Source organism: Herbiconiux gentiana (assembly GCF_024978135.1).
Taxonomy (GTDB): domain Bacteria; phylum Actinomycetota; class Actinomycetes; order Actinomycetales; family Microbacteriaceae; genus Herbiconiux; species Herbiconiux gentiana.
The window spans coordinates 399,250-456,308 of record NZ_JANTEZ010000001.1; the positions used below are offsets into that span (position 1 = coordinate 399,250).

The window sequence follows — 57,059 nt, forward strand, 5'->3', positions numbered from 1 at the left end:
ACGGGCAGCCGCAGGTGCTCGCGGTCGACGCCCTCGGTCTCGTACGTCTCGGGCAGCCCCACCACCACGACCGCGACGTCGGCCGCCGCCGCGAGCCGGGCGGCCTCGTCGAGCTGCTGCTCGCTCGCGCGGTTCGTCGCGGCGTCGTAGCCGGCCGCGAACCGCACGGAGTCCTGCAGCGCGTCCCGGAGCGAGTCGAGCAGCGTGTCGAGCCGGGTCGGCACCACGTGCGAGCTCCCCGCGCCCTGATAGCGCGGATCGGCGGCCATCGACCCGATCACGGCGACGGTCGCCCCCGCCGGGATCGGCAGCACCCCGTCGTTCTGCAGCAGCACCGTCCCCGCCGCCGACACCCGCCTGGCCAGCTCGTGGTGCGCGTCGAGGTCGGGCTCCGGCGCATCCACGGCGACACCCGCATGCTCGTCGACGAGCCGCAGCACGCGCTCCACCGCCGCGTCGAGCGCGGCCCGCCCCCGGGAGGCCCGCCGGGCCGCGGCGTCGAGCGCACCCCGCCCGCGCGAGGTGGGCCGGGCATCCGTCGCCCACCGGCGGGTCATCACGGCGTCGTCGCGCCGACCGAGCCCCGGCATGCTGAGGTCGGTGCCCGCGGGCACCGAGAGGGTGCGGTCCCACGACGCCCCCCAGTCCGACACGACGGCTCCCGTGAAGCCCCATTCCTCGCGCAGCACCCCTGTGAGCAGCCAGCGCGACTCGGTGCAGTGCCGGCCGTTCAGCCGGTTGTAGGCCGCCATCACGGTGGCCGGACGCGCCGAGCGCACGATGTGCTCGAACGGCGCCAGGTAGAGCTCGCGCAGCGCCCGGTCGTCGACGATCACGTCGATGCCGTAGCGCCGCTGCTCGGTGTCGTTCGCGGCGAAGTGCTTCAGCGACGCGCCGACCCCCGTGCTCTGCAGGCCCCGCACCCAGGCGGCTCCGAGCCGGGCGGAGAGCAGCGGGTCCTCGGCGAAGTACTCGAAGTTCCGCCCGCCCACCGGTGTGCGCTTGAGGTTCACGCCCGGCCCGAGCAGCACCCCGATGCCGTGGGCGGCGGCCTCCCGGCCGAGGGCCGCGCCCACCTCGCCCACGAGTGACTCGTCCCACGAGGCCCCGAGGGCGGCGGCCGTCGGGAAGCACGTCGCCGGATGCGAGTCGAACATCGACAGTCCCGAACCCTCGCGCGGGCGGCGCACGCCGTGCGGCCCGTCGCCCAGGCGGAGCAGGGGGATGCCGAGCCGCTCGACACCCACGGTCGTCCAGGCGTCGGCCCCGGCTGTCAGCGCGACCTTCTCCGCCGCGGTCAGGCGTTCCAGCCGGTCGTCCGCCTCGCCTGCCGTCGTCTCGTCGCGCGCGCCACTCACCCCGCCCACGCTAGTGCTCCGGATGCCCGTCCCCGCGCATCCGCCCCGCGACGCTTCTCTGCACCTGTCGCACGGCGCTCACGTTCTGCCAGACTGACGGCACCGACCACCGCTCCAGCCGAAGGACCCGACGTGACCGACTCCCTCGCCCCCCTCCTCGCCGCCGATCTGCCGACGGTGTCGATCGTGATCCCGGCGTACAACGAGGAGTCGGGCATCCGCCACTGTCTCGTCGCGGCGATCGAGCAGACGGTGCCGGCGCACGAGATCGTCGTGGTCGACAACCGCTCGACCGACGGAACACGCGCGGCGGTCGAGGCGATGAGCCAGGCGTTCCCCGAGGCGAACATCCGGCTGATCACGCAGGACGCCGAGCAGGGCATCACCCCCACCCGGAACGCCGGCTTCGACGCCGCGACCGGCACGGTGATCGGGCGGATCGACGCCGACACCGCCCTCGCGCCGAACTGGGTGGAGCAGGTGCAGCGCGCCTTCGCCACCGGCGACTTCGTGGCGGCGAGCGGCCCCGTCGAGTACTACGACATGCCGATGCGGCGCTTCGGTCTGCACGCCGACGACACCGTGCGGAAGCTGCAGGTGAAGCTCGCGGGCGACTACGTCTTCCTCTTCGGCACCAACATGGCCATCACGAAGGAGGCCTGGCTGGCGGTGCGGGGCGACGTCTGCGCCGACCGCGAGGACCTCATGCACGAGGACCTCGACCTCGCCGTGCACCTCGCCCTGAAGGGGCTGAAGATCGGCTACGTCTCGGCGATGACGGTGGGCATGTCGGCGCGGCGCCTCGACTCGTCGCCGCGCGACTACTTCTACTACGTCGAGCGTTTCAAGCGCACCTACGACGCCCACGGCATCCGCGACGTGCGTCTGCTGGCCCCCATGGCGGTCTTCCTGGGCATCTACCCGGCGCTGCACGCCGAGCGCGCGCTCCGCGGGCCCCGCACGGCGCAGCGCTGGGGAGGCGTCCCGAAGCAGCCCGCGGTCGCCCCCACCGACTGACGACGCGCCCGCGGGGTCGCGCAAAAACGCCCTCGAGCGCCAAGGACGCGGACTTTGCGCGACCCGGGTGGCGCCTAGGGGCCGAAGAGCGCCGCGAGGTCGCGCCAGGCGTCCGCCAGATGGGCGGAAAGGGGACTGAGCGGCGGGCCGTCGAGCCACGAGTCGAGCGCGCGGTCGAAGACGAGCACCGCGACCGACGCGAGCAGCCGGGCCTCGGCCGGCGTGACCTCCGTGCCGGGCCGCGAGCGGGCGACGAGCGCCTCCGCGATCGCGTCGGCGAGGTGCCCCGACTTCAGCAGCTCGCGCTCGCGCAGCTGGTCCTCGGCGCGGATGACCGCGCGACGCCGCAGGATCGGCTCCCGCCACTGGGCGAGCGGTGACGTCGCCCGTTCGAGACCCTGCTGCAGCGCCGCGAGCGGGGCCGTCTCCGCAGGCAGACCCTCCAGCGCCGCCGCAACCACCCGGGGGAACTCGCGATCGCGCAGGAAGAAGACGTCGCGCTTGTCGGCGAAGTGCCGGAAGAAGGTGCGGGTCGTCAGACCCGCCCGGTGCGTGATCTGCGGCACGGTGGTCGCCGCGTAGCCCTGCTCGGCCACGAGGTCGAGCGCCGCCGCCTCGAGGCGGAGCGCAGCATCCGGAGCCCATCGCGTCATGCGACCACCTTATGACATTCCGTGTCATGATGGCTATGGCACGACGTGTCATCGAGACCGTGACCACGGCCACCCACCACGACCGCACAGGAGAACCGGATGCCCGCCAGCACTCCCCCCAACACCGCCGCCTGGCTCGACGCCCCCTACGCCGACCTCACCGTCCGCGACGCGCCCGTCCCGACCGCCGGCGCGAGCCAGCTCCTGGTGCGGGTGCGCGCCGTCGCGATCAACCCGCTGGACGCCGTGATCCAGTCAAACGGCCGGATGATGTACCGCTGGCTCGACGAGCCCGCCGTGCTCGGCGAGGACGTCGCCGGCGAGGTCGTCGCGGTCGGCGACGCCGTCACCCGGTTCTCACCGGGCGACCGCGTGGTCGGCTACGCACTCGGAGCGGAGAAGGGCCGCGACCATGTCGGCGAGGGCGGCTTCCAGCAGCTCGTGCTGCTCGAAGAGGGCCTCACCGCCCCGGTGCCCGACGGATCGGCCTTCGAGGACGTGGTGGCGCTGCCGCTCGCGGTGTCGACGGCGGCCGTGGCCCTGTTCCAGGGCGATCAGCTCGGCCTCGCGCATCCGGCCCCGGGCGCCGCCCCGCGCGCCGAGACCGTCGTGGTCTGGGGTGGCGGCACGAGTGTCGGCCTGAACGCGGTGCAGCTCGCCGCGGCCGCCGGCTACCGCGTGGTCACGACGGCCTCCCCCGCGAACCACGCCCTGCTGCGAGAGCTCGGTGCCGCCGAGGCGGTCGACTACCGCGACTCCGACGCGGTGGCGAAGGTGGTCGCGGCGGTCGGCGGGCAGCCGGTTGCCGGGGTGCTCGCCATCGCCACCGGTTCGGCCGAACCGTGCGTGGCGATCGCCGCCGCCACGGGCGCGAATCGGGTCGCCCTCGCCAGCCCGTCGGTGTCGTTCTTCGACCAGCCCCGCCGCGGCGGTTTCTCCGCCCGCCGGGTCGCGATGATCGCCGGGCTGGTGCGGGGCAACCTCGCGCTGCAGCTGCGCTGCCTCCCGCGCGGCATCCGCGCCCGGTTCGTCTGGGGCAGCACTCTCGCCTCGAACGAGGTGGGCCGGATGCTCTGGGCCGACCACCTCCCGACCGCCCTCGCCGAGGGCCGCCACCGGGTGCTGCCGCGGGCGGAGGTCGTGGGGAGCGGGCTGCCGAGCATCCAGCCCGCCGTCGACCGGATGCGCACCGGCGTCTCGGCGACGAAGCTCGTGGTGACGCTGCCCTGAATTAGGGCCCGCGGGGCGGGAGCTAGTCGTCGCGCACGACGTCGAGCGCGTGCTGCAGATCGGCCGGGTAGTGGCTCTCGAACGAGACGTACTCGCGGGTGCGCGGATGCACGAAGCCGAGCCGCATGGCGTGCAGCCACTGCCGCCCGAGCCCGAGCCGCGCCGAGAGCACGGGATCGGCCCCGTACATCGAGTCGCCGACGCAGGGGTGCCGCTGCGCGGCCATGTGCACCCGGATCTGGTGGGTGCGCCCCGTCTCGAGGTGGATCTCGAGCAGCGTCGCCGCACGGAAGGCCTCGAGCGTGTCGTAGTGCGTGATCGAATGCTTGCCGTCGGCGGTGACCGCGAACTTCCAGTCGGAGCGGGGATGCCGCCCGATGGGGGCGTCGATGGTGCCGGCGAACGGGTCGGGGTGGCCCTGCACGAGGGCGTGGTAGATCTTGTCGACCTCGCGGTCGTGGAAGAGCCGCTTGAGCCAGGTGTAGGCCTCCTCGCTCTTCGCGACGACCATCAGCCCGCTGGTGCCCGCGTCGAGGCGGTGCACGATGCCCGCGCGCTCGGCGGCGCCGCTCGTGGCGATGCGGTAGCCGGCCCCGGCGAGGGCGCCGAGCACCGTCGGCCCGTCCCAGCCGACCGAGGGGTGCGCGGCCACGCCGACGGGCTTGTCGACCACGATGATGTCGTCGTCGTCGTACACGACGTCCAGCTCCGGCACGATGACCGGCACGATCCGCGGCTCCTCCTTCGGCGCCCACTCGATGGAGAGCCAGGTGTCGCGGCGCAGCCGGTCGCTCCGGCCGACCGGCCGGCCGTCGACGCTCACGCCGCCGGCGTCGACGACGTCGGCGGCGAAGGTGCGGGAGAAGCCGAGCAGCTTGGCGATGCCCGCGTCGACGCGCGTGCCGTCGAGCCCGTCGGGCACGGGGAGGGTGCGCGACTCCATGGTCAGCGGCTCTCGGGGCCGGTGACGGGCGACGCGTCGGCGTCAATGACGGCGTCGCTCTCGGGCTTGGCGCCGCGGCTGCCGTCGAGCCCCACACCGCGGAGGGTGAGGATGAGGAACAGCACCATGGCGCCGGTGATGCAGACGTCGGCGACGTTGAAGATCGCCGGCAGCAGCGGGATGGTGAGGAAGTCGATGACGTGCCCCACACCGAAGCCGGGCTCCCGGAAGAGCCGGTCGATCAGGTTGCCGATGGTGCCGCCGAGCAGCAGCCCGAACACCCAGGCCCAGGCGAACGAGCGGATGCGCCGGGCGAACCAGATGATCACCACGGTCACGGCGGCCGCCAGGATCGAGAAGATCCAGGTGTACGCGTTGCCGATCGAGAAGGCGGCGCCCGAGTTCTTCACGAAACGGAACTGGATGAGGTCGCCCACGACGGGGACGACCTCACCCAGTTCGAGGTTCGAAACCACGAGGAACTTCGTGAACTGATCGATGGCGACCGCCGCGACTGCGACGATCGCCAGGACGATCAGTACCCGAGGGCGAGCCTTCTGGGTCTGACTAGGCTCCAAAGCCGCTGAAGCTGGAAGACGGGGTCTTCTCGTTGTCGACGCTCGAGGAGGTCAGATCGCGGAGCTGGTCCTCGATGTAGCCCTTCAGGCCGGCGCGGTAGTCCTTCTCGAAGGTGCGCAGCTCGTCGATGCGGTGCTCGATGCCGGCCTTCTCCTGGTTGAGACGGGCCAGCTCGTTGCGCTGCTTGGTCTCGGCCTCGGCGACGATGCGCGCGGCGGTGGCGTGACCCTCGGCGATGAGGGCGTCGCGCTTGTCGGCACCCTCCTTGACGTGCTCGTCGTGCAGACGGCGCGCCAGCTGGAGCAGGTTCGTCGTGGAGACCGACTCGTCCTCGACCTCGGCGGCCGGGGCCGGCGCGGGGGTGGCGGCGGGAGCCGCAGCGACGGGCGCGGGCACCTCGGCGACGGGGGCCGGAGCCGGCGTCTCGTCGGCAGCGGCCGGGACCGCCGAGACGGGAGCGGAGCCGCTCTCGAGCTGGGCCTTCAGCTCCTCGTTCTCCTGCGTCAGGCGACGGAGCTCGACCACGACCTCGTCGAGGAAGTCGTCGACCTCGTCCTGGTCGTATCCTTCACGGAACTTGGTCTGAGAAAATCTCTTGTTAACAACATCTTCCGGAGTTAACGCCATGGTCTTCCACCTTTATTGCTTTGACAGACAGTGATAACGCGTTGCTAACCGTAGCAACATTCCTGACGAACGTCCCATGAACGGGTCGATCGGGGCAGTGCGAGTGCTTTCAGACTACATGCGCCCCCGGTCGGGGCACATGGTCTGGTCTCAGGATTGCTCTGGGCTCAGGATGCGCGCAGGAAGCCCGCGACCGAGAGGCCGATGATGACGATGAGCATGACGATGCTCCAGCCGAAGTCGAGGGCCACGGGGCCCACGCGCAGCGGCGGGATGATGCGCCGGAAGAACTTGATGGGGGGATCGGTGACCGTGTAGGCCGCCTCCGCCGCCACCAGGAGCGCTCCGGTCGGTCGCCAGTCGCGACGGACCGTCCGCACGAGGTCGAGGATGAATCGACCCCACATCAGGAAGAAGTACAGCAGCAGCGCGAAATAGACGACGGTCGCGATGATCGCTACGAGTGAACCCACTCAGCAATTATGACTGGACGAAGAAGGACGACTCCGCGCGAGCCTCGCCACCGGCGTCTCCGGAGACCGAGACGTGCGACGGGGAGAGCAGGAAGACCTTGCTCGTGACGCGCTCGATCTTGCCGTAGAGGCCCTGCGAGAGGCCGCCGGCGAAGTCGATCAGGCGGCGCGCATCGGCATCCGTCATCTGCGACAGGTTCATGATGACCGGGATGCCCTCGCGGAAGTTCTCGGCGATGACCTGGGCATCCTTGTACTGCTTGGGGTGCACGGTGAGGATTTCGTTCATTTCAGCAGGAGCCACATTCTTCGTCGGAGAGGTGTGCGAGGTCTTGCGGAGGGGGGTCACCGGAGCGCGGGTGGCCTGGGGTGCCGGAGCCTGGCTGGGAGCTGCCTGAGCATGCGGCACGGGCGCGACGGGCGCCTGTCGCTGCGGCTCGGCGGCGGGAGTCTCGTAGTCGAGCTCCTCGTCGGCGAGTCCCAGGTAGACCATGGTCTTGCGAAGCGGGTTGGCCATCGGAACCTCCGGTTGGGTGCGTGTTCTTCCTCCCCCGAGATTAATCGCGGGGAGGCCGGATTCCCGTGATTGCCGTGCCGATGCGCAGGTGTGTCGCGCCCTCGGCGATCGCCTCGGCGAAGTCGTTCGACATGCCCGCCGACATCCACCTCGCCTCGGGCACCACCGTGCGCACGCGGTCGCCGATGCTGCGCAGCCGGGCGAAGGCCGGTCGCGGCTCCTCGTCGAGCGGAGCGACGGCCATCACGCCGAGAAGCCGCAGGCCGGATGCGCGGGCCACCCGTTCGGCGAGAGACTCCGCCTCCTCGGGCCGGGCTCCCCCGCGCTCCGGGTCGTCGGTGAGGTTGATCTGCAGGAAGACGTCGAGGGGACGCTCACCGTCGGCGAGCCGGTCGACGAGCTCGGTGCGGTCGACCGAGTGGATCACCGACGCGTACTCGCGCGCCTGGCGGGCCTTCTTCGTCTGCAGCTGACCCACGAAGTGCCAGTCCAGGTCGAGGTCGGCGAGCTCGGTCGCCTTCTCGCGCGCCTCCTGGTGGCGGTTCTCGCCGAAGTCCCGGATGCCGAGACCGTGCAGCTCGCGCACGAGCGCGGCCGGGTGGTACTTCGTGACGACGACGAGCGTCAGCTCGTCGCGCGAACGACCGACGGAGCGGGCCGCGTCCGAGATCTCGGACCCGACCCGCTCGACACGCTCGGCGAGGGGTGCTCCGGTCACTTCAGGAAGTCGGGGACGTCCAGGTCGGCGTCGTCGTCCTCGGAGGCCGGGTCGAGCGCGACGGCGCCGGTGAGACCGAGGTCGGCCGACGGGGTCGACCAGTGCTGAGCCGGCGCGGGGGCGGCGGCGGGCGACTCCTCGACGGGCTCGGCCCGCTGGTCGCGACGCAGTCCGCCGGTCGAGGCGGCGGCACCGGCACCCGTGCGCCCGAACGGGTCGACCTCTTCGGCGGCGCCGACGAAACTGCCGCGGCGCGACTCGACCGCCGGGGTGTTGGCGTTGGGCTCCCCGCCGTCGAACCCGGCGGCGATCACGGTGACCCGCACCTCGTCGCCCAGGGTGTCGTCGATGACCGCACCGAAGATGATGTTGGCCTCGGGGTGCACCGCGTCCTGCACGAGCTTGGCCGCGTCGTTGATCTCGAAGATGCCGAGGTTCGAGCCACCCTGGATCGACAGCAGCACACCGTGCGCGCCGTCGATGGACGCCTCGAGCAGCGGCGACGCCACGGCGAGTTCGGCGGCCTTGATGGCGCGGTCGGCTCCCCTCGACGAACCGATGCCCATGAGCGCGGAGCCCGCGCCCTGCATGACCGACTTCACGTCGGCGAAGTCGAGGTTGATCAGGCCGGGGGTGGTGATCAGGTCGGTGATGCCCTGCACACCGGCGAGCAGCACCTGGTCGGCCGTCGAGAAGGCCTCGAGCATGCTGATGCCGCGGTCGCTGATCTCGAGCAGGCGGTCGTTCGGTACGACGATGAGGGTGTCGACCTCGTTCTTCAGCGTGGCGACGCCGTCTTCGGCCTGGGCCGCGCGGCGCTTGCCCTCGAAGCCGAACGGCTTCGTGACGACACCGATGGTGAGCGCGCCGATCGACTTCGCGATGCGGGCCACGACGGGCGCGCCACCGGTGCCGGTGCCGCCGCCCTCACCGGCGGTGACGAAGACCATGTCGGCGCCCGCCAGGGCCTCCTCGATCTCCTCCGCGTGGTCCTCCGCCGCGCGGCGGCCGACCTCGGGGTCGGCGCCGGCGCCGAGGCCGCGGGTGATCTCGCGGCCGACGTCGAGCTTGACGTCGGCGTCGCTCATCAGGAGCGCCTGCGCATCCGTGTTGATGGCGATGAACTCGACTCCTCGGAGCCCGAGCTCGATCATGCGGTTGACGGCGTTCACGCCGCCACCGCCGATGCCGACGACCTTGATCACGGCGAGGTAGTTCTGGTTTGAAGTCACGTCCGGCCTCCGCTGGAACCTTAAAGTTCGACTTGAAAGTTAAAGTTATTCCGAGTATGTATTTCCAACGACGACGCTACGGGAGGATGCCGCCGACGGCCGCGAATCCCGCCGCGTGTCGCGATCGGAGCTCAGCGGATGACGGGACTCTGCGGGCTCGACACGTCGTACTCGACCGGCAGCGACGGGTCTTGGGTCGCGATGAGCTTCTGCAGGATCTGCGCCTTCAGCTCGGACTCCTCGGCGTCGCCCCAGACCACGCGCTGGCCGGCGCCCGAGAACACCATCGTGACGCTGTCGGGCGTGGTGCCGCTGATCCGGTCGACCTGGGCGAGCAGGGAGTCGGGCAGGGACATCAGCACGGCGGCCGCGGCCTGGAAGCCCGGGCTGCCGACCTCGGTGCCGGTGAGGTCGAGCACCGGGAAGCCCGGGATCCGCTCCCCCGACTGCTGCACCACCACGCCGGCGGCGTCGATCAGGTCGAAGCCGGCCGCGGTCTGCAGCAGGGCGACCGGGCGACGTTCGACGACGCGCACGGCGAGCGTGTCGGGCGGGCGCGCCTCGACCGAATACGACTCGATGTAAGGGAAGGCGGCGAGGTCGCGCTCGATCGCCCCGTAGTCGACGAGGGCGAGCGGCTTGCCGAGCTGGTCGTCGAGGGCGGTGCCGACCGCCGCGGGGTCGAGGCGGGTGGTGCCCTCGACGGCGAGCTGGCGCACAGCCAGCAGCGGCGAGTAGGCGGTGAGCAGCACCACGAGCACGAGCCCGGCGAGCGTGCCGCCCACGATCAGCAGGGTGATGCGGCGGCGACGCGAGCGCTGTGTGAAGCGCCTCGCCTCCTGGCGCTCGAAGCGGCGCCGGGCGGCGGTGGCCTTGCGCAGCTGCCGTGCGGCGTCCGGCCCGGACGGGCGCTTCGACGCCGCGGGCCGAGCAGTGCCGCCTCGCGTTCCGGGCGCGACGGGCGCCGTGGGCACCTTCACGCTGCGGGTGCGCCCGAGCGAACCGGTGAGGTCCAGCGGCTGGGTGAGGTCCAACGGCTGGGTCTGGTCGATCGCCTGGGTCGGTGCGGTCGCCTGGGTCGGTGCGGTCGCCGCGGTCGGCCGCGGCGCGCGCGCCGCCCGCTTGGGCCGCTCCGCCGAGGGCTCGGCGGCGGGTGGCGGCGGTGGTGGGGGCGGGGTGATGCCCGGGGGCCGCTTCACTCTCCGGCGACGCCCGCGACCGAGCGGGACTCCAGCTGCTCGAGCAGCTGGGGCACGATGAGGTTCACGTCGCCGCAGCCCAGGGTCACCACGAAGTCGCCCGGCCGGGCGACCTCCGCGAGGTGCTCGGCGGCCCGCTGCCAGTCGTCGACGTAGGCGACCTTCGAGGCGTCGTCGAAGCGCGACGAGACCAGCTCGCCGGTGACCCCCGGGATCGGGTCCTCACGGGCGCCGCAGACCTCGAGCACGATCGTGTAGTCGGCGGTGCGCTCGAGCGTCTCGGCGAACTCCCCCGCCATCAGCTTCGTGCGGCTGTACAGGTGCGGCTGGTGCACGGCGATGATGCGCCCCTCGCCCACGACGGTGCGCGCCGCGGTGAGCGCGGCGTCGACCTCGGTGGGGTGGTGCGCGTAGTCGTCGTAGACGCTCACGCCGCCGACCGTGCCGTGCAGCTCGAACCGCCGGCCGGTGCCGCCGAACGCGCCCACCGCGGCGACGGCCGCATCCGGAGCGAAGCCCAGCCCGACCAGCACGGCCACGGCACCGGCGGCGTTGATGGCGTTGTGGTGACCCGGCACCCGCAGGGCCGCGGGGTAGCTGACGCCCTCGTAGTCGAGCGTGAAGCGCACCGGGCCGTCGGTCTCGATCGAGTGCACCCGCACGTCGGCGTCGGCGGCCTCGCCGAAGCTCACCACCCGCTGGTGCGCGAGCCGGCTCTTCACCCGCAGCGCGCCGGCGTCGTCGGAGGAGATCACGACGAGCTCGGACGCGGCGTCGGCGAAGGTGACGAAGGCGTCCTCCACCGCCTCGACCGACCCGTAGTGGTCGAGGTGGTCGGGGTCGACGTTCGTGATGAGCGCCACGGCCGTGTCGTAGAGCAGGAACGATCCGTCGCTCTCGTCGGCCTCGACGACGAACAGCTCGCCGCCGCCGAAGGCCGAGCTGGTGCCGAGCTCGGAGATGACCCCGCCGTTGACGAAGCTGGGGTCGGCGTCGAGCCCGATGAGGCCCGTGACGATCATGCCGGTCGAGGTGGTCTTGCCGTGGGCGCCCGCGACGGCGACGAGGCGCTTGCGGTTGGTCAGCCAGGCGAGGGCCTGCGAGCGGTGCAGCACGGTCAGCCCGCGCTCCTGCGCGAGCACGTACTCGGGATTGTCGGGCCAGAGGGCGCTCGTGACCACCAGCGTGTCGGCGTCGCCGACGTTCGCGGCGTCGTGGCCGACCGCCACGGGGATGCCGAGCGCGCGCAGCTTGGCCGCGGTCTTGGAGTCGCTGCGGTCCGAGCCGGTGACGGTCAGGCCCGCGGCCTGGAACAGCCGGGCGATGCCGCTCATGCCCGCGCCGCCGATGCCCACGAAGTGCACGGCGCCGAGCGTCTCGGGGATGGTGAGGCTGAGGTCGGGCTTGATCACGGGTTCATGCCCTTTCTGGTCGGGTGCGGCGGGGTTCTCGGATGCTCGGTGCTGCCGGACATCCGACACAACGTTACGCTCACCGGCGCCCGCCCCCGTCACGCTCGAGTGCGCGCCCGACGAGGTCGGCGACCCGCTCGGCCGCGTCGGGGATGCCGACCGAGCGCGCGGCGGCCGCCATCGCCTCGATCCGCGTGCGGTCGCCGAGCAGCGGCACCAGCTCCGACGCGATCCGCGCCGGCAGGAACTCCGCGTCGGGGACGATCGTCGCCCCGCCCGCGTTCACGAGGTCGAGGGCGTTGAAGCGCTGCTCGCCGTTGCCGACGGCGTAGGGCACGAGCAGGGAGGGCACGCCGACCACGGCGAGCTCGGAGACGGTCGATCCGCCGGCCCGCGAGACCGCGAGATCGGCCGCGGCCAGGGCGAGGTCCATCCGGTCGCAGTAGGCGAGGAAGGTATAGCCCGGCAGCTCCGGGTCGGCGACCTCGGCCTGGTCTCCGGCGATGTGCAGCACGTTCCAGCCGGCCCCCAGCAGCGCGGGCGCGGAGGCCACCACGGTGGCGTTGATGCGCCGGGCGCCGAGCGACCCTCCGGTGACGAGCAGGGTCGGCCGGGCCGGGTCGAGCCCGAAAGCGACGGCGGCCTCGGCACGGGCGGCGGAGCGCGCCGCGGGGTCGGCGAGGGCCGTCACCTCGCGGCGGAGCGGCATGCCGGTGAGTGTCGCGTTCGGCAGGCGGGTCGCGGCGAAGCTGACACCCACGTACGGGCTGAAGCGCGCGCCCAGCACGTTGGCGAGCCCGGGCTTGGCGTTGCCCTCGTGGATCACGAACGGCACCCGGGCCCGCCGCGCCCCGAGATAGCCGGGGGCCGAGGCGTAGCCGCCGAAGCCGATCACGGCATCGACCCCGCGCGCGCGGATGAGGGCGGCGACCTGGGCGATCGTGCGGCGGAGGGCATCCGGGAACCGCAGGGCCGCCCCGTTGGGCCGCCGCGGGAACGGGAGCTTCGGGATGGTCAGCAGCTCGTAGCCGCGCTCGGGCACGAGCCGGGCCTCGAGGCCCTCGGCGGTGCCGAGCACGAGCACGGTCGCGTCGGGCTCGCGGCGGCGCAGTTCGTCGGCCGTGGCGAGCAGCGGGTTGACGTGGCCCGCGGTGCCGCCCCCGGCGAGGAGGTACGTGGTCATCGCGACCCGGCCCGCTCGGTCTGCGCGTTCTCCCGCGCGATGGCCAGCACGATGCCGATGGCCGCGAGCGTGGTCAGGAGCGCCGAACCGCCCGAGGAGATCAGCGGCAGCGGCACACCGAGCACGGGGAGAACCCCGAGCACGACCGCGATGTTCACGAAGGCCTGGCCGATCAGCCACACCATCACGGCCCCGGTGGCCACCCGGGAGAACATGTCGTTCGACGAGCGGATGATGCGCACGAACGCCACCGCCAGGGCGATGAAGAGCAGCAGCACGACGACCCCGCCGATCAGGCCGAGCTCCTCGCCGATGATGGCGAAGATGTAGTCGTTGTCGGCGGCCGGTAGCCACGACCACTTGGCCCGCGAGTTGCCGAGTCCGACACCGAAGACGCCGCCGCTCGCGAGCGCCCACAGCCCGTGCTGGGCCTGCCAGTCGGTGCCCTCGTAGTCGGCTCCGCTGCCGGTGAAGAACGCCATGATGCGTGTGGTGCGGCTCTCGCTCGAGAAGGCGACGACCACGGCGATGAGGGCTCCCGCGATGACCGGGAGGAAGAGCATCCTGAGCTTGATGCCGGCGTAGAAGAGCGCGCCGAACACGAGGCCCGCCATGATCATCACGGTGCCGAGGTCGCCGCCGAGGAGCACCAGCAGGATCGCGCCGCCGGCCACCGGCAGGATCGGGATGGCGACGTGGCCCAGCTGGCCGAGCAGCGGCTCCTTCTTCGCCAGGATCGAGCCCATCCAGATGACGAGGGCGAGCTTCACCAGCTCGGAGGGCTGGAAGTTGAAGCTCCCGATGCCGATCCAGTTCAGGTTGCCGCCGACCTCGATGCCGAGCGGCGTGAACACCAGGAGCTGCACCCCGACGGCGACGAAGATCGCCACCCAGGCCCAGCGTTTGAAGAAGCGGATGGGCAGCCGCGAGATGACGAGCATCAGCGGGATGCCGATCAGCGCGAACATGCCCTGCTTCCAGAACACCCCGAAGAAGCCCTGACGCCCGATGTAGGAGTCGATCGAGCTCGAGGAGAGCACCATCACGAGACCCAGCAGCACGAGGAACAGGGTGGTGCCGAGCAGCAGGAAGTAATTGCCCGACTCGGCCGTGAAGACCTGGCCGAGCGAGATGCGGGCCGATCGGGGGCCGTCGGAGACGGGCCGGTCAGTGCTGCGCGGGGGGTTCCTCGTGGGTGTCGTCACCATCACTGCCTCCCACGTGCTTCTGCACAGCCTCTGCGAACCGGTCGCCGCGGTCGGCGTAGTCCGTGAACTGATCCATCGATGCTGCGGCCGGGGCCAGCAGCACGACGTCTCCGGGCTGGGCCGCGCCGGCTGCGAGTGCGACCGCCGCGGTCATCACGTCTTCAGTCTCTTCGTGATCGACCTCGAACAACGGCAGTTCGGGTGCGTGTCGCCGGATGGACGCGACGACCTCGCGGCGGTCGACGCCGATCACGACGACGGCACGCACCCGGGTGCGGCCCTCGCCGACGGCGGACTGCACGAGCGGGTCGATGTCGACACCTTTGAGCAGCCCGCCGACGACCCAGACGACCGACTCGTAGGCGCGGATGGACGCGGCTGCGGCGTGCGGGTTGGTGGCCTTGGAGTCGTCGACCCAGGTCACTCCCCCGGCGCTCACGACGTGCTCGATGCGGTGCCGGTCGAGGCTGAAGCCCGCGAGTGCCGCCCGCACCGCCTCGACCGAGATGCCGTAGCTGCGCGCCAGCGCCGCGGCGGCGAGCACGTCGGCGACGGTGTGGGGTGCGCCGAGCCCGCGCAGGGCGAGCTCGTCGACGGTCGCGATCTCGAGCGCCGAGTCGCGCCGCTCCTCGAGGAACGCACGGTCGCAGAGGATGCCGTCGACGATGCCGAAGTCGCTCGGGCCCGGCACCCCGAGCCCGAAACCGATGGCCCGGGCGCCCTCGACGACCTCGGCCTCCTCGACCATGCGCATCGTGAGCTCGTCGGACTTGTTGTAGACGCAGGCCACCTGGGTGGCGGTGTAGACCCGCGCCTTGGCGGCGGCGTAGGCCTCGAACGAGCCGTGCCAGTCGAGGTGGTCGTCGGCGACGTTCAGCACCACCGAGGCCCAGGGCGACATGCTCGAGGTGGAGTGCAGCTGGTAGCTCGACAGCTCGACCACGAGCACGTCGAAGCCCTCGGGGTCGCGGATGGCGTCGAGCACGGGGATGCCGATGTTGCCGCAGGGCGCGACGCGGTGGCCGGCGGCCAGCAGCATCGACGCGGTGAGCTGCACGGTGGTGGTCTTGCCGTTGGTGCCGGTCACGGCGATCCAGTCGGCGGGGCGCCCGGTCTGCGGGTTCACGACCTTGTCGCGCAGGCGCCAGGCCAGCTCGACGTCGCCCCAGACCGGGATGCCGCGGGCCTCGGCCCACGCGATCAGGGCGTCGTCGGGGTGGTAGCCGGGAGACGCCACGACCAGCTCGGGATCGTGTTCGACGAGCGCATCCGGAATCTCACCCGACGGCGCGAGCTCGAGGCGGGCGCCGATCACGGGAACGAGGTCGGCGTATTCCTTCGCCGCCTTCGCCGCGACGACGAGCACCGACGAGCCGAGCTCGGTGAGCGTGTCGGCCACCGAGAACCCGGTCATGCCGAGCCCGAGCACGGCGACCCGCAGGCCGCTCCAGTCGGCGTTCCAGCTGGTCAGCCCGTCGAGGCGCTCGGCGCTCATCGCGACAGCCATTCGAGGTAGAACGAGCCGACGGCGCCGGCGACGAACAGGCCCGCGATGATCCAGAAGCGCACCACGATGGTGACCTCCGCCCAGCCCTTCATCTCGAAGTGGTGGTGCAGCGGGCTGGCCCGCCAGATGCGCTTGCCCTTGGTGAGCTTGAAGTAGGTCAGCTGCACCGCCACCTGGCCGGCAACGATCACGAAGATGCCGCCGATCAGGATGAGCAGCAGCTCGGTGCGCGACAGGATGGCCAGTGCCGCCAGCGCGCCACCCAGGGCGAGCGAGCCGGTGTCGCCGAGGAAGATCTTGGCGGGGTTGGTGTTCCACCAGAGGAAGCCGATCAGCGCGCCGACGATGCTCGCGGCCACGGTCGCGAGGTCGAGCGGGTCGCGCACGTCGTAGCACTTGTCGAGCACGTCGAGGTCGAGGGTGGCGTTCGCGCAGGACTGGTTGAACTGCCAGAAGCCGATCACGATGAACGAGCCGATGGCCAGGATGCTCGAGCCGGGCGCCAGCCCGTCGAGGCCGTCGGTGAGATTCACGCCGTTGGAGGTGGCGATGACCATCACGCAGATCCAGATCACGAACGCGATGGTGCCGATGATCAGGCCCCACGACAGGAAGTCGAACGGCAGGTCGCGGATGAACGAGATCTGCGTGGAGGCCGGGGTCTCGCCCTGCGTGTTCGGGAACTGGATGGCGAGCAGCGCGAACACGACACCCACGATCACCTGGCCGGTGATCTTGGCCCAGGGCGTGAGGCCGAGGCTCCGCTCCTTGTGTACCTTGAGGAAGTCGTCGAGGAAGCCGACGATGCCGAGCCCTGTCATCAGGAACAGCACCAGGAGCCCCGACATGGTCGGCATCTCCTGCGTGGCCAGCGCCGAGACGAAGTAGCCGAAGAGCACCGCGAGGATGATCACGATGCCGCCCATGGTGGGCGTGCCGCGCTTGACGTGGTGGGCGTCGGGGGTGTCGACGTTGATGAACTGGCCCCAGGCGAAGCGCTTGAACAGCCGGATGAACACCGGTGTCAAGAACAGCGAGAACGCCAGGGAGATCGAGGCGGAGGCGAGGAGGGTGATCACGGGGTGACCTCCGCGATCCGGTCGCCGAGGAAGCGCAGCCGCGCCGAGTTCGACGACTTCACCAGCACGAGGTCGTCGGGGCGGAGCTCGGCGGCGATCAGCGCGTAGGCCTCGTCGGCGTCGGCGGCGAAGACGGCCTCGCCGCCCCACGACCCCTCGTGCTCGGCCGCGAGGTGGATGGCGCGCGCGCCCTCGCCCACCACGAAGAGCTTCTCGATGTTCAGGCGCACGACCATCCGGCCGATGCGGTCGTGCTCCTCGACGGAGTACGGCCCGAGCTCGCTCATCTCGCCGAGCACGGCGACCGTGCGCTGCCCGGGGGCGGCGATCTGGGCGAGGGTCTTCAGGGCGGCGGCCATCGAGTCGGGGCTCGCGTTGTAGGCGTCGTTGATGACGGTCGGCCGGCCCTCGCCGCCGCCCATCACCTCCATCCGCCAGCGCTCAGCGCGCGTGACGGTCTCGAGGGCGGCGACGACGTCGTCGATGCCGACCCCGAGCACGTGGGCGGCCGAGGCCGCGGCGAGGGCGTTCGTGACGTGGTGCTCGCCGAGCACGGCGAAGCGCACGGGGCGCGACTGCCCGTCGGGCAGGTGCAGCGTGAAGGTGGTGCCCGAGGCGCTCGCCTCGATCTCGGTGGCGCGCACCTCGGCGTCATCGCCGAGCCCGAACCAGAGCACGCGCGCGCGGGTCTTGTCGGCCATCGAGGCCACCCGGGCGTCGTCGCGGTTGAGCACGGCGACGTCGCTCTCCTCGAGGTCGATCACCATCTCGGTCTTCGTCTTCAGCGTGGTCTCGATGCCGCCGAACTCGCCGGCGTGCGCGAGGCCGACCGTGAGCACCACGCCGACGTCGGGCTTGGCCATGCGGATCAGCCGCGTGATCTCGCCCTTGCCGCTCGCCCCCATCTCGGCCACGAGGAACCGGGTGGTGGGCGTCAGCTTGAGCATGGTGAGCGGGGCGCCCACCTCGTTGTTGAACGAGTCGCGCGGGGCGACCGTCTCGCCGACGCGCTCGAGCACGGCGCGCAGCAGGTTCTTCGTGGTGGTCTTGCCGTTCGACCCCGTGATGCCCACGACCTTCAGGTCTCCGGATGCGCGGACCCGGCGCACGACGTCGGTGGCGAAGTGACCCAGCGCGAGCACCGAGTCGTCGACGACGATCTGGGCGACGGCGAGCTGGCGCCCGGCCTCGCGCTCGGAGTCGGCGAAGGCGTGCTCCACCACGACGAGCGCGGCACCCGCCTCGACGGCGGCAGCGACGAAGCGGTGGCCGTCGTCGAACTCGCCGCGCTTGGCGACGAAGACGTCGCCCTCGCCGATCAGCCGGGAGTCGGTGTCGACGGTGCCGTTCACCACCGTCGCCGGGGAGTACCCGGCGTCGGCGGCCGCGTCGGTGATCACGAGTTCGCCCTGGAGCGCCTCCGCGATCTCGGTCAGTGTGAGATCGAGCATGTCGTCAGAGCCATCCGTGTTCGTGCAGCGCACTGCGCGCGTCGTCGCGGGCCGAGTAGGGGATGCGCTCCCCCGCGACCTCGTGGTAGTCCTCGTGGCCGGGGCCGGCGTAGAGGATGACGTCGCCCTCGCCCGCGAGGGAGAGCGCCGTGCGGAAGGCGGCCCGCGGGTCGGGCACCTCGTGGATCTCGCGTTCGGAAACCGCCGCCGTGGCACCGGCGATCAGCGCGGCGCGGATGGAGGCGGGGTCTTCGTAGCGCGGGTGGAAGTCGGTGACCACCACGACGTCGGCCAGCCGGGCGGCGATGGCGCCCATCTCCTCGCGCTTGGAGGGGTCGCGGTCGCCGTCGGCGCCGAAGAGCATGATCACGCGGCCGTCGGAGACCCGGCGGATCGACTCCAGCGTCGAGGTGAAGGCGTCGGGGCTGTGCCCGTAGTCGATGTAGACGATGGGGCCCGACTCGCCGGAGACCTTCTCGGCCCGGCCCGGGATGTACACATCGATGCCGGCGACGAAGCCGTCGTCGTCGATCTCGGCGCCCTCGTCGTCGTGCGGGATGTTCAGGGCGTGCGCGATGGCATCGAGGTCGAAGCCCGACTCCACCAGCATCACGATGGCGAGGGCCGCGTTGGCGGCCATGTACGAGCCGAGCAGCGGCACCGAGGTGGTGAGCGCGCGGTGGTCGGGGCCGCGCAGCGTGAACGTGGTGCGCTCGGGGCGCTCCTCGTCGATCGACAGCATCCACTCCGCGTCGGCCGCGGGGTCGGTGGCGATGGTGGTGATCGGGATGCGCGACTCCTGCGCGAGGCGCCCGCCCCAGTCGCCGTCGACCATCACGACGCCGCGGCGCGCGCGGTCGGGCTGGAACAGCTCCCTCTTCGCCGCGTAGTACACGTCCATCGTCTCGTAGTCGTCGAGATGGTCGTGGGTGAGGTTGGTGAAGCCGACCACGTCGAAGACGATGCCGTCGACGCGGTGCTGGGTGATGGCCTGCGCCGAGACCTCGAGCACGACCGAGCGCACGTCGGCCTCGCGCATCCTGGCCAGCATGGCGTGGATCTCGGTGGCCTCGGGGGTGGTGAGCTTGGAGACGATGACCTCGTCGCCGATGCGGCGCTCGGCGGTGGTGCTGATGCCCGCCACGACGCCGAGCTGGCGCAGGATGGCCTCGAGCAGGTAGGCCACACTCGTCTTGCCGTTGGTGCCGGTGACGCCGAACAGGGTCGGCGGCTCCTCGCGGGTGCGGTAGATCCACGCCGCGAGCTCGCCGAGCGCGAGGCGCGGCTCGGGTGTGACGATGATCGGCAGGCCCGCGTCGGCCGCGATGGCGGCGCCCTCGTCGTCGGTCAGGATCGCGACGGCCCCGGCCTCCTTGGCGGCCGCGGCGAAGCGGGCGCCGTGGTGCCGCTTGCCGGCGAGCCCAACGTAGAGGTCGCCCGGCACGACGTCGTGCGACGACAGCGTGATGCCCGACACGACCTCGGAGACGGGCAGGCCGCGCTGCTCGAGACCGAACTCCTCCACCAGATGCGGCAGGGACCGCTCGATCGGATGCTCGGGTCGAAGCGCCGAAGAACCCCGATCAGCCACTGGTCTCCTTGGTGCTCAATACGTCGTCGGCAGGTCTGGCGAAGGAACGGTGGAGGGAAGCACGCGCTTCTCCTTCAGCACCTGCGACATGATCTTCTGGAAGACCGGTGCCGCAGCCAGGGCCGACTCAATGGTAACGGGCTTCGCGATGGTGACCGAAACGACGTACTGCGGGTCCTCCGCCGGAGCGAGCCCGGCGACGGAGGTGATGTAGCTGTCCCCGTAGGCGCCCGAGCCGTCGCTCATCTGCGCGGTACCGGTCTTCGCGGCCACCCGGTAGCCCGGGATCGAGAGCTCCTTGGAGGCGTAGCCGCCCGAGACGACCGTCTCCAGCATGTTCACGACGTCGGTCGAGACGGTGCTCGGCACGATCTGCTCGCCCGTCGCGTCAGGAGCGCCCGTCATCGTGCCGTCTTCGGCTTTACAGCCCTCGAGCAGCTGCACGGGCAGCCGCACGCCGCCGTTGCCGAGCGTCTGGTACAGGCTGGCGATCTGGATGGCGGTGTTCGAGACGCCCTGGCCGAACGTGGTGGTGAGGTTCGTCTGGTCGTCCCAGTCCTGCCACGGGGCGAGGATGCCGCCCGACTCGGCCGGGAAGCCGACCTCGCTGGGCTTGGTCATGTGGAACTTCTCGATGTAGTCGTAGCGCTGCTGGCTCGACAGCAGCTCGCCGAGCATGGCGGTTCCGGTGTTCGAGGACTCCTGCATGACACCGGCGAAGGTGAGCCGCAGCGGGTCGACGTGGAACTCGCTGTCACGCGTCGACGCACCGTTCGCGTCGGTGTAGATGAACGGCGCCTCGACCTGCGTGCCGACATCGGCGAGACCGGCGTCGAGCACCGAGGCGGCCGTGAGGGCCTTGAACGTCGAGCCGGGCTCGAACGGGGACTGGAAGGCGATGGAGCCGCGCTGGTCGGCCGGGGTCGCGTCGACGTCGTTGGGGTCGACGCTCGGGTAGTCGGCCACGGCGAGCAGCTTGCCCGTCTTGACCTCCTGCACCACCACGGTTCCCCAGGCGGCTCCGGTCTCCTGGATGCGCGCCAGCAGCGTCTGCTGCGAGAACCACTGCAGGTCGCTGTCGAGGGTGAGCACCGCGGTGCCGCCCTGCTGCGCCTGCACCACGGTCTCGCTCGAACCGGGGATGGCGACACCGTCCGCGCCCCGCTCGTAGGTCTCGACGCCGTCGGTGCCGGTCAGGCACTGGTTCTGCATCTGCTCGACGCCCGAGACGCCCACCTCGCTCTCTCCGGGGGCCTCGGCCGGGTCGGCCGCGTTCGGGTCGGCGTCGGGGTCTTCACCCATGAAGCCGACCACGCTGCCCGCCACGGCACCGTTCGGGTAGGTGCGCACGGGGTTCGACTCGTAGTAGAGCCAGGGGATCTCGAGGTCGCGGATGGCGCGGAACGCGTCGACGTCGATGCCCGTCACGACCACGACGTGGTTCGAGGACGGATCGGCGGTGAGTATGCCGTAGACCTGCTCGGGGGTCTGGCCGATGATCGCCGCGACCTCCCCCGCCGCCTGGAGGGCGGTGACGTCGACGCTCTTGCCGTCATCCCCCGTGCGCTCGAAGTCGGTGACCGACTTCGGCGAGGCGGTGACGTCGTAGCGCAGCACGGTCGTGGCGAGCACCGTGCCGTCCTCGTCGACGATGTCGCCGCGGAGGCCGTAGGAGGTGGTCTCGGCCGAGAGCTTGTCGAACGACTCGGCGTTCAGCGTGTCGGCCTGCACGATCTGGATGCTCACCAGACGCACGACGAAGACCGCCACGACGGCCATCACGGCGACGACGGCCACGGCGGCGCGACGCCGGGTGGTGCGGTTCGCGGCGGTGTTCACGAGCGCCGGGGATCAGCGGGTCGTCGGAGAGGGGAGGGCACCCGTCCACGGTATGTCGGCGGGCGCCTCGGCCACGGGAGGCGCGCTCGCCGTGTCGGCGGTCGTCGCTCCGGCCGCGGCCGCCGCAGCAGCAGCCGCTGCCGTGGCGTCGGCGGCCGTCGCCGGGGTGCCCGTCACGGGGTTGAGCGAGGCGTTCGGGATGAGCGACTGTCCGGCCGTGATCGCCCCCGTCGCGCCGGTGGCCGCCGCCGGCGAACCGAGCACGGCGCCGTCGGAGAGCCGCAGGTAGACGGGAGTGCTGTTGGCGACCATGCCGAGCTTCTCGGCGCTGGCCGCGAGGTTCTGCGGCGAGGACAGCGAGTCGTATTGCTCGCTCAGGGTCTGGTTCGTGCGGTCGAGCTCCTTCTGCTGCGACTGCAGCGAGGAGATCTCGTAGGCGCCGTCGGACAGGCCGATCGAGAGCATCAGCTGGGTGATCACGATGGCGAGCACGCCGGCGACGACGACCGCCGCGTAGGCGATCTTCGGTCGGGCCCGGCGCTGCTGGCGGGTGGGCACCACCTGGATGCGCCGTGGCGCGATGGGGTGCTCGACACCGGGCAGGTCGAGGTCGAAGTCGGGATCGACGGCCACCGCCTGCGCGAAGGCGGGGCGGGGGCGGCTCATGGTGGCACCGGCCAGGTTCGTCATGCGATCCTCCTGATTCGTTCTGCTGCTCGGAGGCGGACGGGGATGGAACGGGGGTTGCGGGCGCGCTCGTCGTCGTCGGCGAGTTCGGCGCCGCGCACCAGGAGCTTCAGTTCGGGCCGGTGCTCGGGAAGCTCGACCGGGAGCCCGGCGGGGGCGGTGGAGACCGACCGCCGCTGCAGCTCGCGCTTGACGATGCGGTCTTCGAGCGACTGGAACGCGAGCACCACGATGCGGCCGCCGACGACCAGCGCGTCGATCGCCTTCGGCAGTGCCCGCTCGAGCACGGAGAGCTCGGCGTTGACCTCGATGCGCAGGGCCTGGAAGACGCGCTTGGCCGGGTGGCCGGAGTTGGAGAACTTGGCCGGCGTCGCCGCCTGGATGATGTCGACGAGCTGGCCCGAGCGCAGGATCGGCGCCTCGTCGCGGGCCCGCACGATGAAGCGGGCGTAGCGGTCGGCCAGCTTCTCCTCGCCGTAGTCGCGGAAGATGCGGCGGAGGTCGGCCTCGGAGTAGGTGGCGACGATCTCGGCCGCGGTGAAGACCGCCGTGTCGTCCATGCGCATGTCGAGCGGCGCGTCCTTCGAGTAGGAGAAGCCGCGCTCGACCTCGTCGAGCTGCATGGACGAGACGCCGAGGTCGAACAGCACACCGTCGACCTCGTCGATGCCGAGACCCTCGAGGGCCTCGTCGATCTCGTCGTAGACGCAGTGCACGAGGTCGGTGCGGTCGGAGAACCGCTCGAGCCGCTCCCCCGCGAGGCGGAGGGCGTTCGGATCGCGGTCGAGCCCGACGAGGTGCAGCTCGGGGAACGCCTCGAGGAAGGCCTCGGAGTGGCCGCCGAGGCCGAGGGTGCAGTCGACGAGCACCGCTCCCGGGCGGCCGAGGGCCGGGCCGAGGAGCTCGATGGAGCGTTCGAGGAGAACCGAGGTGTGGATGCCGGAGTAGTCGGTCATGGTGATGCGGCCGGTGCTTCGTCATCCCTGATCCCCGTCCGTTCCGACCTGCCGCCGGGGAAGTGCGGCAGGGCGTCCGACCTGGCACCGGGGAAGTGCGCCAGGGCGATGAACGGCTGGGAGTCAGGGACGGCGACTCAGAAGAGGCCGGGGATCACCTCCTCGTCGGTGTCGGAGAACGCGGCTTCCTGGGCCTCGAGGTAGGTCGCCCACGCCGTCGCGTCCCAGATCTCGGCCCGCGAGCCGACGCCGATGACGACGAGATCGCGGTCGAGGCCGGCGTAGCTGCGGAGCGGGGCGGGGATCGTGACGCGGTGCTGCTTGTCGGGCGTCTCGGCGCTCGCCCCCGAGAGGAAGACGCGCTGGTAGTCGCGGGCCTGCTTGCTCGTCACCGGCGCCTGCCGGATCTTCTCGTGCAGGTTCTCGAACTCGCGGGTGGAGAAGACGTAGAGGCAGTTCTCCTGCCCGCGCGTCACGACCATGCCCCCGGCCAGCTCGTCCCGGAACTTCGCCGGAAGGATGATGCGGCCCTTGTCGTCGAGCTTGGGTTCGTAGGTGCCAAGGAACATCTACCTCCCCGTTCTCTCCGGCCAGATTGTGTGGGCTTGACCTCCACTTTACTCCACTCCCTTCCACATACCTACGACATTCAGCACGAACTTCGCTCAAACTGCAAAAACTTCCGCGCTATTTCGCGGAAGTTCGGGGTGGAGGGGAATGGAGGGCGAGGGGCGGTCGGGACGCGCATCCGGGCACAAAAAAAGACCGGCCCGAAGGCCGGTCTCTCTCAGTGGAGCGAAAGGGAGGGGATGCCCCTACTCACCGCGGTCGTCGTCGCGACGCTCCCAGCGGTCGTTGAGTCTGTCCATGAATCCCGACTTGGAGGAGGCGGTGGCGCCGCCGCGACCCGAGGTGGGGGTGCCGCCGAGCGGCGATTTCGGGGCGGGGCCCCGATTGGTGCGCCGGAGGGCGAGCAGCACACCGGCGAACATGGCGACGAAGCCGGCCAGGCCGATCAGCGGCTGATGCAGCACCACGCCGACGATCACGACGCCGAGGCCGAGGATGCCCACCAGGATTCCCAGCACGAGCGCGCCGTAGTTCAGTCGGCCTCGTGCCCCGCTGACCGCCGACACGAAGTCGGCGTCGTTGTGGTAGAGACTGCGCTCCATCTCATCGAGGAGTCGTTGTTCTTGCTCCGAAAGCGGCATCCTATTTCACCTCAGGCTCGGGACCGACGCGTGATACTTGCTGATTGTAGTGCGCGGGGTCTAGCTAGGCTAGGCGAGTGATGGAAAGCCCGCGCCTAGTCAATCTCGTCGATGCTCGGATCGTGGAGTTCCTCGCATCGCGCGAGTCCATTCTCAATCGCGTGGCCCCCGACCTCGCCCCCTTCTCGCTGTTCTCGCGGGATCTTCTCAGCGGCGGCAAGAGGTTCAGGGCCCTGTTCTGCTACTGGGGCTGGCGTGCCGTCTCTCCCGCGGTCGCCGAGTCGGCGGTTCCCGGCGAGAAGGAGCTCGACTCCCTCGTCGACCTGTGCGCGGGCCTCGAGCTCTTCCACGCCGCAGCCCTCGTGCACGACGACATCATCGACAACTCCGACACCCGCCGCGGAATGCCCTCGGCGCACCGACGCTTCGAGACCCTGCACGCCGATGGCGGCTGGCGGGGCGACCGCCGCAGCTTCGGCGAGGGCAGCGCGATCCTGCTCGGCGACCTGCTGCTGGCGTGGAGCGACGAGCTCATCGCCCGGGCCGTGCTCGGCGCGCCCTCACTCGAGATCCACCTCGCCGCCCGCGAGGCGATCGACACGATGCGCACCGAGGTCACCCTCGGCCAGTACCTCGACCTGCTCGAGGAGCGCGCCTGGGCGACCACCGACCCCGAGGCCTCGCTCGAACGCGCCGAACGGGTGATCGTTTACAAGTCGGCGAAGTACAGCGTCGAGGCGCCGCTCGTGATCGGCGCGTCCCTGCGGGGCTCGTCGCCCGAGCAGACGGATGCGCTGCGGCGCTTCGGGCTGCCGCTCGGCATCGCGTTCCAGCTGCGCGACGACGTGCTCGGCGTCTTCGGCGACGCCGAGCTCACCGGCAAGCCCTCGGGCGACGACCTCCGCGAGGGCAAGCGCACGGTGCTCGTGTCGCTCACCCGCTCCCGGCTCGACGCCTCGTCGCGGCGGCTCTTCGACGAGCTGCTCGGCGACCCCGAGCTCGACGAGGGCCAGATCAGGATGCTGCAGCAGACGATGGTGGGGACGGGGGCCGTCACCGAGGTGGAGGGCATGATCTCCCGGCGCCTGCGCACGGCGCTCGACGAGCTCGACCGCGCGCCGCTCGGCGACACCGCGAAGGCGGAGCTGACGAGCCTCGCCAAGCGGCTGGTGAACCGGCAGGCCTGAGCGGGCCGTAGGCCGTGAGCCGCAGGCTCCAGGCTCCGGCCGCAGGCTCCAGGCCCTAGAAGTCCTGCGCCTGCGCGATGCGGCGCACCTCGGCCTTGCGGCCGGCGCGCAGCGCCGCGATCGGGGTCGCCTCGAGCAGCTCGTTCGGCGACAGCAGCCACTCGAGGATCTCCTCGTCCTTGTAGCGGTTGTCGGCGAGCACCATGATCGTGCCCTTGAGCTCGGTGAGCGGCTCGCCGTCGCGGATGAACTCCGCCGGCACCGAGAGCACGCCGTCGCGGCGGGTCGCCACCAGGTGGTGGTCCTCGATCAGGCGGCGCACCTTGCTCGGCGTGAGCCCGAGCAGGTCGACGAGGTCGGGAATGGTCAGCCACTCGGTGGCGGGCAGATCAGTCACGAGTACAGATTGCCACGCGGCGGGGCGTCGGCGGCAATCGACTCTCATCACGAATGCATAAAAATGCGCATCCGGAGCCCGATCGGCCGGTGTCTATGCGGCCAGGGCCATGCCCCCTTCTCTAGACTCGGAGCTGTGACAAGCGCCCCGCCCGACCCGATGATCGGACGTCTCATCGACGGCCGCTACTCGGTGCGGTCCCGCATCGCGCGCGGCGGCATGGCCACCGTCTACCTGGCCACCGACCTGCGCCTGGAGCGCCAGGTGGCCATCAAGATCATGCACGGGCACCTCGCCGACGACGCCGTGTTCAAGGAGCGCTTCGTGCAGGAGGCCCGCTCGGCGGCCCGGCTCGCGCATCCGAACGTCGTGAACGTCTTCGACCAGGGCCAGGACAGCGACATGGCGTACCTCGTCATGGAGTACCTGCCCGGTGTCACGCTGCGCGACCTGCTGAAGGACTACGGGAAGCTCACCACCGAGCAGACCGTCGACGTGATGGACGCGGTGCTCGGCGGGCTCGCCGCGGCACACAAGGCGGGCATCGTGCACCGCGACCTGAAGCCCGAGAACGTGCTGCTCGCCGACGACGGCCGCATCAAGATCAGCGACTTCGGGCTGGCACGCGCCGTGTCGGCCAACACGGCCACCGGCCAGGCGCTGCTCGGCACGATCGCCTACCTCTCCCCCGAGCTGCTCACCCGGGGCACCGCCGACGCCCGCAGCGACATCTACGCGGCCGGCATCATGATGTACGAGATGCTCGTCGGCGCGCAGCCCTACGTGGGCGAGCGGCCGATGGCCATCGCCTTCCAGCACGCCAACGACCCGATGCCGGTGCCGAGCGCCGCGCAGGCCGGCGTGCCGGAGCAGCTCGACGACCTCGTGCTCTGGGCCACCGCGAAGAGCCCCGACGAGCGGCCGAGCGACGCGCGCGAGATGCTCGACCGGTTGCGGGAGGCCGAGCGCGAGATCGTCGGCGCGCGGCCCGTCTCGAACGCGACCGCCCGCACCGTGGTGCTTCCCGAGACCTTCGACGCCGACCTCGACCACGCGCAGACGCAGGTGCTCGAGTCGCGCCGCCGCACCGGGCAGATGGCGGCCGTCGGCGGGGCGACCGGCGAGACCACGGCCTACGGTGCACCGCTCATGCCGCCGACCGGCCCCATCCCGCCCGGAGCCCCCGGCTCCCCCGGCTCGCTCGCGGCGCTGAACGACAGCGGCCCGCACACCGCCACCCATCAGCGGCTGGCCACCAAGACGAAGCGTCGACGGCGCCGCGGCGCGTGGGTGTTCGCACTCGTGCTGTTCGTGGCCGCCGGTCTCGGCACGGGTGCCTGGTACTTCGCCGCCGGCCCCGGCGCCATGCTCACCATCCCCGACGTCACCTCGCAGACTCCGGACGAGGCGGTCGCCAGCCTGCAGAAGGCCGGCCTCGAAGCCTCCCAGGCCCCGGCGACGAGCCCCACGGTCCCGGCGGGCTCCGTGATCGGCACCGACCCGGGCTCGGGCAGCAGCGTGCAGACCGGCTCGGCCGTGTCGGTGCTGGTCTCCTCCGGGCCGGCGATGCTCCCCGTTCCGACGCTGACGGGCATCCCCGAGGCCGAGGCGCGCACCGCGGTCGAGCAGGCGGGCTTCACGAACACCGACCCGCAGACCCGGTTCAGCGGCGACGTCGAGGCCGGCGTGGTGATGGCGGCGCTCGACGCGGCCGGTAATCAGCTCGGCGCCGAGTACGGCGAGCAGCAGCCGGTGACCCTCGTGGTCTCCCTCGGCGCGGTGCCCGGCGTGATCGGGCAGACGCTCGAGGAGGCGCAGGCCACCCTGGCGGCCGTCGGGCTCGTGGGTGTGGAGGGCTCCTCCGACTTCAACGAGGAGGTGCCGGCCGACCAGGTCTACAACGCCGTGCTGCCCTCCGACACCGTGCGCCAGGGCGACTCGATCACGCTCGACATCTCACGCGGCCCCGAGCCCGTCACCGTGCCGTCCGACATCGTCGGCCAGTCCTGGAGCGACGCGAAGCCCACCCTGGTCGCGCTCGGCTTCGACCTGCGCTACAACGCGGTCGCCGACGCCCTCCCCGACGCCTTCAAGATCAGCGCCACCGACCCGGCCCCCGGCACGAGCCTCCCCCGAGGCTCCTCCCTCACCGTCTCCTTCAGCGTCTTCTAGCCCGTCCTCCTGCCGAGCCGTCGAAAAACGCCCCGTCCGCGCTGCGGAGGGGCGTTTTTCGACGGCTCGCCAGGAGGGTCACGCGCGGGCGGCGCTCGAGACCTTGAGCTCCTCGGCCACCAGGAAGGCGAGCTCGAGCGACTGCATGTGGTTCAGGCGCGGGTCGCAGAGCGACTCGTAGCGCGTCGACAGGGTCGCCTCGTCGATGTGCTCCGAGCCGCCGAGGCACTCGGTGACGTCGTCGCCCGTGAGCTCCACGTGGATGCCGCCGGGGTGCGTTCCCGCCGCCCGGTGCGCCTCGAAGAAGCCCTTGACCTCGTCGACCACGTCGTCGAAGCGACGCGTCTTGTAGCCGTTGGGCGTGGTCAGGCCGTTGCCGTGCATGGGGTCGGTGACCCAGAGCGGCAGGGCGTCGCTCGACTTGATGGCCTCGAGCAGCGGGGGCAGCGCATCCCGGATCTTGCCCGCGCCCATGCGCGTGATGAAGGTCAGGCGACCGGGCTCGCGCTCGGGGTCGAGCTTGTCGATCAGCCGCAGCATGTCGTCGCCGGTCGTGGTGGGGCCGAGCTTCACGCCGATCGGGTTGCGCACCCGCGACAGGAAGTCGACGTGCGCGCCGTCGAGCTCGCGCGTGCGCTCCCCGATCCAGATGAAGTGGCTCGAGGTGTTGTACGGCGTGCCCGTGCGCGAGTCGATGCGGGTCATCGGCCGCTCGTAGTCGAACAGCAGGCCCTCGTGGCTGACGTAGAACTCGGTGCGCTTCAGCGCCTCGAAGTCGGCGCCGCACGCGACCATGAACTTCACGGCGCGGTCGATCTCGCCGGCGAGCTGCTCGTAGCGCACGTTGGCGGGGTTCGAGGTGAAGCCCTTGTTCCACATGTGCACCTGGCGCAGGTCGGCGAAGCCGCCCTGGGTGAAGGCGCGGATGAGGTTCAGCGTCGACGCGGCCATGTGGTACCCGTCGAGCAGGCGCTTCGGGTTGGCGGTGCGCGACTCGGGCGTGAAGTCGTAGCCGTTCACGATGTCGCCGCGGTAGGCGGGCAGCGTGACGCCGTCACGGGTCTCGGTGTCGCTCGAACGGGGCTTGGCGAACTGCCCGGCCATGCGGCCCATCTTGATGACGGGCATCGAGGCGCCGTAGGTGAGCACGACGGCCATCTGCAGGATGGTCTTCACCCGGTCGCGGATCTGGTCGGCCGTGGCCCCCGCGAAGGTCTCGGCGCAGTCGCCGCCCTGCAGGAGGAACGCCTCACCGCGGGCCGCCGTGGCGAGCCGCGAGCGGAGGTTGTCGACCTCGCCGGCGAAGACGAGCGGCGGCAGCGTGGCGATCTCGCGCGAGACGGCCTCGACGGCGGTCTGGTCGGGCCAGGACGGCTGCTGCTTCACCGGAAGGGTGCGCCAATAGTCCAGACCCGCGATCACCGATTCATCCGCTTCGACGATTTGCTCTGTTGGATCTACCACTGGCTTGGATTCCTGTATCTATTTGGCGGTGGCGCGCGGTCGCACGCGTTTCTCCTTGACCGAAGTCGCATAGACGTCCGCGTATTCCTGGCCTCCCAGGCGGTGCAGCTCGTACATGATCTCGTCGGTCACGGAGCGGAGGATGAACCGGTCTGATTCCAGTCCCTCGAACCTACTGAAATCTAGTGGCTCCCCGATGACGATGCCAATCCGCCTGATCTTCGGCAGCTTCGTGCCGATGGGCATGACCTTCTCGGTGTCGATCATGGCGACCGGGATGATCGGCACATGCGCCTCGAGCACCATCCGTGCGACGCCGGTGCGCCCGCGGTAGAGCTTCGCGTCGGGGCTGCGCGTGCCCTCGGGGTAGATGCCCAGCAGGTCGCCGCGCGCCAGCACCCGGAGGCCGGTGTTCAGCGACGCCTCGGAGGCCTTGCCGCCCGCGCGGTCGATGGGGAGCTGACCCGAGGCGATGAAGAACAGCCGCACCAGGAAGCCCTTGATGCCCTTGCCGGTGAAGTACTCGCTCTTCGCGAGGAACGACACCTGGCGGTCGACCACGACGGGCAGGAACACCGAGTCGCTGAACGAGAGGTGGTTCGAGGCGAGGATCGCGCCGCCGGTGGCGGGGATGTTCTCGAGCCCGATCACCCAGGGCCGGAACAGCGTCTTCAGCACCGGGGCGATGAGGAGGTACTTGGCGAGGAAGTAGAACATGCTCAGATCGATTCCGCGTACTGGCGGGCGAGGTCGGCCGCGCCGACGACACCGGCGTCGTTGACGAGCTCGGCGATCGCGAAGGCGGGCTCGGGGTGGTAGCCGCGCGCCGGCAGGCTCTCGAGGAACGACTGGCGGATGGGGTCGAGCAGCAGGTCGCCGGCCTGGGCGACCCCGCCCCCGATCACGAACAGCTGCGGGTCGAGCACCGCGCCGAGACTCGAGCAGGCCTGGCCGATCCAGGTGCCGAGCGTACGGAGGGCCGACAGCGCCCCGGGGTCTCCGATGGTGACGAGCTCGCTGACGTCCTGACCCGTCAGCACGCCCTTCCGCTGGCGCACGGAGGCGAGCACCTGGCCGATGCCGCCCGCGTCGGCCAGTTCGTTCGCGAGCCGGAGCAGCGCTCGGCCGGAGCCGTACTGCTCGATGCAGCCGTGGGCCCCGCATCCGCAGGGCAGACCGTTCGGCACCACCCGCATGTGCCCGAGCTCGGCGCCGGCACCGAAACCGCCGCGGAACAGACGGTCGCCGCTGACGATGGCGCCGCCCACCCCCGTGCCGATGGTGAGCATGACCATGTCGCTGACCAGACGCCCGGCGCCGAAGCGGAACTCGGCCCAGCCGGCCGCGTTCGCGTCGTTCTCGACGATGATGTGCATGCCGAGGCGTTCCTGCAGCTTCTCGCGGAAGGGCTCGTTGCGCCAGTTGATGTTCGGCGCGTAGTAGACGACCGACTGGGAGGCGTCGATGAAGCCGGCCGCGGCCACCCCTACTGCGGCGATCTCCTCGCCCTCGGCGAGGCCCTGCACCATCGCGACCACCGAGTCCTCGATCACCTGCGGCTCGGCGGCGATGGTCGGCGTGCGGTCGTGCTTGACGATCGCGCCGAACTCGTCGACGACGGCTCCAGCGATCTTCGTGCCGCCGATGTCGATGCCGATGGCGCGCATGGATGGTTCCTTCCGACCGGGCGAGACGGCGCCCCGGAGAAGCCCCGGGCGCACCAAGTAGAGTGTAGAGGAGTTGAACCTGACCGGTACCGAAGGAGCTGCCGTGGACCAGTACGAGAACCCTGCCGTCGTCGAGGCCGATCCCGAGGCCAACGTGACCGACCTCCTGGTCGACCGTGTTCGCCAGACCCCCGACCAACCGCTGTTCGCCGTGCCCGAGAACGGCGGCTGGCGCGACATCACCGCCGCCGAGTTCCTCACCCAGGTGAAGGCGGTGGCGAAGGGCCTGATCGCGGCGGGCATCGAGCCCGGCGACAAGATCGGCCTGATGTGCCACACCCGCTACGAGTGGACGCTGATCGACTTCGCCACCTGGTTCGCCGGGGCGGTGCTCGTGCCGATCTACGAGACCTCCTCCCCCGCCCAGGTGCAGTGGAACCTCAGCGACTCGGGGGCGACCGCGATCATCGTCGAGACGGCCGACCACTTCGCCCGCTTCGACGAGATCCACGCCGACCTGCCGCTCGTCACCCGCGTCTGGCAGGTCGACCTCGGCGACCTCGACAAGCTCGCCTCGACGGGGGGTGCGGTGTCCGACGACGAGGTCGAGCGCCGGCGCAATCTCGCCCGCGGCTCCGACCTCGCCACGCTGATCTACACCTCGGGCACGATGGGGCGCCCGAAGGGCTGCGTGCTGACCCACGCGAACTTCGTCGCGCTGAGCCGCAACGCCGCGGTGTCGATGGCCGACGTGCTCGCGCCCGGGTCCTCGACCCTGCTGTTCGTCACCACCGCGCACGTCTACGCCCGGTTCATCTCGGTGCTCTCGGTGCACGGCGGTGTGAAGGTCGGCCACGAGTCGAACACGAAGAACCTGCTGCCCGCGCTGGGGTCGTTCAAGCCGACCTTCCTGCTCGCGGTGCCGCGCGTGTTCGAGAAGGTCTACAACTCCTCGGAGCAGAAGGCCGAGGCCGGCGGCAAGGGCAAGATCTTCCGGGCCGCGGCCGCGGTCGCGGTGCAGCACTCCGAGGCCCTCGACGCCGGGCACGTGCCGCTCGGGCTGAAGCTGCGCTTCGCCGTGCTCGACCGCCTCGTGCTGTCGAAGCTGCGCGCCGCGCTCGGCGGCCGTGTGAAGTACGCCGTCTCGGGTTCGGCCCCGCTCGGCCACCACCTGGGGCACTTCTACCGCAGCCTCGGCGTGAAGATCCTCGAGGGCTACGGCCTCACCGAGACCACCGCCCCGGCCACCGTCAACGTGCCGGAGCAGTTCAAGATCGGCACGGTCGGCCCGCCGCTGCCCGGCGTCGCCGTGAAGCTCGCGGGAGACAACGAGATCCTGATCAAGGGTGTCAACGTGTTCGCGGGCTACTGGAACAACCCCGAGGCCACGGCCGAGGTGATGGACGGCGAATGGTTCAAGACGGGTGACATCGGCACCCTCGACGACGACGGCTTCCTCACCATCACCGGGCGCAAGAAGGAGATCATCGTCACCGCCGGTGGCAAGAACGTCGCCCCGGCCGTGCTCGAGGACCCGATCCGCGCGAACCCGGTCGTGGGCCAGGTGGTCGTGGTCGGCGACCAGCGTCCGTTCATCTCGGCGCTGATCACCCTCGACTCCGAGATGCTGCCCGTGTGGCTCAACAACAACGGTCAGGACGCGACGATGAGCCTCACCGAGGCGGCCGTGAACCCGGCCGTGCTCGCCGAGATCCAGCGTGCCGTCGACACCGCCAACACACTGGTCTCGCGGGCCGAGTCGATCCGCAAGTTCGTGGTGCTCACCGACGAGTTCACCGAGGACAGCGGGCACCTCACGCCCAAGATGTCGATCAAGCGCAACGTGATCCTGAAGGATTACGCGGCGGTCGTCGACGGCATCTACTCGGCGGCCCCGGCCACCGAGGGCCAGTCGCTGGTCTTCTGACCGGTCAGGTCGGCCGCAGCTGACCTTGCAGGTCGGCTGCGACCGACCGGCGGCGACCGGCTAGAACCAGGTCGACTCGCGCACCTGCCGCATGGCCTCGCGGCGGGTGGGCTTGTCGAGCCGGTCGAGGTAGAGCAGACCGTCGAGGTGATCGGTCTCGTGCTGCAGCGCCTGGGCGAGCACACCCGTGCCCTCGACGATCACCTCGTCGCCCTCGAGGTCGATGCCGCGTGCCTTCGCGTAGGGGTAGCGGCTGGTCTTGAACCAGAGCTCGGGCACCGAGAGGCAGCCCTCGTCGACGAGCTCGGGTTCGCCCGAGGTCTCGACGAGCACCGGGTTCAGGATGTACCCGATCTTGCCGTCGACGTTGTAGCTGAACGCCCGCAGGTTCACCCCGATCTGCGCGGCCGCCACGCCCGCGCGCCCCGGCACCTTCACGCTGTCGAGCAGGTCGTCGACGAGGGCGCGCACGCGGTCGTCGACCTCCACGATCGGGTCGGACACGGTCTTCAGCACGGGGTCGCCGAACAGGCGGATCTCGCGGACAGTCACTGCAGTGATTCTCTTTCGATGGGGTCGGGCGGGCGGAGCAGGGCGGGCGGCTCGGGCCCGGTGGTCAGGACGCCGGCGTCACCACGGCGATCAGGTCGCCGGCCTCGACCTGCTGGGTGGTGGGGATGGCGAGCCGCGAGACGGTGCCGGCGATCGGGGTGGTGATCGCCGCCTCCATCTTCATCGCCTCGATGGTGGCGACGGGCGCCCCGGCGGCGACGGTGTCGCCCACGGCGACCTTCACGGTGACGACGCCGGAGAACGGAGCCGGCACCTGACCGGGCTGGGCCGCATCCGCCTTCTCGGCCGTCTTCGTCTCCACCTTCACCTGCCGGTCGCGCACGTTCACCGGGCGCAGCTGGCCGTTGAGCGTGGTCATGACGGTGCGCATGCCCTTCTCGTCGACCTCGCCGATGGCCTCGAGCCCCACGAACAGGCGCACGCCCCGGGAGATCTCGACCACGTGCTCGGTGCCCTGCTGCAGGCCGTAGAGGTAGTCGACCGTGTCGACGACGCTGAGGTCGCCGAACAGTTCGCGCAGCTGCTCGAAGGTGCGGGTCGGCGCGGGGAAGAGCAGCCGGTTCAGGGTCGCACGCCGCTCGGCCGCCGGAGAGTCGGGGGCGATGGCGGCCAGGTCGGCGTCGTCGACCGGGGTGACCCCCACCTTGACGTCACGGCCGGCGAGGACCTTGCTGCGGAACGGCTCCGGCCATCCGCCCGGCAGTTCGCCCAGCTCGCCGGCCATGAAGCCGATCACGCTGTCGGGGATGTCGTAGTTCTGCGGGTTCTGTTCGAAGTCGGCCGGGTCGGCCTTCACCGCAGCCAGGTGCAGGGCGAGGTCGCCCACCACCTTCGACGAGGGGGTGACCTTCGGGATGCGCCCGAGGATGCGGTTCGCCGCCGCGTAGAGGTCTTCGATCAGCTCGAAGTCGTCGGCGAGACCCAGCGCGATCGCCTGCTGGCGCAGGTTCGACAGCTGACCGCCCGGGATCTCGTGCCGGTAGACCCGCCCGGTGGGCCCGGGCAGCCCCGACTCGAACGGCCGGTAGACCTGGCGCACGGCCTCCCAGTAGGGCTCGAGGTCGCTCACGGCGGCGAGCGACAGGCCAGTGTCGCGCTCGGTGTGCGCGAGGGCGGCGACCAGGGCGGATGCACTCGGCTGACTCGTAGTGCCGGCCATCGGTGCGCTGGCCACGTCGACCGCGTCCGCGCCCGCCGCACTGGCGGCGAGCAGGGTCGCGAGCTGACCGCCCGCGGTGTCGTGCGTGTGCACGTGCACCGGCAGATCGAACCGCTCCCGGAGGGCCGTGACGAGTTTCGCGGCGGCGGCCGGGCGCAGCAGCCCCGCCATGTCCTTGATCGCCAGCACGTGCGCGCCGGCGGCGACGATCTCGTCGGCCAGGCGCAGGTAGTAGTCGAGGGTGTAGAGGTCTTCGGCCGGGTCGAGCAGATCGCCGGTGTAGCAGACCGCGACCTCGGCGACGGTGCTGCCGGTGGCGAGCACGGCGTCGATCGCGGGGCGCATCTGGCCCACGTCGTTGAGCGCGTCGAAGATGCGGAAGACGTCGACCCCGGTCGCGGCGGCCTCGCGCACGAACGCCTCGGTCACCTCGGTGGGGTAGGGCGTGTAGCCCACCGTGTTGCGCCCGCGCAGGAGCATCTGGATCGCCACGTTAGGCAGGGCCTGGCGCAACGCGGCGAGGCGCTCCCACGGGTCTTCGCCGAGGAAGCGCAGGGCGACGTCGTAGGTCGCGCCGCCCCAGGCCTCGACGCTCCACAGCTCGGGGGTGAGCCGGGCCACGTAGGGCGCGACCGCGACGAGGTCGCGGGTGCGCACGCGGGTCGCCAGGAGGGACTGGTGAGCATCCCGCATCGTCGTCTCGGTGACAGCGAGAGCCGTCTGCGCCCGGAGCGCCGACGCGAAGCCGACGGGACCGAGCTCGAGCAGCCGCTGGCGACTGCCGGCCGGGGCGGGAACGCCGAGGTCGACAGCCGGCAGCTTGTCGACCGGATGAACGGTCACCGTCCGTGCCCCGTTCGGCTGGTTCACCGTGACGTCGGCGAGCCAGTTCAGCACCTTCGTGCCGCGGTCTTTCGAGGGATGCGCGGCCAGCAGCTGCTGCCGCTCCTCGATGAAGCTCGTGCTGAGGTCGCCGGCGGCGAACGACGGGTCGTCGAGCACGCCCTGCAGGAACGGGATGTTCGTGGACACGCCCCGGATGCGGAACTCCGCCAGAGCGCGCCGCGCCCGCCGCACCGCCGCCGGGAAGTCGCGGCCTCGGCAGGTCATCTTCGCCAGCATCGAGTCGAAGTGCGGGCTGATCTGCGCGCCGACGTCGACGGTGCCGCCGTCGAGGCGCACGCCCGCACCGCCCGGGGAGCGGTAGGCGGCGATCTTGCCCGTGTCGGGGCGGAAGCCGGCCGTCGGGTCCTCCGTGGTGATGCGGCACTGCAGGGCGGCGCCGTGCAGCACGATGTCGTCCTGGTGCATCCCCAGGTCGTCGAAGGTCGCCCCGCTCGCGATGAGCATCTGCGACTGCACGAGGTCGACGTCGGTGACCTCCTCGGTGACCGTGTGCTCGACCTGGATGCGCGGGTTCATCTCGATGAACACGTGCTCGCCCGCCCGGTCGCCGACCGTGTCGACCAGGAACTCGACCGTGCCGGCGTTGACGTAGCCGATCGACTTGGCGAACCTGATCGCGTCCCGGTGCAGGGCCGTGCGCAGCTCGTCGCTGATGTTCGGCGCCGGAGCGATCTCGACGACCTTCTGATTGCGCCGCTGCACCGAGCAGTCGCGTTCGAACAGGTGCAGGGTCTCCCCCGTCGCGTCGGCCAGGATCTGCACCTCGATGTGCCGGGGCCGCAGAACCGCCTGCTCGAGGAACATCGTCGCGTCACCGAAGGCACTGTCGGCCTCCCGCATCGCCGCCTCGAGCGCGCCACGGAGCTCCTCGCGGGTCTCCACCCGGCGCATCCCCCGCCCGCCACCACCGGCGACGGCCTTGGCGAACACGGGGAAGCCGATCTCGTCGGCGGCCGCGACGAGCACGTCGAGGTCGGTGGTCGCGGGCGACGACTTCAGCACCGGAACCCCCGCCGCGATCGCGTGCTCCTTGGCCGTGACCTTGTTGCCCGCCATCTCGAGCACGTGCTGGCCCGGCCCGATGAAGGTGATGCCGTTCCCGGCGGCCGCCTTCGCGAGCTCGGGGTTCTCCGACAGGAAGCCGTAGCCGGGGTAGATCGCGTCGGCGCCCGACTCCTTCGCCACGCGGATGATCTCGCTCACGTCGAGGTACGCGCGCACCGGATGCCCGACCTCGCCGATCTGGTAGGCCTCGTCCGCCTTGAGGCGGTGCATCGAGTTCCGATCCTCGTACGGGAACACGGCGACCGTCTTCGCCCCCAGCTCGTAGGCGGCCCGGAAGGCCCGGATCGCGATCTCTCCGCGGTTGGCGACCAGAATCTTCGAGAACATGGAGACCTTTCAGGCGCATGCGCGTACAGCGAACAGTTAGGTAGTCAAAGCCTAGTGAAGGTAACGTTGTCGACTGTGCATGTACTCAGCGTCTCGTCCCTCAAGGGGGGTGTGGGCAAGACCACAGTGACGCTCGGACTCGCTTCCGCCGCGTTCGCCAAGGGTCTGCGCACCCTCGTGGTCGACCTCGACCCTCAGTCCGACGTGTCCACGGGCATGGACATCCGGGTCGCCGGACATCTGAACGTCGCCGATGTGCTGGCCTCTCCCAAGGAGAAGGTCGTGCGGGCGGCGATCGCCCCGTCGGGCTGGACGAAGGACCGCGGCGGCAAGATCGACGTGCTGATCGGCAGCCCCTCGGCCCTCAACTTCGACGGGCCGCACCCGTCGATCCGCGACATCTGGAAGCTCGAGGAGGCCCTGGCCACCGTCGAGAGCGAGTACGACCTCGTGCTGATCGACTGCGCCCCGTCGCTGAACGCGCTCACGCGCACCGCCTGGGCGGCATCCGATCGCGTGTCGGTCGTGACCGAGCCCGGTCTGTTCTCGGTGGCCGCCGCCGACCGCGCCCTGCGCGCGATCGAGGAGATCCGCCGCGGGCTCTCCCCCCGCCTCCAGCCGCTCGGCATCATCGTGAACCGCGTGCGGTCGCAGTCGCTCGAGCACCAGTTCCGCATCAAGGAGCTCCGCGACATGTTCGGCCCGCTGGTGCTCTCGCCCCAGCTGCCCGAGCGCACCTCGCTTCAGCAGGCCCAGGGCGCCGCGAAGCCGCTGCACGTCTGGCCGGGCGAGGGTGCCCAGGAGATGGCGCGCAACTTCGACCTCCTGCTCGAGCGCGTCATGCGCACGGGCCGCGTCGGCGAATACGCCGACCTCAAGGCCTAGCCGCCGCGCGCGCCCCGCGTCGGCCCGCCTTCGCCGAGCCGAGCCGTCAAAAACCGCCCCGATTCCTACCGGAATGGGGCGGTTTGCGACGGCTCGCCACCAGGGCGACGGGGTGTCAGCTGATCTTGCGGGAGGCGCGGCGAGCCGCGAGTTCGTCGGCCGGGTCGGTGACCACCGAGTCGAGGTCGACGAGGGAGTTCTCCACCTCGCGCAGCACCTTGCCGACGGCGATGCCGAAGACGCCCTGGCCGCGGCTGACGAGGTCGATGACCTCGTCGTTCGAGGTGCAGAGGTAGACGCTCGCACCGTCGGACATGAGCGTGGTCTGCGCCAGGTCGTTGATGCCCGACTCGCGCAGCTGGTTGATGGCCGTGCGGATCTGCTGCAGCGAGATGCCGGTGTCGAGCAGGCGCTTGACGAGCTTCAGCACGAGGATGTCGCGGAAACCGTAGAGGCGCTGCGAGCCCGAACCGGCCGCTCCACGGACGGTGGGCTCGACGAGCGCGGTGCGCGCCCAGTAGTCGAGCTGACGATAGGTGATGCCGGCGGCGCGGGCCGCCACGGCACCGCGGTAGCCGTTCGCGTCGTCGAGGTCGGGCAGTCCGTCGGTGAACAGCAGGCCGAGGTCGTAGCGAGAATCGTCGCCTTGGCTTAGCTCGCTCATCGGGGCCTTCCATCGTCGGGCGCACCCGGAACGGGATGCATCACGTCAACGCTATCGACGCAGACCCCCCGGGGCAACGACCGAGGCACTTGCACCCCCGGCGTGTCGCGGGCGCACCCCCGATCGTGACCGGATCGTGTCACGGCACGATGCGGCTGAGCGCCGACCGGATGAGGCTCGACCGCACGACCTCGAGCTGCCCGGCTATCTCGACGGCCAGCTCGGCCGCCTTGACCCGGCTCGACGGATCGCGCCGCCGCGCCACCGGCATGAGGGCACTTTCGATCAGCCCGAGTTCGCGTTCGGCCGCCTGCCGGAACCCCCGCAGGTGCCGCGGCTCGATGCCGCTGCGCTGCAGTTCGACGAGAGCCTTCAGCACGACGAGCGAGTCCTCCCCGTACGACTCCGCGGGCGTGAGCACCGAGGCCGAGAACGCGTCCTGCACGAGCATGGGGGTGGCACCCGCCTCGCGGGTGAGCTCCTCGCGGCTGAGTCGCCGCCCGGTCTGCAGGATCGACGCTCCCCCGGGCAGCGCCGCCCCGGGCATCGGCGGGTTAAGCCCCGCGTCCACGTCGGCGAGGTAGTCCTTGATCACGGCGAGCGGCAGGTAGCAGTCGCGCTGCAGCGTGAGGATGAGCTTCAGCCGGCTCAGGTCGTTCTGCGAGAACTTGCGGTAGCCCGACGGTGTGCGGGCCGGATGCACGAGCCCGCGCTCCTCGAGGAAGCGGAGCTTGGACGGGGTGAGGTCGGGGAACTCGGTGGTGAGCCTCGCGAGCACCTGACCGATGCCGAGAAGCGGCGCCCCGGGCTGCTGCCCGGGCGCTGGAGCGGCGTTCGGCACTACTCTCCCGCGGCGGTGACGACGTCGATGCGCGACGGGTAGAACGTGAGGCGGAACTTGCCGATCTGCACCTCGGCACCGTCGTCGAGCAGCGCCTCCTCGACCCGGGCGCCGCCGACGTACGTGCCGTTCAGGGACCCGAGGTCGCGCACGATGAAGGTGTGGCCGTGCCGGGTGAACTCGGCATGCCGCCGCGAGACGGTGACGTCGTCGAGGAAGATGTCGGCGTTCGGGTGGCGCCCGACCGTGGTGGTCGCGGTGTCGAGCAGGAAGCGCGCCCCGGCGTTCGGCCCGCGGCGCACGATCAGCAGTGCCGAACCGGAGGGCAGGGCGGCGATCGAGTCGAGCTCCTCGCCGCTGACGCCACCCTCGAGGGCCGCGAGCTGCGCGGCGAACTCACCGGTCAGCGACAGCGTGGTGTCACCGCTCGGGGTGGGCACGGTGATCCGGGTCGTGCGGTCGTCGTTCACGTTGCTCGTCATCCTGCTGCCCTCCTTGCTCCGACCAGCGTAGTCGATGGGGAGGGGTGCAGAACCCGCGAATCTGCCGAGGGGGTGAGCGCCGGTGCCCTACTATTCGAGCATGATCCCCTTGGTGGCGTCGGTCTGGGTGCTGATCGCGAGCGTGCTGATCACGTGGGTGCTCTCGCTGATCACCCGCGAGTACTCCTGGGTCGACCGCATCTGGTCGATCCTGCCGGTGCTCTACGTCTGGATCTTCGCGGGGGCGACCGGCTTCACCGACCTCCGTCTGATGCTGATGGCGTCGGTCGTCACGCTCTGGGGAGCGCGCCTGACGTTCAATTTCGCCCGCAAGGGCGGCTACGGCCGAGGTGGCCAGGACTACCGCTGGGGCATCCTGAAGAAGCGGATGCCCGGCCCGGCCTTCCAGGTGTTCGACCTGCTGTTCATCGCGGGCTTCCAGAATCTCGTGCTGTGGCTCATCGCGATGCCGGCGTACTTCGCCTACCAGCACCGCGCGACCCCGTTCGGGCTGCTGGACGTCGTGCTGCTCGTATTGTTCGTCGCCGCCCTGGTGGGCGAGACGATCGCCGACGGGCAGCAGTGGCGGTTCCACCTGCGGAAGCACTCCGGTGCCGCGACCGACGGGCAGCCGTTCCTGACCCGGGGGCTGTTCCGCCTGAGCCGCCACCCGAACTACTTCTTCGAGCTCACCCAGTGGTACCTGTTCTTCGGCGTCGGCGCGGTGGCGGCCGGGACGGTGCTGCAGTTCTCGGCGCTCGGTCCGCTGCTGCTGACGGTCGTCTTCATCGGCTCGACGGTGTTCACGGAGAGCATCTCGCGCGGCAAGTACCCCGACTACGAGGAGTACCGACGGACGACGTCGGCGCTCGTCCCCTGGTTCCCCAGGAGGACGAGCGCCGATGTCGTGAAGGCCGAGCCGACTAATTGAACTCGAGCGGGTTCGTGCCGTTGCGGCCGTCTTCGCCGCGGTCGAGCGTGGCGATGGTGGCGATCTCGGCGGCCGAGAGCTCGAAGTCGACGACGTCGAAGTTCTGAGCCATGCGACCCTTGTCGTTGCTCTTCGGGATGACGATGTTGCCGACGTCGAGGTGCCAGCGGATGATCGTCTGCGGCACCGATTTGCCGTGCGCCTCGGCGATCGCGGCGAGCTCGGGCGACTCGTTGATCTTGCCCTGGCCGAGCGGGCCCCAGGCCTCGATGGCGATGCCCTGCTCGGCGGCGAAGGCGCGCAGCTCGGCCTGCTGGAAGTCGACGTGCAGCTCGACCTGGTTCACCGCCGGCACGACGCCGGTCTCGGCGATCAGCCGCTCGAGGTGGTCGATGGTGAAGTTCGACACACCGATGGCCTTGGCCCGGCCCGACTCGGCGATCTCGATCAGCCCGCGCCAGGCGTCGACGTAGGTGTCGCGCTCGGGGGTGGGCCAGTGGATGAGGTAGAGGTCGACGTAGTCCATGCCGAGGCGGGCGAGGCTCTTGTCGAAGGCCTCGGCCGGCCGGGTCTGGTCGTCGTTCCAGAGCTTGGTGGTGATGAACAGCTCGTCGCGGGCGACGCCCGACTCGCGGACGGCGTGGCCGACGCCCTCTTCGTTGTGGTAGATGCGGGCCGTGTCGAGGTGGCGGTAGCCGACGTCGAGCGCGTCGAGCACGACCCGGTTGGTCTTGTCGGGATCGACCTTGAAGACACCGAAGCCGAGCTGCGGGATGGTCGTTCCGTTGTTCAGGGTGACTGTGGGGACTGTGTTCTCCGTCATCCCCTCACCCTATGACTCCCCGCCGACACCCGCCTCGTCGTCGGCGACCAGCGAGCGGACGATCAGGTCGAGAACGGCTTCGCCGTACGCGTCGGCGGCGCTCAGCGCCTCGTAGCGCCGCTCGTCGCCGCGGATGACGGCGGTGACGAGGTAGAGGGTCTCCCCGTCGACCCGCTCGGTGCCGAGCGACACGAAGCCGTCGCGCAGCAGTTCCCGCAGCTGGTCCTCGCGGGGCAGCCAGAGCGTGTCGCCGAGGTCGACGGAGTCGAGGGCCCACTCGGTGGTGCCGTTGAAGCCGATCAGGCTGCCGCCCGGATGCTCGTGCACCTCGACGGTCATCTCGCTGACCGTGAACACCTCGCCGCCCGCCTCGGCCGTCTCGATGACGAACCCGTCGCCCGAGCGGGGATGCCAGCGCAGCCCGGCGGTGCGGAGCGCCCGGGCGAGCTCGATGGAGATCATGTCCCCATCATTACAGCGTCGGCTAACGTTGAGGTGACCGCACTGGTTCACCGAGGCAGAAACGGCACCGCAGAATTGGCAATCGAGCGACGAACCTTCCTCGCAGGGGCCGTGTCGGCCCTGTCGCTGGCCGCGCTCTCGGCCTGCACGCCCGATGCGCCCCGGCCGACCCCGACGCCGACCGCGCTGCCGACCGAGACCCCGCTCTCCCCCGTCCCCCGACCGGCCGCCTTCCTCCGCAGCTCCTGGTCGACCGACCCGTTCTCGCTCGGCTCCTTCAGCAGCACGCCGGTGGGGGGCGGCCCCGGCGACCGGGCGACGCTCCGCGAGACGGTCGGCGGGCGGGTCGTGTTCGCCGGCGAGGCGGTCGCGGCCGAGCATCCGGGAACCCTGCAGGGCGCCCTCGAGTCGGGCGCCTCGGCGGCCGAACGGGTGCGGGCGATCGCCGACGACGGGGAGCGGATCGCCGTGATCGGCGCCGGGCTCGCCGGCGCGACCGCCGCCCGGGCGCTGGCCGACGCCGGCTTCGAGGTCGTGGTGCTCGAAGGGCGCGACCGGGTGGGCGGGCGCATCCTCACCCGCGACGAGAGCGGATGGCCGTTCCCGGTCGAGCTCGGCTCCCCCACCGTGTCGGGTCCGGCGCTCGACGAGGCGCTGCTCGCCTCGGGTGTCGACACGCTGAGCCTCTCGAGCGACTCCGAGGTGCGCACCGGCTCGGGCGAGGTCGACCCGCCGAGCACGGTGGGGCCGGATGCGGTGGCCGCCGCCGTGGCGTGGGCCCGCGCCCAGGCGGCCGACGTCTCGCTCGCCTCGGCGCTGTCGGCCTCGGGCGCCGAGGCGGTGTCGGCCGACCCCGACGCCGACGGCATCTCCCCCGCCGACCGGCTCGCGCACTACCTCGACACCGCCGTGGCCACGCGCGGCGGTGCCAGCGCCTTCGAGCTCTCGGCCTCGTACGGGGTCGCCGAGCCGGCCGACGTCGACGCGGGCACCGACGGGTCCGACGCGCCCGACGCGCCCGACGCGCCCAGCCTCGTCGTGGGCGGGCTCGACCGGATCGTGCAGGACGCCCTCGACGACCTCGACGTGGTGCTCTCCAGCACGGTCATCCGCATCGGTTACGACGACGACGGCGTGAGCCTGAGGCTCGGCCGTGGCGAGTCGCTGAACGTCGACCGCGTGATCGTGACCGTTCCGCTCGGGGTGCTGAAGACGGGGGCGATCGAGTTCGCGCCCGCTCTGCCGCAGGCGACGCTCGACGCCGTCGACGCCCTCGGGATGGGCGAGCTGGAGCAGCTCTGGCTGCGCTTCGACGAGCCGTTCTGGTCGACCGACGCCACGGTGCTGTCGGTGATCGACGACACCGCCGTGGTGGCCGAATGGATCAACCTGCTGCCCTCGACGGGTCAGGCCATCCTGGTGGGGCTGACCGCGGCCGACGACGTGCCCGTGGCGGCGGCCCTCGGCGACGCCGAGTTCGTGGAGGCGGCCCTCGCCACCCTCGTGCCGTTCATCGACGCCGACGCCGTCTCCACCGCGACCGCCACTCCGACGCCGGCGGCAGCCGGCTGATCCAGGCGAGCAGCGCGGTGATGCCGGCGAACAGCGCGAGCGCGATCCCCGAGTAGAACACGAACTCGGCCGGCGTGACCTGGCCCGGGTCGAGGAAGAAGTACGGGTACCAGCCCTCGATCGACCCGCGAACGAGCGTGAAGACGCCCCAGACGATCGGGAACCCGAGCGAGATCGGCACCGTGCGCCAGGGCAGCCGCGGGCGGCCGATGCCCACGATCCAGTCGAGGACGAGGTAGGCGGGGATGAAGAAGTGCAGCACCTGGCTCGAGAGCGGCACCTCGATGCGGTACTGGTGACTGGAGGCCTGGGTGACGATGGTGCCGAACACGATGCCCGAGACGATGACGTAGGTGGTGACGATCCCGCGGATGCCGGCGGCCCAGGCCGAGACCCGCTCCCGCGACGGGCGCAGCATCGCGATCCCCGAGGCGGCCAGCACGAGCACGTTCACGGCGTTGCTCTGGAACGTGAAGTAGAGGAAGTAGTTGACCGTCGAGAAGGTGCTGAAGCCGAGCGTGTACTCGACGTCGAAGACCAGGGCCACCACCGCGACGACCGCCACCGCGAGTCGGACGACAGCGGCAGCACGTCGCACGCGGGCTCCGATCGTCGGAAGGATGCCGGGGCCTCCGGCCGGTCGTGCATCTACGCTAGTCGCTCCGCCAATCCGCGCCGCGCACCCGCTCCGAACGACAGACGTGGCTTCCTCCCGAGACGCCGCTGAGCCCGCACGACCCGATCAGAACCCTGCTGACACGGACAGACCGTCCCGGCGCTCCGGCACGACCCGACACGAATCCGACGACCAGCGACCGCACGGCGGCCGAGAGTCGTCTCGCCTGCGCGCGCTCTACGCCCCCTTCGAACTGGTGCGCGACCCCGCGCGGGTGGGCCTGCGCCGTCAGGCCGTGCGCACCCGGGTGGGGCCCGTCGTGCTGCACGTCGGTGACCGTCGTGACGACGGGCCGGCCCTCGTGCTGCTGCACGGAGCGGCGGGCAGCTGGACGACCTGGACGCCGCTGCTCCTGGCGGCGGCCTCGGAGGGACGCCCCCTCGCGAACGTCGTCGTGCTCGACCTGCCGGGCTGGGGCGAGTCGCCGCTGCCCGACCGACCGCTGTCGAACGGGCGTACGGCGCTGAGCATCGACGCCTACGCCGGCGCGGTGCGCGATGCCGTCGCGGCTCTCGGCCATCGCTCCTGGACGCTGATGGGCCACTCGATGGGCGGACTGATCGCCCTGCACCTGGCGGCGAGTGAACCGGCGCGCACCGAGTCGGTCGTCGTCGTCTCGCCGACCGGTCCGTCGGTGCTCGAAGCGGCCAGGCACCCGGTGCGCTCTCTCCGCCGCGAGCCGGCCTTCGTCGGCCTCCGCGCGGCGATGGGGGCGTTCTCGCGGGGCGGCGCCGCGGCCTCGGTGCTGCTGCGGGCCCTCGACCGGATGCATGTGCTGCGCCCCGTCGTCGCTCCGCTGTTCGCCCGCCCGGCCGACATCCCGCCCGGTGTCGCGTCGGCGCTGTCGCGCGAGGTGCGGCCGCAGGCGTTCTCGATCGCGGCGCGACTGGCGGCTCGCTACGACCCGGACCGGTGGATGGACATCACCGCACCGGTGCGGGTCGTGCGAGGGAGCCGTGACGCGTTCTCGGCCGAGGCCGACGACGGGCGTCTGGCCCGTCTGCTGCCGGGCTCGACGCTGTCGGTGCTGCCGACGGCCGGGCACTTCGCGCACCTCGAGGCGCCGTTCGCCGTGCTCGACCGGCTCGGCTGATCACTCGGCCAGGATGAGGTAGAGGGCGCGGCGCGCCTCGTCGATCTTGTCGACGGCCTGAGCGCGCTGCTCGTCGGTGGCCGCCGTGCGGAACTGGTGCAGCACGCCGAGGAGCTTCGCGGCGCTGGCCTGGAACTCCTGGTCGGCGGGCGACTGGCCGGCCGTGGCCTGCCAGGCGCGCTCCAGCTCGTCCTGGTGCTCGGCCACGTAGGCCTTGCCCGTGTCGCTCAGCTGGAACTCGGTGCGCCGGCCGTCTCCCGTGGAGACGATCAGCTCCTCGTCGACCAGCTGCTGCAGCGTGGGGTAGATGGAGCCCGGGCTCGGGCGCCAGACTCCCCCGGTCTTCTCGGCGATGGCCTTGATCAGGCCGTAGCCGTTGGAGGGGGCCTCCGAGAGCAGCGACAGGATGGCCGCCCGCACGTCTCCGCGCTGGGCCCGCCCGCCGCGCCCGCCGCGAGGTCCGAAGCCGGGGCCGAAACCGCCGCCGAAGCCACCGGGGCCGAAGCCCGGGCCGAAACCGCTGCCGGGGCCGTGCCCGTGGGGAGAGCGCTCGAAGGATGGGGTGTGATGAATGCGTCGCATGAGCATCCGCCTTTCGTATTGATTGAATGTCGCGACCGTTTCGCGATAGCTTTACGATATATCGGTAATAATCGTCTGTCAAGCCAATAGGATTTCCGCATGCACGATGAAGCGTGGGACCGCACCCCCATCCAGCCCCAGAGTGTCGACGCGCCGCTGTCGACGGCAGCCGTCTTCTTGGTGGTGACGATCGCTGAGGGCGACGAGGCGGCCGAGCAGGTGCGCGATGTCATCTCCGACATCGGCGGGCTCGTGCGGGCGGTGGGCTTCCGCGACCTCAACGGGCACCTGTCGTGCAACGTCGGCATCGGGTCCGACGCCTGGGACCGATTCGAGCAGGATGCCCGCCCCGCCCAGCTGCGCCGCTTCTTCGAGGTGCGCGGCCCGGTGCACACGGCGCCCTCCACCCCGGGCGACCTGCTCTTCCACATCCGGAGCGAGCGCGCCGACCTCGCCTTCGAGCTGGAGCGACTGCTGCTCGGCAAGCTCGGGGAGGCGGTCACCGTCGTCGACGAGACCACCGGCTTCCGCTACTTCGACTCGCGCGACCTGCTCGGCTTCGTCGACGGCACCGAGAACCCCACCGGGGCCGGAATGGCGCACTGGTCGATCGTGGGCGAGGAGGACCAGGCCTTCGCCGGCGGCAGCTACGTCGTGGTGCAGAAGTACCTGCACGACCTCGGCGCCTGGAACACCCTCCCGGTCGAGCTGCAGGAGAAGATCATCGGCCGGACGAAGTTCGACAACGTCGAGCTCGAGGACGAGCCGGGGGCGCGCAAGTCGCACAAGGGCCTCGCCACCGTCGTCGACGCGAACGGCATCGAGCACGACATCCTGCGCGACAACATGCCCTTCGGGCGGCCGGGCGCGGGGGAGTTCGGCACCTACTTCATCGGCTACGCGCGGGAGCTCTGGGTGATCGAGCAGATGCTCAGGCAGATGTTCGTCGGCGACCCGGTCGGGTCGTACGACCGCATCCTCGACGTCTCGACACCCGTCACCGGCACGACCTTCTTCGTGCCCTCGAACGACGTGCTCGAGGGCCTCGCCCCGTAGCCGGGCCGGGTCAGCGCCCCACGCGGAAGGCGTGCCCCCGGTGGGTCTCCGGCAGGTGCGGGCCGCCCTCGGGGAAGAAGCGCTCCCGCAGCGTGTCTCCCGAGTACTCGGCCGAGGCGAGTCCGCGCTCCCGGAGGACGGGCAGCAGCAGCTCGATCAGATCGTCGTAGGTCTGAGGGGTCAGGTGCGGCTGGATCAGGAAGCCGTCGACCCCGGTGGCGGCCACGAACTCCTCGATCCGGTCGGCGACGTCGTCGGGACTCCCGACGAAGACGCTCCCGTTGATGCCCGTGCGGCGGAAGTTCTCGAGGACGTCGCGCACGAGCGGCGCGGCCTGGCCGTCGCGGCCCAGGTAGCGTTCGAGGTTCGACTGACCCATCTCGGTGCGGGTCTGGCTGATCGGCTTGTCGGGATCCAGGGCGAGCAGGTCGATGCCGGTGTTGCCGGCGTAGATGGCTGCCGCACCTTCGTCGGTCGACATCGCCAGCATCTCCGCGTGCTTGGCCCAGGCCTCCTCGGCGGTGGGCGCCGTGATCAACAGGGCGCCGACGAGGATCTTGACGGAGTCGGCCGGTCGGCCCGCTGCGACGGCGCTCTCGCGGATGCCCCGCACGTTCGCGGCCACGACGGTGGGCTCTCCCCCGCCGACGAACACGGCCTCGGCGTTCCGGCCGGCGAACTCGCGCCCGCGCCCCGAGGCTCCCGCCTGCACGAGCAACGGGGTGCGCTGCGGCGACGGCGGCAGGTTCAGGATGCCGTCGGTGCGGAAGTACGGACCCTCGTGGTGCACGAGGTGCACCTTGTCGGGGTCGGCGTAGACACCCGCCTCGCGGTCGAGCACGAGGGCGTCGTCCTCCCATGAGCCCTCCCAGAGGGTGAGGCTGACGTCGACGTAGTCGTCGGCCATGTCGTAGCGCAGGTCGTGCCGGATGAGCTCCTTGCCCATCAGGGCGGCCGCCGTCCCGCCCGAGGAGCCGGTGACGATGTTCCAGCCGATCCGCCCGTCGGTGAAGTGGTCGAGGGTCGCGAAGCGGCGGGCGTTCGCCGCCGGCGGCTCGACGGTGGTCGAGGTGGTCAGGATGAAGCCCAGCTTCTCCGTCACGGCGGCGAGGGCCGAGACGAGCGGCATCGGGTCGCCGTGCGGGATGCCCCGGCCCTCCCGCACCGACGCCGGGATCAGCCGGCCGTCGAGGGCCGGGAAGCCATAGCTGTCCGCCAGGAAGAGGAAGTCGAGTCCCGCGTCCTCGAACTTCCGGGCCAGCGACGTCCAGTGCGAGAGCGTCGTGAACTCCGCCGAGGTGTCGTCGGGGTGCTGCCACGACGACCCGACGGTGCCATTGGGGCCGATGTACTGGAAGATGCCGAGAAGAAGGGGCTGCATGGCTATATTTATGCCATATATATTTTGCGGTGGTGTTACCGGAGGTTTCGATCACATGAACAGCGAGCGTGAGGCGGCACGATCGACGCGGCCGCTCGACGACGACGCGGTCGCCATGGGTGCGCGCATCCGCGGCCTGCGGAAGGACGCCGGCTTGACGATGGTGCGCCTCGCGGAGGCGACCGGGGTGTCCCAGCCCTTCCTGAGCCTGCTCGAGCGGGGCCACGCGCGCCCGGGCCTCGCCACGCTGGCCCGGTTCGCCGAGGCGCTGGGTGTTCCCTCGGGGTCGCTCCTGGCGCGCCCCGCCGCGAGCCGCATCACGGCGGCGGGTGTCGACGTGGTGCACGCCGAGCCGGAGGGCCGCGCATCCGCCGGCCGCCCGGGAGAGCTCACCGTGTGGCAGCTCGCGCAGCTGCCGGGCGGGCTGTTCGCGACCGAGCTCGCGGGTGAGCCCGCGGCGGACATCGGGGGCGACCCGCACTACGCGGAGTTCGCTGACCACGACGAGGACGAGTTCCTCTATCTCCTCGGCGGGGTGCTCGAGGTGGAGCTCGGCGACGGCACGGTGCACCGGCTCGCCGCCGGAGACACCCTCTCCCTCGGCGCCGGCGTGCGGCATCGCTGGCGCCCGAGCGGGCCGGAGGGGTTCCGGGCCGTGAGCGTCACCTCCGGGCGGCACTCCCACTGATGCTCGCACGTGGCAGGGCGATGGCGATCGAGGTGCCCTCGCCCAGCACGCTCGAGATGTCGATGCGACCGCCGTGCGCGGTGACGATGGCCTTGGTGATCGTGAGGCCGAGCCCCACCCCCTGCACCGCGTTCTTCGTGGCGGTGCCCGCGCGGAAGAACCGCTCCGACAGACGGTGCAGCTCGTGCTCGGCGATGCCGTAGCCGGTGTCGGCCACCACGATGCGCACCTCGTCGGGCGCGCTCTCGAGCCCGACGGTGACCGACCCTCCGCGGGGCGTGAACTTCACCGCGTTGGAGAGGATGTTGTCGACGGCCTGGCCGAGCCGCACCGGATCGACCCCGAGCCGGAGCTCGCCCTCGCCGACGTCGGAGCGCAGCTCGACCCCGGCGGACTCGGCGACCGGCCGCGCGCTCTCGAGCGCGGCGCGCAGCACGGTGGGCAGGTCGGTCGGCACGGGCCGCACGCGGAAGCCGCCGGAGTCGACCTGCGCCGTGAAGAGCAGGTCGCCGACGAGCTGGAGCAGCCGACGGGCGTTGCGCTCGACCACGCCGAGGTACTTGTCCTGCTGCCGCGTGAGAGGTTCGTCGTCGTCGGAGCGGAGCAGTTCGACGTAGCCGAGGATCGAGCTGAGCGGGGTGCGCAGCTCGTGCGAGATCAGCCCGGCGAACTCGTCTTTCAGGCGCTCGATCTCCTTGGCGTCGGTCTCGTCGGTCGCGACGAAGACGAATCCCGCCGGCTCCCCCTCCTCATCGAGTCGCTCGGCGATCGACACCTGGGCCGGGAAGACGGTCCCGTCCTTCCGGGAGTAGGTCCAGTCGCGCACGTCGCGGAGACCCGACCGGGCGGTTCCGACCAGACCGGCGAAGTCGCGCAGCTCGTCGCGGCGGTGCAGCTCGGTGATGTTCAGCCGGGCGATGGCCTCCTCGGCGGTGTAGCCGAGCAGCGACGCCGCGCCGGGGTTCCAGACGGTCACGAGACCGGAGCGGTCGGTGCCGATGATGGCGTGGCCGGTGATGTCGTTCCAGACCCCGTCGAGCAGCGCGTTGGCGTTGATCGCCTGCAGCTCGCGCTTGCGGGCGGCCCGGTTGGCCCGCTCGAGGGTCTCCACCAGGCGGTCGCGCTCGGCGTTCAGCTCCTCGAGCTGCTGCACCCGCCGGTTCACCACCCGGGCGATCTGGTTGATCAGCACCGCCGCGATGGTGAAGGCCATCGGGGTGAAGACGAGGCGCACGGCGTCGGCCGGACTGGTGACCGCGGAGACACCGACGAAGAAGGGCAGGCAGATGGTCACGACGACACCCACGGCGGCGATGACCACCGAGCGCACGCCCGGTTCCGACGCGATCCAGACCAGCGGGATGACCATCAGCGCGGCGAAGGGCGACGCCTGACCTCCCGTGCCGACGCGCAGCAGCGCGACGGCGGCGAAGGTCACGACGGGGACGGCGAGCTCCCACGCCGGGTTCAGCGTCGACCGGGGCAGCACGAACGCGAAGGCGGCGGCCGCCAGCACGAGGGCGTCGGCGGCGATCACCAGGGCGGGCACGACCTCGACCACGACGGGCGAGAGCAGCACCAGGTTGGCGAGCACGAAGCCGACGAGCGCGGCCACCTGCTTGAGCAGCGGCGACCACGAGCCGAACGATCCTCCCCGGTGGCGACGCGAAGCGGCGGCCACCCGCACGGTGGCCGCTTTCCTCTGGCGTTCCATCAGACCCGGTCGGCGACGCCGCGCATGAACTCGACGAGCTCGCGCACCTGGAAGGGCTTCGTGATCAGCCCGTTGGCGCCGGCGAGGTGCACCGCCTCGGCGATGCTCGGCTGCGCGTTGGCGGTGATGATCAGCACGTGCTGTTCGCGCAGCTCGTCGTCGGCCCGGATGCGCTGCACGAGTTCGAGGCCGGTGAGGCCGGGCATCGAGATGTCGAGCACGGCAAGGTCGATCTCGTCGGCCTTCAGCGCCTCCCACGCGGACAGCCCGTCGCCGACGGCGGCGGCGACCTCGTAGCCGGCCTTCTCGACGGCTATGGCGACGAGATCCCGCAGATCGGCGTCGTCGTCGGCAATCAGTACCCTCATCGTCCCAGTCCCCCATCGTGGTCGGCGTCATCGGCCGCGGGCGCGGCCGGGAAGAGCAGAGCGAGGGTCGCGGCCACGTCGGCGGCCGTGAACGGCTTCGGCAGCACGCCGTCGACGATCGGGAAGTCCTCGAGGCCCAGCACCGAGGTGACGATCAGCACGCACTCGGGCACCTCCTGCTTCATCGTGCGCACGAGCTGCCAGCCGTCGATGCCGGGCAGCATCAGATCGATGATCGCGACCGCGGGCTCGAGCCGGCGGTACGACTCGATGGCCGCCTCGGCCGTGCCCACCAGGGCGACCTCGTAGCCCAGTCGCTCGAGGTGCAGTCGCAGGAGATCACCCTGATCGACCGAGTCGTCGACCACGAGAGCGATCCGTCCGGTGACCGGGGCAGCGCTGGTGGTCACGGCGAGGTCCTCTCGCGCCCGGGTCTCCTGGATCCGGCGTGGACGCGGGCTGAGAGCGCTACCAGCATCCTGTCACGCGGGGGCTCCCCGGTCCAAACGGCGCCGGGCGGCATCGCTCCCGACACGCGGATGCCGGCGGCACCCCCGCAGGGATGACCGCCGGCCGGCCGCGTCGCGCGAGTCGTTCGTGTCAGGACACGTACGACCCCGCGGCCGTTGCCACCGCCGCCGACACCGCTTGGGTGCCGCCGACGATGACTATCTTCCCAGGATTCAGCCGGTCGAGCTCGGCCTTCACGGCGGCCGGGATGGCGTCGCGGGTGACGAGCAGAACCGGGCCGCCCTGCTTCGTCGCCGCGGCCGCGCCCGACAGGGCGTCGGGGAAGTTCTCCCCCGAGACGAGGTAGACGACGGGCACACCCGGGGTGAAGGTCGACGCCGACACCGCCGCCGACACCACGAACCGGTCGGCGCCGGCGACACGGGTCGTCGGTGCGATCGCCTTCAGGGCGTTCTCGACCGACGCCGACAGCGACACGGTGCCACCGAGCATCACGATCTTCGCCGGCTTCAGGCGCTGCAGCTCGGCCTTGACCGCCGCCGGCACCGAGGTCGGTGTCACCAGCAGCAGCGGCGCCTTCTTCAGCCCGGCCGCCGCCCCACCCGACAGGGCGTCGGGGTAGTTGGCGCCGGAGGCCACGTAGACCACCGGAGCATTCGGGGCGAAGACCGCCTTGGACACCGCGGCCGACACCGCGTACCGGTCGGCGCCGGCGATGCGGGTCGTCGGCGCGGTCGCCTTGAGGGTGGCGACCACGCTGTCCGCGATGGCGGCCGTGCCGCCGAGCACCACGATCTTCGCGGGCTTCAGCCGCGCGAGCTCGGCGAAGATCACCGTCGGCACGGCGTTCCTCGTCACGAGCAGCACCGGACCGCCCTGGGACCCGGCGGCCGGGCCCGCCGACAGCGCGTCGGCGAAGGTCTCCCCCGAGGCGACGTAGGCCGCCGGCACCCCGGGCTGGAACACCCCGGCCGAGACCGCGGCCGACGTCGCGAAGCGGTCGCCGCCCGCGTAGCGCACGGTCCTCGCGTCGGCCGGCTGCACCGCGGCGGTGGCGGCGGAGGACACGGTCAGTGGTTCGTAGCCCGGCTTTGTGCCCGAGACCGAGATCGTCAGGGTCGCTCCGACGTCGGCGGTGGTGGGCACGTAGCTGAGGCCGGTGGCGCCCGCGATCGGTGCGCCGCCACGGTTCCACTGGTAACCGAGCGTCACCGGGGCGGGAGCCCACGGATCGACGGTGGCGGTGAGCACCGCACCCACCTGGGCCGTGCCCGTAACTGTCGGCAGCACGGGGCTGATCGCCAGGAGCGGTGCCCCGTTGCTGTCGTAGAGGGCGTAGTCGTCGGTGATCAGCTCGCCGTTGGAGGTGAGGTTCAGGCCGAAGCTGATGCCCGTGACGCCGGCGGGGATGGCCGGGGTGGTGAAGTTCGCCTCGGTGTAGATGGTCGCCGGCGTGAACAGGGGGCTCGACGTCCAGTACCGCCAGACGCCCAGGGTGTCGCGGGTGTAGACGGCGAACTGGGTGTTCGCGGTCGACTGGTAGAAGGCACGGAGGGAGTACGTCGCGCCCGGGGTGACGGTGGGCGAGCATCCGGATTCGTCGAACAGCGCCAGCAGCTTGGCATCGCCGTCGACGTAGTTCGTGACGGTGACCTTCTCGGCCGTCGCGCCCGTGCGCCCGGGGGTGACCGTGCTGAACACGGGTGTGTTGCTGCCGAAGCTCGATCCCCACCAGCACTGCGGGATGTTCGCCGTGGCGCCGGGCGTCTCGAGGCTCGGGTTCGTGACACCGTTCTCGCCCGGGCCAGGGGCCGGGGCGAGCGGCGGCCCGGCGACGACCGGTTTGGCCGCGCCGCCCACCGTGTCCTGCACGGTCTTGACGGTGCCGTTGCCGTTCGACTGCCACGCGGCGAGCCAGGTGGTGAACTCGTCGAACAGGGCGGCGCTGATGGTCGCGTTGGCCGGGGAGGTGTCACAGGTCGAGGCGCAGATGTGGTGGAACGTCAGCTGCACCCAGCCGCCCGTGGCGTCGGCCCGGGTCACCGTGTCCTGCAGTCGCGCGAGGTCCCAGGTGCTGTCGACCTGATCGGCGGCCGCGGTGAGCATCGGGTCGGCGGGCGGGATGGACTCGGAGACCGCGCAGTCCGCGCAGGGGGTGCCCGGGCCGGTCTTGAGGTCGCCGAGGCCGCGGGCGGAGTTGTAGCCGCAGTCGGCGACGATCTGCTCGACCGCCGGGTCGACCGCGGCGAACGGGTAGGCGAAGCTCGTCACCGAGTAGCCCCAGTCGGTCAGGTTCACGCGGTCGTTGCAGACCTCGCGCTTCACGTCGTCGCTCGACAACTTCGTGAGGTCTTGGTGGTGCACCGTGTGCCCGCCGATCTCGTTGCCTGAGCCCGCGATGGTCGCGACCTGGGAGCGGGTCAGGTAGTTCGGCTGGTCGACGTAGCCCGAGATGATGTAGAAGGTGCCCTTCAGCCCCTTCGCGTTCATCGTGGCCGCGGCCGCCAGCTGATCGGCGTTGCCGTCGTCGAACGTCAACGAGACGACGGTGTTCCCGGCCGCCTGGGCCGGGGCCGCCGGTGCGACCACGGCGAACCCGACGAGCGCCGCCGCGGTCACGGCGATGGAGAGCAGCCCGGCGGTGACCCGCCGGGAATGGACTGTGGACTCGGTCATCTTCGACCCCCTGTTGCTGCCGGAGCCGGCGCCCTGCCCCCGGACGGCGGCGACGACGGCGGAACGCGGACGGCGTCCCAGGGGCGACCGTAACAGCGGCGGAGAGCCCGGCTCACGCACCTTTTCCGCACCGCGGGATTGCGGTTCGGCGTGCGGTTTCCCGCACCGGTTCTGTGCAGGCGCTGAAATCGCTCGCGTCGGCACGCGCCGAGGGAGCACAATCGTCCTACGTCGTGACGGCTGCCGTTTCCACGTCGTTGGGGGGGCGTCGAAGGGCACTCGACTCGAGGTGACGCTCACCCGAGCCCATTGGAGTGCTGCATGAGATTCCTCGCCAGAGACCTCGAGCTCGATGCCGTGGCGCGTCTCGCCGCGTCGGCCGCCGGCGGCGCACTCGTGTTCACCGGGGAGCAGGGCATCGGCAAGTCGCGGCTGCTGCGCGAGGCGGCCGGTCGCTCGGCACTGCACTCCGTGCTGGTGCAGACCAATCCCGCCGAGGCCGCCTGGCCGCTCTCCGGCTTCTCCGCGGTGTTCGCCGCCATCGACGATCCGCGCGCCGTCGAGTTCGCCGGCCGCTTCACGCTCCGGTCGACCGAACCGCAGCAGGTCTTCGCCGCGGCGCGCGACCTCCTGACCATGCTCCGCGGTCTGGGGCTGCCGCCGCTCGTCATCCTGATCGACGACCTCGACCGCATGGACGAGATCAGTCAGACCCTGATCGGCTTCATGGCCGGCCGGCTCGCCGGGACGGGCCTGCGCTTCGTCACCACCGCCCGGCGGCTCGGCGGTGACCACATGCTCGCCTTCCGGGAGTGGCCGCTCGCGCCGTTGGGCTTCGACGAGGCGGCGGAGCTCGTGCAGGACGAGCTCGGCCCGGCCGCCGATGCGGGCACCGTGGAGATCCTCGCAGCGCGCAGCGGCGGCAACCCGCTGGTGATCGAGCAGTCGGCCCGGGCGCTGACCCGCGAGCAGATCTCCGGGCGTGAAGCGCTGGTGCTGCCGATGCGGCCGCCGATCGCCACCCAGGCTCTCTCGGCCGAGCTGCTGGAGCCCCTGTCGCCGCTCGCCCGGGCGGTCGCCGACGACGTGGCCATGGCCCCGCTCAGCGAAGTCGCGGTCGTCACCGGCGACGACGTCGACCGGATGGACGCCCTCGAGGAGCTGCTCTACTCGGGACTGGTCGACGTGCACGGCCGGGTGGTGCGGCTGCACGACCCGCTCCTGCGCTCCTACCTCTACTGGAGCCTCGAACCCCACCACCGCCGCGACCGCCACCGGGAACTGGCCGCCCTGGCCGTCGACGGGGGCCCGAGCGCCCGCACCCGCGCGTGGCACGAGAGCTTCGCGCCCTCCGGGCACTCCGCGGTCGTCGCGCTCCTCGACGCCGCTCACGGCTTGACGATCGACGGCGAGACCGACGCCGCAGTCGAGCTCGCCGAGCGCGCCCTGCTCCTCGATCCCGAACTCACCGGCGACGACGGCGCCCTGCACCGCTTCGCGACGCTGCTCGCCCGGCAGGGCCGGCTCGACCTCGCCTCCCGCTACCTCGCCCACGTGCACGTCGACGCCCCTTCGGCCGAGCTCGCCCTGCGGCTCGCGACCACCAGGATCGGCATCGAGCTCTCGCGCAGTCACGTGGTGCCGGCCGATGACATCGAGGCCTCGGTGAGCCTCTCCGGCGACGACGACCCGATCGGGGCGGCGGAACTGCTGAGCACGGTGTCGTCGTTCGAGAGTGCTCGCTGGGACCTGGACGAGGCCCGCCGCTGGCAGCGCCTCGCTGCCCTCTTCGTGGCGAAGGCCGGCGGCACCGCTCCGGCCGCGTTCATCGACGCGAGCGCCATGATCGACGCCATCGACGGCCGCGAGGAGGTTCGCCCGGTGCCCGCCCGGCTGAGCTCGGACGAGCTGCTCGACCTGCCCGTGGGGTCGCTCATCGCCTTCGCGACCGTGCTCTGCTACCAGGAGCGCTACGCGCAGGCCCGCCGGGTCGTGAACGTCGTGCTGCACGACCATCCCACCGAGCACCTCGCGCGCTCGTGGGCCTGGAATCTCTCGTTGATCAACGAGATCAGGGCCGGGGACTTCCACCGGGCGCACGCCGTGGTGGAGAACTGGTCGGCCGAGCCGATCGACACCGAGCGCCCGCACGCCGGCCGCGCCCTCGCGATGACCTGGCA

The 57,059-nt window shown here is 71.1% G+C and carries 52 protein-coding genes (2 of these 52 only partly in view); 12 read left to right on the forward strand and 40 right to left on the reverse strand.

Annotated features, from left to right (window positions below):
- Positions 1–1,358, reverse strand: partial view of a glycoside hydrolase family 3 C-terminal domain-containing protein gene (locus NVV95_RS01855; protein ID WP_259484835.1) — the 5' portion only. Its footprint begins 1,162 nt before the window's first position; 1,358 of the gene's 2,520 nt are visible here — the first part of the coding sequence; it begins with the start codon at positions 1,356–1,358; its stop codon lies off the left edge, out of view.
- A 132-nt stretch (positions 1,359–1,490) separates the two neighbouring features.
- Here NVV95_RS01855 and NVV95_RS01860 point away from each other — a divergent pair, with 132 nt between their 5' ends.
- Positions 1,491–2,375 carry a glycosyltransferase family 2 protein gene (locus tag NVV95_RS01860; RefSeq protein WP_259484836.1) on the forward strand — a complete coding sequence of 295 codons (885 nt, stop codon included), beginning with the start codon at positions 1,491–1,493 and terminating at the stop codon, positions 2,373–2,375.
- A gap of 74 nt (positions 2,376–2,449) precedes the next feature.
- Here NVV95_RS01860 and NVV95_RS01865 read toward each other — a convergent pair whose 3' ends face one another.
- The gene (locus tag NVV95_RS01865; RefSeq protein WP_259484837.1) at positions 2,450–3,028 is read right to left on the reverse strand and encodes a TetR/AcrR family transcriptional regulator; all 579 of its coding nucleotides are present in this window, start codon (positions 3,026–3,028) and stop codon (positions 2,450–2,452) included.
- A 99-nt stretch (positions 3,029–3,127) separates the two neighbouring features.
- Between NVV95_RS01865 and NVV95_RS01870 the strand changes: the two genes are divergently transcribed.
- Positions 3,128–4,258: a zinc-binding alcohol dehydrogenase family protein gene (locus tag NVV95_RS01870; protein ID WP_259484838.1), complete on the forward strand. Its 1,131-nt coding sequence runs from the start codon at positions 3,128–3,130 to the stop codon at positions 4,256–4,258.
- Positions 4,259–4,280: 22 nt separating this feature from the next.
- On the opposite strand, the gene NVV95_RS01875 is transcribed toward NVV95_RS01870, so the two are convergent.
- The 20 genes from NVV95_RS01875 to NVV95_RS01970 all read right to left on the reverse strand — a co-directional run bounded on the left by NVV95_RS01875 (position 4,281) and on the right by NVV95_RS01970 (position 24,670).
- Entirely contained in the window at positions 4,281–5,201 is a 921-nt protein-coding gene (locus NVV95_RS01875; protein ID WP_259484839.1) for an RluA family pseudouridine synthase, read from the reverse strand.
- A gap of 2 nt (positions 5,202–5,203) precedes the next feature.
- Positions 5,204–5,779: a signal peptidase II gene (gene lspA, locus NVV95_RS01880; RefSeq protein ID WP_259484840.1), complete on the reverse strand. Its 576-nt coding sequence runs from the start codon at positions 5,777–5,779 to the stop codon at positions 5,204–5,206.
- A complete protein-coding gene (locus tag NVV95_RS01885; RefSeq protein ID WP_259484841.1) occupies positions 5,769–6,407 on the reverse strand; it encodes a DivIVA domain-containing protein in 639 nt (212 codons plus the stop codon). Before NVV95_RS01885 ends, lspA begins: the two co-directional genes overlap by 11 nt.
- 167 nt (positions 6,408–6,574) lie before the next feature.
- Positions 6,575–6,880: a YggT family protein gene (locus tag NVV95_RS01890; protein ID WP_259484842.1), complete on the reverse strand. Its 306-nt coding sequence runs from the start codon at positions 6,878–6,880 to the stop codon at positions 6,575–6,577.
- A 7-nt stretch (positions 6,881–6,887) separates the two neighbouring features.
- On the reverse strand, positions 6,888–7,397 hold the full coding sequence (locus NVV95_RS01895; protein ID WP_259484843.1) for a cell division protein SepF: 510 nt from the start codon (positions 7,395–7,397) through the stop codon (positions 6,888–6,890).
- Positions 7,398–7,437: 40 nt separating this feature from the next.
- Positions 7,438–8,115: a YggS family pyridoxal phosphate-dependent enzyme gene (locus NVV95_RS01900; protein WP_259484844.1), complete on the reverse strand. Its 678-nt coding sequence runs from the start codon at positions 8,113–8,115 to the stop codon at positions 7,438–7,440.
- Positions 8,112–9,347: a cell division protein FtsZ gene (gene ftsZ, locus NVV95_RS01905; protein ID WP_259484845.1), complete on the reverse strand. Its 1,236-nt coding sequence runs from the start codon at positions 9,345–9,347 to the stop codon at positions 8,112–8,114. The genes NVV95_RS01900 and ftsZ overlap by 4 nt, the downstream gene beginning before the upstream one ends.
- Positions 9,348–9,478: 131 nt before the next feature.
- Positions 9,479–10,546 carry a cell division protein FtsQ/DivIB gene (locus NVV95_RS01910; RefSeq protein ID WP_259484846.1) on the reverse strand — a complete coding sequence of 356 codons (1,068 nt, stop codon included), beginning with the start codon at positions 10,544–10,546 and terminating at the stop codon, positions 9,479–9,481.
- Positions 10,543–11,958 carry a UDP-N-acetylmuramate--L-alanine ligase gene (murC, locus tag NVV95_RS01915; RefSeq protein ID WP_259484847.1) on the reverse strand — a complete coding sequence of 472 codons (1,416 nt, stop codon included), beginning with the start codon at positions 11,956–11,958 and terminating at the stop codon, positions 10,543–10,545. Before murC ends, NVV95_RS01910 begins: the two co-directional genes overlap by 4 nt.
- Positions 11,959–12,037: 79 nt before the next feature.
- Positions 12,038–13,141: a UDP-N-acetylglucosamine--N-acetylmuramyl-(pentapeptide) pyrophosphoryl-undecaprenol N-acetylglucosamine transferase gene (locus NVV95_RS01920; protein ID WP_259484848.1), complete on the reverse strand. Its 1,104-nt coding sequence runs from the start codon at positions 13,139–13,141 to the stop codon at positions 12,038–12,040.
- Positions 13,138–14,349, reverse strand: a complete 1,212-nt coding sequence (gene ftsW, locus NVV95_RS01925) for a putative lipid II flippase FtsW (RefSeq protein WP_310796045.1) — start codon at positions 14,347–14,349, stop codon at positions 13,138–13,140. The genes NVV95_RS01920 and ftsW overlap by 4 nt, the downstream gene beginning before the upstream one ends.
- Complete coding sequence (gene murD, locus NVV95_RS01930; RefSeq protein WP_259484849.1) at positions 14,309–15,844, reverse strand: UDP-N-acetylmuramoyl-L-alanine--D-glutamate ligase; 1,536 nt, start codon at positions 15,842–15,844, stop codon at positions 14,309–14,311. The genes ftsW and murD overlap by 41 nt, the downstream gene beginning before the upstream one ends.
- A complete protein-coding gene (gene mraY, locus NVV95_RS01935; RefSeq protein ID WP_259484850.1) occupies positions 15,841–16,935 on the reverse strand; it encodes a phospho-N-acetylmuramoyl-pentapeptide-transferase in 1,095 nt (364 codons plus the stop codon). Before mraY ends, murD begins: the two co-directional genes overlap by 4 nt.
- Complete coding sequence (locus NVV95_RS01940; RefSeq protein WP_259484851.1) at positions 16,932–18,386, reverse strand: UDP-N-acetylmuramoyl-tripeptide--D-alanyl-D-alanine ligase; 1,455 nt, start codon at positions 18,384–18,386, stop codon at positions 16,932–16,934. Before NVV95_RS01940 ends, mraY begins: the two co-directional genes overlap by 4 nt.
- A 4-nt stretch (positions 18,387–18,390) precedes the next feature.
- Complete coding sequence (locus tag NVV95_RS01945) at positions 18,391–19,977, reverse strand: Mur ligase family protein (RefSeq protein ID WP_259484852.1); 1,587 nt, start codon at positions 19,975–19,977, stop codon at positions 18,391–18,393.
- A 15-nt stretch (positions 19,978–19,992) separates the two neighbouring features.
- Positions 19,993–21,816, reverse strand: coding sequence for a peptidoglycan D,D-transpeptidase FtsI family protein (locus NVV95_RS01950; RefSeq protein ID WP_259484853.1), 1,824 nt, complete (start codon positions 21,814–21,816; stop codon positions 19,993–19,995).
- 12 nt (positions 21,817–21,828) lie between these two features.
- Complete coding sequence (gene ftsL, locus NVV95_RS01955) at positions 21,829–22,506, reverse strand: cell division protein FtsL (protein WP_259484854.1); 678 nt, start codon at positions 22,504–22,506, stop codon at positions 21,829–21,831.
- A complete protein-coding gene (rsmH, locus tag NVV95_RS01960) occupies positions 22,503–23,459 on the reverse strand; it encodes a 16S rRNA (cytosine(1402)-N(4))-methyltransferase RsmH (protein WP_259484855.1) in 957 nt (318 codons plus the stop codon). Before rsmH ends, ftsL begins: the two co-directional genes overlap by 4 nt.
- A 137-nt stretch (positions 23,460–23,596) precedes the next feature.
- Positions 23,597–24,028 carry a division/cell wall cluster transcriptional repressor MraZ gene (gene mraZ / locus NVV95_RS01965; protein ID WP_179548226.1) on the reverse strand — a complete coding sequence of 144 codons (432 nt, stop codon included), beginning with the start codon at positions 24,026–24,028 and terminating at the stop codon, positions 23,597–23,599.
- A 246-nt stretch (positions 24,029–24,274) separates the two neighbouring features.
- On the reverse strand, positions 24,275–24,670 hold the full coding sequence (locus tag NVV95_RS01970) for an SCO2097 family morphological protein (RefSeq protein ID WP_259484856.1): 396 nt from the start codon (positions 24,668–24,670) through the stop codon (positions 24,275–24,277).
- A 77-nt stretch (positions 24,671–24,747) separates the two neighbouring features.
- On the opposite strand from NVV95_RS01970, the gene NVV95_RS01975 reads away from it, so the two are divergent.
- Positions 24,748–25,857, forward strand: coding sequence for a polyprenyl synthetase family protein (locus NVV95_RS01975; protein ID WP_375163771.1), 1,110 nt, complete (start codon positions 24,748–24,750; stop codon positions 25,855–25,857).
- Positions 25,858–25,912: 55 nt separating this feature from the next.
- Here NVV95_RS01975 and NVV95_RS01980 read toward each other — a convergent pair whose 3' ends face one another.
- On the reverse strand, positions 25,913–26,254 hold the full coding sequence (locus NVV95_RS01980; protein ID WP_259484858.1) for an Rv2175c family DNA-binding protein: 342 nt from the start codon (positions 26,252–26,254) through the stop codon (positions 25,913–25,915).
- A 135-nt stretch (positions 26,255–26,389) separates the two neighbouring features.
- Here NVV95_RS01980 and pknB point away from each other — a divergent pair, with 135 nt between their 5' ends.
- Positions 26,390–28,426: a Stk1 family PASTA domain-containing Ser/Thr kinase gene (gene pknB / locus NVV95_RS01985; RefSeq protein WP_259484859.1), complete on the forward strand. Its 2,037-nt coding sequence runs from the start codon at positions 26,390–26,392 to the stop codon at positions 28,424–28,426.
- A 78-nt stretch (positions 28,427–28,504) separates the two neighbouring features.
- Here the strand turns inward: pknB and NVV95_RS01990 are convergent, their stop codons facing one another.
- Genes NVV95_RS01990 through NVV95_RS02000 form a run of 3 tightly spaced genes read right to left on the reverse strand, consistent with a single transcriptional unit; the run spans position 28,505 to position 31,557 of the window.
- Positions 28,505–29,848 carry a class II 3-deoxy-7-phosphoheptulonate synthase gene (locus NVV95_RS01990; protein WP_259484860.1) on the reverse strand — a complete coding sequence of 448 codons (1,344 nt, stop codon included), beginning with the start codon at positions 29,846–29,848 and terminating at the stop codon, positions 28,505–28,507.
- A 60-nt stretch (positions 29,849–29,908) separates the two neighbouring features.
- Positions 29,909–30,607 (reverse strand): lysophospholipid acyltransferase family protein, encoded by a 699-nt coding sequence (locus NVV95_RS01995; protein ID WP_259484861.1) that lies wholly within the window; start codon positions 30,605–30,607, stop codon positions 29,909–29,911.
- Positions 30,608–30,609: 2 nt separating this feature from the next.
- Positions 30,610–31,557, reverse strand: coding sequence for an ROK family glucokinase (locus tag NVV95_RS02000; protein WP_259484862.1), 948 nt, complete (start codon positions 31,555–31,557; stop codon positions 30,610–30,612).
- A gap of 103 nt (positions 31,558–31,660) precedes the next feature.
- Between NVV95_RS02000 and NVV95_RS02005 the strand changes: the two genes are divergently transcribed.
- Complete coding sequence (locus NVV95_RS02005) at positions 31,661–33,484, forward strand: AMP-dependent synthetase/ligase (RefSeq protein ID WP_259484863.1); 1,824 nt, start codon at positions 31,661–31,663, stop codon at positions 33,482–33,484.
- A 60-nt stretch (positions 33,485–33,544) separates the two neighbouring features.
- Here the strand turns inward: NVV95_RS02005 and def are convergent, their stop codons facing one another.
- Complete coding sequence (gene def / locus NVV95_RS02010) at positions 33,545–34,036, reverse strand: peptide deformylase (protein WP_259484864.1); 492 nt, start codon at positions 34,034–34,036, stop codon at positions 33,545–33,547.
- A 64-nt stretch (positions 34,037–34,100) separates the two neighbouring features.
- A complete protein-coding gene (locus tag NVV95_RS02015) occupies positions 34,101–37,514 on the reverse strand; it encodes a pyruvate carboxylase (protein ID WP_259484865.1) in 3,414 nt (1,137 codons plus the stop codon).
- 75 nt (positions 37,515–37,589) lie between these two features.
- Here NVV95_RS02015 and NVV95_RS02020 point away from each other — a divergent pair, with 75 nt between their 5' ends.
- Positions 37,590–38,399, forward strand: a complete 810-nt coding sequence (locus tag NVV95_RS02020; RefSeq protein ID WP_194681152.1) for a ParA family protein — start codon at positions 37,590–37,592, stop codon at positions 38,397–38,399.
- Positions 38,400–38,514: 115 nt separating this feature from the next.
- Here the strand turns inward: NVV95_RS02020 and NVV95_RS02025 are convergent, their stop codons facing one another.
- The 3 genes from NVV95_RS02025 to NVV95_RS02035 form a co-directional block, all read right to left on the reverse strand.
- Positions 38,515–39,063, reverse strand: a complete 549-nt coding sequence (locus tag NVV95_RS02025) for a MerR family transcriptional regulator (protein WP_259484866.1) — start codon at positions 39,061–39,063, stop codon at positions 38,515–38,517.
- 139 nt (positions 39,064–39,202) lie between these two features.
- Positions 39,203–39,904: a transcriptional regulator FtsR gene (gene ftsR, locus NVV95_RS02030; RefSeq protein ID WP_259484867.1), complete on the reverse strand. Its 702-nt coding sequence runs from the start codon at positions 39,902–39,904 to the stop codon at positions 39,203–39,205.
- Complete coding sequence (locus tag NVV95_RS02035; RefSeq protein ID WP_259484868.1) at positions 39,904–40,386, reverse strand: FHA domain-containing protein; 483 nt, start codon at positions 40,384–40,386, stop codon at positions 39,904–39,906. Before NVV95_RS02035 ends, ftsR begins: the two co-directional genes overlap by 1 nt.
- A gap of 100 nt (positions 40,387–40,486) precedes the next feature.
- Here NVV95_RS02035 and NVV95_RS02040 point away from each other — a divergent pair, with 100 nt between their 5' ends.
- A complete protein-coding gene (locus NVV95_RS02040) occupies positions 40,487–41,317 on the forward strand; it encodes a DUF1295 domain-containing protein (protein ID WP_259484869.1) in 831 nt (276 codons plus the stop codon).
- Here NVV95_RS02040 and NVV95_RS02045 read toward each other — a convergent pair.
- Positions 41,310–42,140, reverse strand: a complete 831-nt coding sequence (locus NVV95_RS02045; RefSeq protein ID WP_259484870.1) for an aldo/keto reductase — start codon at positions 42,138–42,140, stop codon at positions 41,310–41,312. The two genes, NVV95_RS02040 and NVV95_RS02045, sit on opposite strands and share 8 nt — an antisense overlap.
- Before the next feature lie 9 nt (positions 42,141–42,149).
- Entirely contained in the window at positions 42,150–42,602 is a 453-nt protein-coding gene (locus NVV95_RS02050) for a pilus assembly protein CpaE (protein ID WP_259484871.1), read from the reverse strand.
- A 75-nt stretch (positions 42,603–42,677) separates the two neighbouring features.
- Here NVV95_RS02050 and NVV95_RS02055 point away from each other — a divergent pair, with 75 nt between their 5' ends.
- Entirely contained in the window at positions 42,678–44,174 is a 1,497-nt protein-coding gene (locus tag NVV95_RS02055) for a flavin monoamine oxidase family protein (RefSeq protein ID WP_259484872.1), read from the forward strand.
- On the opposite strand, the gene NVV95_RS02060 is transcribed toward NVV95_RS02055, so the two are convergent.
- The gene (locus tag NVV95_RS02060; RefSeq protein WP_259484873.1) at positions 44,113–44,772 is read right to left on the reverse strand and encodes a Pr6Pr family membrane protein; all 660 of its coding nucleotides are present in this window, start codon (positions 44,770–44,772) and stop codon (positions 44,113–44,115) included. The two genes, NVV95_RS02055 and NVV95_RS02060, sit on opposite strands and share 62 nt — an antisense overlap.
- 274 nt (positions 44,773–45,046) lie before the next feature.
- Between NVV95_RS02060 and NVV95_RS02065 the strand changes: the two genes are divergently transcribed.
- Positions 45,047–45,943, forward strand: coding sequence for an alpha/beta fold hydrolase (locus NVV95_RS02065; RefSeq protein WP_259484874.1), 897 nt, complete (start codon positions 45,047–45,049; stop codon positions 45,941–45,943).
- On the opposite strand, the gene NVV95_RS02070 is transcribed toward NVV95_RS02065, so the two are convergent.
- Positions 45,944–46,525: a PadR family transcriptional regulator gene (locus NVV95_RS02070; RefSeq protein WP_259484875.1), complete on the reverse strand. Its 582-nt coding sequence runs from the start codon at positions 46,523–46,525 to the stop codon at positions 45,944–45,946.
- 99 nt (positions 46,526–46,624) lie between these two features.
- Here NVV95_RS02070 and NVV95_RS02075 point away from each other — a divergent pair, with 99 nt between their 5' ends.
- Positions 46,625–47,581 (forward strand): Dyp-type peroxidase, encoded by a 957-nt coding sequence (locus NVV95_RS02075; RefSeq protein ID WP_259484876.1) that lies wholly within the window; start codon positions 46,625–46,627, stop codon positions 47,579–47,581.
- 10 nt (positions 47,582–47,591) lie between these two features.
- On the opposite strand, the gene NVV95_RS02080 is transcribed toward NVV95_RS02075, so the two are convergent.
- Positions 47,592–48,962 (reverse strand): NtaA/DmoA family FMN-dependent monooxygenase, encoded by a 1,371-nt coding sequence (locus tag NVV95_RS02080; protein ID WP_259484877.1) that lies wholly within the window; start codon positions 48,960–48,962, stop codon positions 47,592–47,594.
- Between the two features lie 55 nt (positions 48,963–49,017).
- Between NVV95_RS02080 and NVV95_RS02085 the strand changes: the two genes are divergently transcribed.
- Entirely contained in the window at positions 49,018–49,650 is a 633-nt protein-coding gene (locus NVV95_RS02085; protein ID WP_259484878.1) for a helix-turn-helix domain-containing protein, read from the forward strand.
- Here NVV95_RS02085 and NVV95_RS02090 read toward each other — a convergent pair.
- The 4 genes from NVV95_RS02090 to NVV95_RS02105 all read right to left on the reverse strand — a co-directional run bounded on the left by NVV95_RS02090 (position 49,625) and on the right by NVV95_RS02105 (position 54,879).
- Entirely contained in the window at positions 49,625–51,364 is a 1,740-nt protein-coding gene (locus NVV95_RS02090) for a sensor histidine kinase (protein ID WP_259484879.1), read from the reverse strand. The genes NVV95_RS02085 and NVV95_RS02090 overlap by 26 nt on opposite strands.
- On the reverse strand, positions 51,364–51,732 hold the full coding sequence (locus tag NVV95_RS02095) for a response regulator (RefSeq protein ID WP_259484880.1): 369 nt from the start codon (positions 51,730–51,732) through the stop codon (positions 51,364–51,366). The genes NVV95_RS02090 and NVV95_RS02095 overlap by 1 nt, the downstream gene beginning before the upstream one ends.
- Positions 51,729–52,142 carry a response regulator transcription factor gene (locus NVV95_RS02100; RefSeq protein ID WP_259484881.1) on the reverse strand — a complete coding sequence of 138 codons (414 nt, stop codon included), beginning with the start codon at positions 52,140–52,142 and terminating at the stop codon, positions 51,729–51,731. Before NVV95_RS02100 ends, NVV95_RS02095 begins: the two co-directional genes overlap by 4 nt.
- Positions 52,143–52,332: 190 nt before the next feature.
- Positions 52,333–54,879: a cell wall-binding repeat-containing protein gene (locus NVV95_RS02105; RefSeq protein WP_259484882.1), complete on the reverse strand. Its 2,547-nt coding sequence runs from the start codon at positions 54,877–54,879 to the stop codon at positions 52,333–52,335.
- A 321-nt stretch (positions 54,880–55,200) separates the two neighbouring features.
- Between NVV95_RS02105 and NVV95_RS02110 the strand changes: the two genes are divergently transcribed.
- A protein-coding gene (locus tag NVV95_RS02110) for a helix-turn-helix transcriptional regulator (RefSeq protein ID WP_259484883.1) crosses the window boundary here: on the forward strand, positions 55,201–57,059 show its 5' portion. 787 nt of this gene lie beyond the right edge of the window; only the first 1,859 of its 2,646 coding nucleotides appear in the window; the start codon lies at positions 55,201–55,203; the stop codon falls past the right edge of the window.

Excerpts from the sequence above, each read along its gene's own strand:
- ftsW (WP_310796045.1), bottom strand. The coding sequence starts at position 14,349 with ATGGTGACGACACCCACGAGGAACCCCCCGCGCAGCACTGACCGGCCC.
- mraZ (WP_179548226.1), bottom strand. The coding sequence starts at position 24,028 with ATGTTCCTTGGCACCTACGAACCCAAGCTCGACGACAAGGGCCGCATC.
- NVV95_RS01920 (WP_259484848.1), bottom strand. The coding sequence starts at position 13,141 with ATGACCACGTACCTCCTCGCCGGGGGCGGCACCGCGGGCCACGTCAAC.
- NVV95_RS02070 (WP_259484875.1), bottom strand. The coding sequence starts at position 46,525 with ATGCGACGCATTCATCACACCCCATCCTTCGAGCGCTCTCCCCACGGG.
- NVV95_RS02045 (WP_259484870.1), bottom strand. The coding sequence starts at position 42,140 with ATGACGGAGAACACAGTCCCCACAGTCACCCTGAACAACGGAACGACC.
- NVV95_RS02000 (WP_259484862.1), bottom strand. The coding sequence starts at position 31,557 with ATGCGCGCCATCGGCATCGACATCGGCGGCACGAAGATCGCTGGAGCC.
- NVV95_RS02085 (WP_259484878.1), top strand. The coding sequence starts at position 49,018 with ATGAACAGCGAGCGTGAGGCGGCACGATCGACGCGGCCGCTCGACGAC.
- NVV95_RS02090 (WP_259484879.1), bottom strand. The coding sequence starts at position 51,364 with ATGGAACGCCAGAGGAAAGCGGCCACCGTGCGGGTGGCCGCCGCTTCG.
- NVV95_RS02105 (WP_259484882.1), bottom strand. The coding sequence starts at position 54,879 with ATGACCGAGTCCACAGTCCATTCCCGGCGGGTCACCGCCGGGCTGCTC.
- NVV95_RS01995 (WP_259484861.1), bottom strand. The coding sequence starts at position 30,607 with ATGTTCTACTTCCTCGCCAAGTACCTCCTCATCGCCCCGGTGCTGAAG.
- NVV95_RS02015 (WP_259484865.1), bottom strand. The coding sequence starts at position 37,514 with ATGTTCTCGAAGATTCTGGTCGCCAACCGCGGAGAGATCGCGATCCGG.
- ftsL (WP_259484854.1), bottom strand. The coding sequence starts at position 22,506 with ATGACGAACCTGGCCGGTGCCACCATGAGCCGCCCCCGCCCCGCCTTC.
- NVV95_RS02080 (WP_259484877.1), bottom strand. The coding sequence starts at position 48,962 with ATGCAGCCCCTTCTTCTCGGCATCTTCCAGTACATCGGCCCCAATGGC.
- NVV95_RS02050 (WP_259484871.1), bottom strand. The coding sequence starts at position 42,602 with ATGATCTCCATCGAGCTCGCCCGGGCGCTCCGCACCGCCGGGCTGCGC.
- rsmH (WP_259484855.1), bottom strand. The coding sequence starts at position 23,459 with ATGACCGACTACTCCGGCATCCACACCTCGGTTCTCCTCGAACGCTCC.
- NVV95_RS01895 (WP_259484843.1), bottom strand. The coding sequence starts at position 7,397 with ATGGCCAACCCGCTTCGCAAGACCATGGTCTACCTGGGACTCGCCGAC.
- NVV95_RS02035 (WP_259484868.1), bottom strand. The coding sequence starts at position 40,386 with ATGACGAGCAACGTGAACGACGACCGCACGACCCGGATCACCGTGCCC.
- NVV95_RS02025 (WP_259484866.1), bottom strand. The coding sequence starts at position 39,063 with ATGAGCGAGCTAAGCCAAGGCGACGATTCTCGCTACGACCTCGGCCTG.
- NVV95_RS02075 (WP_259484876.1), top strand. The coding sequence starts at position 46,625 with ATGCACGATGAAGCGTGGGACCGCACCCCCATCCAGCCCCAGAGTGTC.
- NVV95_RS01885 (WP_259484841.1), bottom strand. The coding sequence starts at position 6,407 with ATGGCGTTAACTCCGGAAGATGTTGTTAACAAGAGATTTTCTCAGACC.
- NVV95_RS01940 (WP_259484851.1), bottom strand. The coding sequence starts at position 18,386 with ATGCTCGATCTCACACTGACCGAGATCGCGGAGGCGCTCCAGGGCGAA.
- NVV95_RS02040 (WP_259484869.1), top strand. The coding sequence starts at position 40,487 with ATGATCCCCTTGGTGGCGTCGGTCTGGGTGCTGATCGCGAGCGTGCTG.
- NVV95_RS02095 (WP_259484880.1), bottom strand. The coding sequence starts at position 51,732 with ATGAGGGTACTGATTGCCGACGACGACGCCGATCTGCGGGATCTCGTC.
- NVV95_RS01865 (WP_259484837.1), bottom strand. The coding sequence starts at position 3,028 with ATGACGCGATGGGCTCCGGATGCTGCGCTCCGCCTCGAGGCGGCGGCG.
- murD (WP_259484849.1), bottom strand. The coding sequence starts at position 15,844 with ATGAGCGCCGAGCGCCTCGACGGGCTGACCAGCTGGAACGCCGACTGG.
- NVV95_RS01875 (WP_259484839.1), bottom strand. The coding sequence starts at position 5,201 with ATGGAGTCGCGCACCCTCCCCGTGCCCGACGGGCTCGACGGCACGCGC.
- NVV95_RS01970 (WP_259484856.1), bottom strand. The coding sequence starts at position 24,670 with ATGCCGCTTTCGGAGCAAGAACAACGACTCCTCGATGAGATGGAGCGC.
- NVV95_RS01870 (WP_259484838.1), top strand. The coding sequence starts at position 3,128 with ATGCCCGCCAGCACTCCCCCCAACACCGCCGCCTGGCTCGACGCCCCC.